At 70.1% G+C, this 51,783-nt stretch carries 42 protein-coding genes, 2 tRNA genes and 3 pseudogenes; 25 read left to right on the top strand and 22 right to left on the bottom strand.

Annotated elements, in window-relative coordinates; all coding sequences use genetic code 11:
• Positions 1–45 precede the first annotated feature (45 nt).
• Entirely contained in the window at positions 46–246 is a 201-nt protein-coding gene (locus KGA66_RS12840) for a helix-turn-helix domain-containing protein (RefSeq protein ID WP_211468076.1), read from the top strand.
• Positions 246–1,391, top strand: a complete 1,146-nt coding sequence (locus KGA66_RS12835) for a tyrosine-type recombinase/integrase (protein ID WP_211468074.1) — start codon at positions 246–248, stop codon at positions 1,389–1,391. The genes KGA66_RS12840 and KGA66_RS12835 overlap by 1 nt, the downstream gene beginning before the upstream one ends.
• Positions 1,392–1,455: 64 nt before the next feature.
• Here KGA66_RS12835 and KGA66_RS12830 read toward each other — a convergent pair.
• The 7 genes and pseudogenes from KGA66_RS12830 to KGA66_RS12805 form a co-directional block, all read right to left on the bottom strand.
• Positions 1,456–1,528 (bottom strand) — tRNA-Ala (locus KGA66_RS12830).
• Positions 1,529–1,677: 149 nt separating this feature from the next.
• Positions 1,678–2,391 (bottom strand): histidine phosphatase family protein, encoded by a 714-nt coding sequence (locus KGA66_RS12825; RefSeq protein WP_369015861.1) that lies wholly within the window; start codon positions 2,389–2,391, stop codon positions 1,678–1,680.
• A gap of 161 nt (positions 2,392–2,552) precedes the next feature.
• Positions 2,553–2,963, bottom strand: a complete 411-nt coding sequence (gene rsfS, locus KGA66_RS12820) for a ribosome silencing factor (protein ID WP_211468072.1) — start codon at positions 2,961–2,963, stop codon at positions 2,553–2,555.
• Positions 2,964–3,125: 162 nt separating this feature from the next.
• A complete protein-coding gene (locus KGA66_RS31575) occupies positions 3,126–4,670 on the bottom strand; it encodes an LCP family protein (RefSeq protein WP_211468070.1) in 1,545 nt (514 codons plus the stop codon).
• Positions 4,671–5,386: 716 nt separating this feature from the next.
• A pseudogene (gene nadD / locus KGA66_RS12810) lies at positions 5,387–6,010 on the bottom strand (nicotinate-nucleotide adenylyltransferase); the annotation flags it as partial.
• A 71-nt stretch (positions 6,011–6,081) separates the two neighbouring features.
• Positions 6,082–6,216, bottom strand: coding sequence for a hypothetical protein (locus KGA66_RS30980; protein ID WP_281416591.1), 135 nt, complete (start codon positions 6,214–6,216; stop codon positions 6,082–6,084).
• A gap of 114 nt (positions 6,217–6,330) precedes the next feature.
• On the bottom strand, positions 6,331–6,495 hold the full coding sequence (locus tag KGA66_RS12805; protein ID WP_211468068.1) for a hypothetical protein: 165 nt from the start codon (positions 6,493–6,495) through the stop codon (positions 6,331–6,333).
• A gap of 96 nt (positions 6,496–6,591) precedes the next feature.
• On the opposite strand from KGA66_RS12805, the gene KGA66_RS12800 reads away from it, so the two are divergent.
• The 13 genes from KGA66_RS12800 (at position 6,592) to KGA66_RS12740 (ending at position 22,687) form a co-directional block, all read left to right on the top strand.
• Complete coding sequence (locus KGA66_RS12800; protein ID WP_211468066.1) at positions 6,592–7,692, top strand: M48 family metallopeptidase; 1,101 nt, start codon at positions 6,592–6,594, stop codon at positions 7,690–7,692.
• A 57-nt stretch (positions 7,693–7,749) separates the two neighbouring features.
• Positions 7,750–8,235: a glutathione peroxidase gene (locus KGA66_RS12795; protein WP_246507652.1), complete on the top strand. Its 486-nt coding sequence runs from the start codon at positions 7,750–7,752 to the stop codon at positions 8,233–8,235.
• 122 nt (positions 8,236–8,357) lie between these two features.
• Positions 8,358–9,338, top strand: a complete 981-nt coding sequence (locus KGA66_RS12790; protein ID WP_211468064.1) for an oxidoreductase — start codon at positions 8,358–8,360, stop codon at positions 9,336–9,338.
• Positions 9,339–9,517: 179 nt separating this feature from the next.
• The gene (locus tag KGA66_RS12785) at positions 9,518–10,240 is read left to right on the top strand and encodes a hypothetical protein (protein WP_211468062.1); all 723 of its coding nucleotides are present in this window, start codon (positions 9,518–9,520) and stop codon (positions 10,238–10,240) included.
• A gap of 226 nt (positions 10,241–10,466) precedes the next feature.
• Positions 10,467–11,321: a TIGR03936 family radical SAM-associated protein gene (locus KGA66_RS12780; protein ID WP_312886890.1), complete on the top strand. Its 855-nt coding sequence runs from the start codon at positions 10,467–10,469 to the stop codon at positions 11,319–11,321.
• Positions 11,322–11,500: 179 nt separating this feature from the next.
• Positions 11,501–14,674, top strand: coding sequence for an Rne/Rng family ribonuclease (locus KGA66_RS12775; RefSeq protein WP_211468060.1), 3,174 nt, complete (start codon positions 11,501–11,503; stop codon positions 14,672–14,674).
• Between the two features lie 275 nt (positions 14,675–14,949).
• Positions 14,950–15,267: a 50S ribosomal protein L21 gene (gene rplU / locus KGA66_RS12770; RefSeq protein ID WP_211468058.1), complete on the top strand. Its 318-nt coding sequence runs from the start codon at positions 14,950–14,952 to the stop codon at positions 15,265–15,267.
• A gap of 6 nt (positions 15,268–15,273) precedes the next feature.
• Positions 15,274–15,531, top strand: a complete 258-nt coding sequence (rpmA, locus tag KGA66_RS12765) for a 50S ribosomal protein L27 (protein WP_211468056.1) — start codon at positions 15,274–15,276, stop codon at positions 15,529–15,531.
• 133 nt (positions 15,532–15,664) lie between these two features.
• A complete protein-coding gene (gene obgE / locus KGA66_RS12760; RefSeq protein WP_211468054.1) occupies positions 15,665–17,095 on the top strand; it encodes a GTPase ObgE in 1,431 nt (476 codons plus the stop codon).
• 352 nt (positions 17,096–17,447) lie between these two features.
• A complete protein-coding gene (locus KGA66_RS12755; RefSeq protein WP_211468052.1) occupies positions 17,448–19,508 on the top strand; it encodes a glycosyl hydrolase family 28-related protein in 2,061 nt (686 codons plus the stop codon).
• Positions 19,509–19,691: 183 nt separating this feature from the next.
• Positions 19,692–20,840 (top strand): glutamate 5-kinase, encoded by a 1,149-nt coding sequence (proB, locus tag KGA66_RS12750; RefSeq protein ID WP_211468050.1) that lies wholly within the window; start codon positions 19,692–19,694, stop codon positions 20,838–20,840.
• A 79-nt stretch (positions 20,841–20,919) separates the two neighbouring features.
• Entirely contained in the window at positions 20,920–22,203 is a 1,284-nt protein-coding gene (locus KGA66_RS12745) for a glutamate-5-semialdehyde dehydrogenase (RefSeq protein ID WP_211468048.1), read from the top strand.
• 85 nt (positions 22,204–22,288) lie between these two features.
• On the top strand, positions 22,289–22,687 hold the full coding sequence (locus tag KGA66_RS12740) for an SCO2583/SCO2584 N-terminal domain-containing protein (protein ID WP_211468046.1): 399 nt from the start codon (positions 22,289–22,291) through the stop codon (positions 22,685–22,687).
• A gap of 22 nt (positions 22,688–22,709) precedes the next feature.
• Here KGA66_RS12740 and KGA66_RS12735 read toward each other — a convergent pair whose 3' ends face one another.
• The 5 genes from KGA66_RS12735 to KGA66_RS12715 form a co-directional block, all read right to left on the bottom strand.
• Complete coding sequence (locus tag KGA66_RS12735; protein ID WP_211468044.1) at positions 22,710–24,407, bottom strand: glycerol-3-phosphate dehydrogenase/oxidase; 1,698 nt, start codon at positions 24,405–24,407, stop codon at positions 22,710–22,712.
• A gap of 82 nt (positions 24,408–24,489) precedes the next feature.
• Complete coding sequence (locus KGA66_RS12730; protein ID WP_312886889.1) at positions 24,490–25,602, bottom strand: GuaB3 family IMP dehydrogenase-related protein; 1,113 nt, start codon at positions 25,600–25,602, stop codon at positions 24,490–24,492.
• Between the two features lie 65 nt (positions 25,603–25,667).
• Positions 25,668–27,167: an IMP dehydrogenase gene (gene guaB / locus KGA66_RS12725; RefSeq protein WP_211468042.1), complete on the bottom strand. Its 1,500-nt coding sequence runs from the start codon at positions 27,165–27,167 to the stop codon at positions 25,668–25,670.
• Between the two features lie 237 nt (positions 27,168–27,404).
• Positions 27,405–28,016, bottom strand: a complete 612-nt coding sequence (locus KGA66_RS12720) for a response regulator transcription factor (protein ID WP_211468040.1) — start codon at positions 28,014–28,016, stop codon at positions 27,405–27,407.
• 369 nt (positions 28,017–28,385) lie between these two features.
• On the bottom strand, positions 28,386–28,721 hold the full coding sequence (locus tag KGA66_RS12715) for a hypothetical protein (protein ID WP_211468038.1): 336 nt from the start codon (positions 28,719–28,721) through the stop codon (positions 28,386–28,388).
• 180 nt (positions 28,722–28,901) lie between these two features.
• On the opposite strand from KGA66_RS12715, the pseudogene KGA66_RS32080 reads away from it, so the two are divergent.
• Positions 28,902–29,177 (top strand): annotated as a pseudogene (locus tag KGA66_RS32080) (WhiB family transcriptional regulator); the annotation flags it as partial.
• A 340-nt stretch (positions 29,178–29,517) separates the two neighbouring features.
• Here the strand turns inward: KGA66_RS32080 and groL are convergent.
• Together groL and groES are read right to left on the bottom strand one after the other, a co-directional pair.
• Positions 29,518–31,143, bottom strand: a complete 1,626-nt coding sequence (gene groL, locus KGA66_RS12705; protein ID WP_211468034.1) for a chaperonin GroEL — start codon at positions 31,141–31,143, stop codon at positions 29,518–29,520.
• 161 nt (positions 31,144–31,304) lie between these two features.
• Positions 31,305–31,631, bottom strand: coding sequence for a co-chaperone GroES (gene groES, locus KGA66_RS12700; protein ID WP_414639622.1), 327 nt, complete (start codon positions 31,629–31,631; stop codon positions 31,305–31,307).
• A 389-nt stretch (positions 31,632–32,020) separates the two neighbouring features.
• Here groES and KGA66_RS12695 point away from each other — a divergent pair, with 389 nt between their 5' ends.
• Together KGA66_RS12695 and KGA66_RS12690 are read left to right on the top strand one after the other, a co-directional pair.
• Positions 32,021–33,013, top strand: a complete 993-nt coding sequence (locus KGA66_RS12695) for a helix-turn-helix domain-containing protein (protein ID WP_211468030.1) — start codon at positions 32,021–32,023, stop codon at positions 33,011–33,013.
• A 64-nt stretch (positions 33,014–33,077) separates the two neighbouring features.
• Positions 33,078–33,479, top strand: coding sequence for a globin (locus tag KGA66_RS12690; protein WP_312886888.1), 402 nt, complete (start codon positions 33,078–33,080; stop codon positions 33,477–33,479).
• A gap of 99 nt (positions 33,480–33,578) precedes the next feature.
• On the opposite strand, the gene KGA66_RS12685 is transcribed toward KGA66_RS12690, so the two are convergent.
• From KGA66_RS12685 to KGA66_RS12660, 6 genes are all read right to left on the bottom strand, one after another.
• Positions 33,579–34,934 (bottom strand): UDP-glucose dehydrogenase family protein, encoded by a 1,356-nt coding sequence (locus tag KGA66_RS12685; RefSeq protein ID WP_211468028.1) that lies wholly within the window; start codon positions 34,932–34,934, stop codon positions 33,579–33,581.
• Between the two features lie 128 nt (positions 34,935–35,062).
• Positions 35,063–35,743, bottom strand: a complete 681-nt coding sequence (locus KGA66_RS12680; RefSeq protein WP_211468026.1) for a DUF8185 domain-containing protein — start codon at positions 35,741–35,743, stop codon at positions 35,063–35,065.
• A 16-nt stretch (positions 35,744–35,759) separates the two neighbouring features.
• Entirely contained in the window at positions 35,760–36,215 is a 456-nt protein-coding gene (locus KGA66_RS12675; protein WP_312886887.1) for an acyl-CoA thioesterase, read from the bottom strand.
• Between the two features lie 4 nt (positions 36,216–36,219).
• Positions 36,220–37,884, bottom strand: a complete 1,665-nt coding sequence (gene ettA, locus KGA66_RS12670) for an energy-dependent translational throttle protein EttA (RefSeq protein WP_211468024.1) — start codon at positions 37,882–37,884, stop codon at positions 36,220–36,222.
• 79 nt (positions 37,885–37,963) lie between these two features.
• Complete coding sequence (locus KGA66_RS12665) at positions 37,964–39,634, bottom strand: GTPase (RefSeq protein WP_211468022.1); 1,671 nt, start codon at positions 39,632–39,634, stop codon at positions 37,964–37,966.
• Positions 39,631–41,301, bottom strand: coding sequence for a GTPase domain-containing protein (locus tag KGA66_RS12660; RefSeq protein ID WP_211468021.1), 1,671 nt, complete (start codon positions 41,299–41,301; stop codon positions 39,631–39,633). The genes KGA66_RS12665 and KGA66_RS12660 overlap by 4 nt, the downstream gene beginning before the upstream one ends.
• 305 nt (positions 41,302–41,606) lie before the next feature.
• On the opposite strand from KGA66_RS12660, the gene KGA66_RS12655 reads away from it, so the two are divergent.
• The 7 genes from KGA66_RS12655 (at position 41,607) to KGA66_RS12625 (ending at position 49,216) form a co-directional block, all read left to right on the top strand.
• Positions 41,607–41,679 (top strand) — tRNA-Arg (locus KGA66_RS12655).
• A gap of 413 nt (positions 41,680–42,092) precedes the next feature.
• Positions 42,093–42,980: a hypothetical protein gene (locus KGA66_RS12650; protein ID WP_211468019.1), complete on the top strand. Its 888-nt coding sequence runs from the start codon at positions 42,093–42,095 to the stop codon at positions 42,978–42,980.
• Between the two features lie 195 nt (positions 42,981–43,175).
• Positions 43,176–44,153, top strand: a complete 978-nt coding sequence (locus KGA66_RS12645; RefSeq protein WP_438822037.1) for a cytochrome c oxidase assembly protein — start codon at positions 43,176–43,178, stop codon at positions 44,151–44,153.
• Positions 44,154–44,231: 78 nt separating this feature from the next.
• Complete coding sequence (locus tag KGA66_RS12640) at positions 44,232–44,870, top strand: hypothetical protein (RefSeq protein WP_211468015.1); 639 nt, start codon at positions 44,232–44,234, stop codon at positions 44,868–44,870.
• Positions 44,871–44,929: 59 nt separating this feature from the next.
• Positions 44,930–45,772, top strand: a complete 843-nt coding sequence (locus KGA66_RS12635; protein WP_312886886.1) for a YcnI family copper-binding membrane protein — start codon at positions 44,930–44,932, stop codon at positions 45,770–45,772.
• 6 nt (positions 45,773–45,778) lie between these two features.
• On the top strand, positions 45,779–47,884 hold the full coding sequence (locus KGA66_RS12630) for a copper resistance CopC/CopD family protein (RefSeq protein WP_211468013.1): 2,106 nt from the start codon (positions 45,779–45,781) through the stop codon (positions 47,882–47,884).
• 135 nt (positions 47,885–48,019) lie between these two features.
• Positions 48,020–49,216, top strand: a complete 1,197-nt coding sequence (locus KGA66_RS12625) for a L,D-transpeptidase (RefSeq protein WP_211468011.1) — start codon at positions 48,020–48,022, stop codon at positions 49,214–49,216.
• A 122-nt stretch (positions 49,217–49,338) separates the two neighbouring features.
• Here KGA66_RS12625 and KGA66_RS12620 read toward each other — a convergent pair whose 3' ends face one another.
• Positions 49,339–50,676, bottom strand: a complete 1,338-nt coding sequence (locus KGA66_RS12620; protein ID WP_211468009.1) for a glycoside hydrolase family 18 protein — start codon at positions 50,674–50,676, stop codon at positions 49,339–49,341.
• Positions 50,677–50,916: 240 nt separating this feature from the next.
• Positions 50,917–51,783 (bottom strand): annotated as a pseudogene (locus tag KGA66_RS12615) (hypothetical protein); the annotation flags it as partial.

The raw sequence follows: 51,783 nt of genomic DNA, 5'->3' as shown, positions 1-51,783 counted from the left end.
CAGCAGCACCCGCCCACCCGTCGCCGAGCAGGAAGGAGTCAGCCCATGACACAGACCACTATCACCACTGACCTCGACGCGCTGACCGTGCCGGAAGTCATGGCCCGGCTCCGCGTCGGACGGCACAAGGTCTACGACCTGATTCGTACCCGGCAACTGCGCTCGATCAAGGTCGGCGGTGCCCGTCGCATCCCGGTCGTCGCGCTGGCCGCGTACCTCTCTCAGCGCCTTGAGGAGGACAACTGATGGTCCGGAAGCGCAATCCGAACGGCGCTGGCACGATCACCAAGCGCAAGGACGGTCGTCACATGGGCCGCGCCTACGTCACCACACCGGACGGCACTCGGGAGCGCCTGACCGTCTACGGCAAGACGTGGGAGGAGGCACACGACAAACTGCTCAAGGCACTGGCTCAAGAGAAGGCGGGCATCCCGCAGACGGTGAAGTCGTGGAAGCTCGGCGACTGGCTCGACCACTGGCTAGAGCACGTGGTCAAGGTCTCGAAGCGGCCTTCGACCTATGTCCTGTATGAGCTGATGACGCGGCTCTACCTGAAGCCGGGCCTCGGTAAGCGACCTCTCAACCGGCTGACAGTCAAGGACTGCCAGACATTCTTCAACCAGCGCATTGCGGCGGGCGACGGTGAGAGCAAGGTCCGCAACATGCGTACGACGCTGAGTGCGGCGCTCACTCGGGCGATGAAGGAAGAACTCATTCAGCGCAACGTGGCGCGGCTCGTCGAGTTCAGCTTTGAGAACAAGGACGCTGACAAGAATGAGCCGTGGACACCTGATGAGGTACGGCGCTTCCTGAAGACCGCGACGGGTGACCAGCTCTACCCGGCGTTCGTCATGGTCTTCTACCTCGGCTTACGGCGCGGGGAAGCGCTCGGCGTCCGCTGGGCCGATGTCGACTGGACGGGGCGCGAGATTCGCATCCGCAAGCAGAGCCAGCGGGCCGGCCACTCGCTCCACCTGTCCGACGTGAAGACACGCGCCGGTCGTCGTCCGCTCCCCCTGCTCAGTGTCGTGCGCGACGCGCTGACCGATCACCAGGACCTGCAAAACGAGTGGCGGGACAAGGCCGGCGACAAGTGGACCGAATCCGGCTTGGTCATCACCACGCGCACCGGTCGGCAGGTCGAGCCGCGCAACTTCAACCGGTCGTTTGATCGGATCAGGGCTGCGGCCGGCCTGCGCCACCTGACACCGCATGGCGCTCGGCACACCTGCGCATCCCTGCTCGGCGAACTGCGCGTCGAACCGCGCGCCGCGATGGAGATTCTCGGACACTCGCGCTCGTCGGTCACGCTGGAGATCTACCAGAAGGCCAGCAGTGAGGCTCGGCGTCGTGCGCTGAAGAAGGTGGAGAAGAGACTCCGCGGTGACTGACGTTGGTGTCAATAATGGGTGTCAAACACCCCCGGCCTTGATCGACCGGGGGTGTTTTGGCTTGTGGAGCCAAGGGGACTTGAACCCCTGACCTTCTGTCTGCCAGACAGATGCTCTACCAGCTGAGCTATGGCCCCTTATTCGAATCCGCCCTCGCGGGCGGATCTTTGGTCCCGCCAGGAACAAACGTTGTACGTCTCCATGGAACTGCTCTGTTCCCGGGCGGGCTCCGCCATACTAGCCAACGCGGCGGCCAAACACGAAATCCTTAGCGGGTCGGCGACGGTCACGCTGCCGCGGCCGCGGTTTCGGACCCGGCCTCCGAATCGCCCTCGCCCTCGCCCTCGCCCTCGGTCTCGACTTCCCCCTCAGCCTCCGCCTCCGCGTCGTCGCCGATGACGGGCTCGGGCAGGGAACCCGCGTTGTGTTCCAGCAGGCGCCAGCCGCGGGTGGCCTCGCCGAGAACCGACCAGCAGCAGTTCGACAGGCCGCCGAGGCTGCTCCAGTGCTCAGCCGGCAGGCCGAGCAGGCGGCCGATGGCGACCCGGGAGGAGCCGCCATGGCTGACCACCACGAGCGTCCCGCCGGCCGGGACGCCGTCGAGGGCGCGCAGGATCGCCGGGACGACCCGGTCGGCGACCTCGGTTTCCAACTCCCCGCCGCCGCGGCGGACCGAATGGTCACGCTTCCACGCCGCGAACTGCTCGGGGAACTTCTCGCGGATCTCGTTGTCCGTCAGGCCCTGCCACGTGCCTGCGAAGGTCTCCCGCAGCCCAGCATCGAGCGCGACACCCAAGCCGGTCAACGCGCTCAGCTCGCGGGCCGTTTCCGCCGCCCGGGACAGGTCCGACGCGACGATCGCATGTGGGCGCAACGCGGCCAGCAGGCGAGCCGCCCGGCGTGCCTGGTCACGGCCGACCGCATCAAGCGGAACATCGGTCTGGCCCTGAAACCGGCCCTCCACGTTCCACTCGGTCTGACCGTGCCGCCACACCACCACGCGGCGGCCCGGCGCGTGGTATGCATGGCGGTCAAACGCCGACCGGCCGGCGACCGCCGAATCCGGCGCCAGCACCGTCACGGACCCGGGCACGGTTACTGACACGGACCCGGGCACGGGCGCATCCGGTGCCTCGCCGCTGTTGAGATCAGTGCCGATGCTCACCGCGCGCCGCCGAAGTCGCCCGCCGGGCCGGCGGAACGGCCGCTGGTGATCGCGTCGGGCAGGGGGATGATCGGACAGTCCTTCCACAGCCGTTCGAGCGCGTAGTAGGTGCGCTCCTCGGCATGCTGGACATGCACCACGATGTCGACGTAGTCGAGCAGCACCCACCGGCCCTCGCGCTGGCCCTCACGCCGGGCCGGCTTCGCACCGAGTTCCAGCAGACGCTCCTCGATGGCGTCGACGATGGCCCTGACCTGCCGGTCGTTCGGCGCCGACGCGAGCACGAATACGTCCGTGATCACGAACACGTCGCTCACGTCGTAGACCACGATGTCGTCGGCGAGCTTGTCCGACGCCGCCTGCGCCGCCGCAATCGCGAGTTCCCGGGCTCGGTCGGTCGCTGTCACTCTCGCCACACCTCTCACTTGGCAGGTTCGTTCGCCTGCTCGTGGTTACCAGGTTCTCACGGAGGGCCGACAGGTCCGAACGCATATCGGACCCGCCGCCGTGCTGCGGCGGCCGCAGCGCGCTCGGCCGCAGCGCGCTCAACAGCGGTGCCGCAGCGGACATCAGTTCCCGACAGGCAGAGTGACGTTCGCCAGCTTCGGCCAGTCGGCGCCGAGCAGCACGGTCACATCCGCGAACGTGCTCAACCCGGGCACGACCCGCACGCTGTCAGGCTGCAGGCCGAGCGTCGCGGCGACCTGCACCGCGGCCGACTTCGCGCCGTCCGTGCCGACCTCGACCACGCTGGTGCCGCGACGTGCGACCGTTGCTCCGTCGATGAACGTGTAGCCGCCGTTCGACAACCGTGCCTGCGCCGCTCCGCGGATCGCCCGTGACTGGATCCCCGTGTGACCCGTCGCGTCCTCGACCAGGATCCGGGAGACCTGACCGTTGTTCTGCGTGTTCAGCGCGCCGCCGAGCAGATTGCTGACGATCGGCGCCGCGGCTTGCACATCCATCTCGTCCGACCCGTCTGTACGCAGCGGAATCGCCTTCGACGTGTAAGAGCCGGCCTGCTGCTCCACGGCGAGCGCGGCGAGGATCGGACTGAGCTTGCTTTCCGGCAGCGTCGGATCGTCCACGATGCCCAGGTGGTTGAGGTATGCGGTAATCGCGCCCGAGTCGGTGGGCAGCGCGGCGAGCAGGCCGTCGACGACCTGACCGAACCGCTCGCTCTGAGCGTCCGGGCCGTCGCCCCTGGCGGTGTACGTGCTGTACGCCACTGCCTGACCGCCGTTCAGCTTCTGCGCGCCGGCCTGGATCGGCGCCGCGGTGGGCGCCGCGGTAGCGGCCGGCACCGCCACGGCCGCGTTGAGCTGGACTCCACCGAGTTCGTCGATCAGCCCCGCGAAGGTGATCTCGTCCATACGCCAGACGCCGTCGATGGTGACGCCCAGCACGTCGGATACCGTGTCCTTCCCGGCCGCCGGCACGGACTGCGCCATATTGCCGCCGAACGGTTGTTGCCCGAAGCCGGTGCTGTTGACGACCATCTGGGACGGGATCAGTACGCCGGCGCCCTTTCCGTTGACGGCCTTCGCGCTGCCGGTGCCTGTAGTCGCGGAGTGGTCTGTCACGAGCAGGGCGTCCGCCACCGCGTTGCCTGTGTTGTCGCTGACTTGGAGAAGGATCACGGACTTGGCGGGGCCGCCGGCACCGCCCAGCGTTCCGCCGCTGAACAGCAGATATCCGCCGACCGCGGCCAGGACCAGCGCGGCGGCGGCCCCGGCTGCGATCAGCCGCCGCCGAAACTGCTTGACCCGGTCAGCGCGGCTTTCGGCCCGGGATTCGACGAAGGTGAGCCAGCCCTTGACGTCGTGGCCGGTTTCTTCTTCGAGGAAGGCGAAGTCGGCGGCCGAGTATCCGTCCTTGGGGCGCGGCGCACCGTCAGCCGGAGGCGGCACCACCGGATCGAACGGACCCGCCGGACCCGCCGGACCGCCGGGTGCGGGCGCAGTCGCGAACGCCGTGGGCGCGGTGGGCCTCACGGCCGAGCCGAGGGAAGAGCTCGAACCCGCCGGAGACGAGCCCGAGTCGAAGAAGTCCGCGTCGTCGAAGAATCCGTCGGACTCCGCGTCGCCGTTAGGCGGCGTGACCGGTTGTCTCACCGGATCGGTCGGGTACGGCGCCGCGTAAGACAGTGGTGCGGACGCGGAATCGGGATGCGGACCCCGCTGTGAGAACGGTTGCGGCGGGGGCGGGTCAGAGTTCGCGGCGGCGCCGGGCCAGACGGCGTCCGGACGCGGTATCGCCGGCGGCGGAACAGGCGCCTGATACGCCGCGGAAGCCGGAGAAGCCGGCTGCGACGGGTGATCCGAAAGTGCATACGGATCGCTCAGGCCGTACCCGACCGGGTTGTAATACAACGGCTGGTCCTGCGCCGCACTCGCAGCGCCCGCGGACGCGTACGGGTCGAACGCAGAGCCGGGCTGCGGATCAGGCTGCGCAGCCTGCGGCTGACTCCAGTCGTGGCCGTATTCATACTCGTATCGGGGCTGCACCGGCTGCTGCGGGTGACCCGCGGGCGCGCTCGGCGGCGCCGGCAGGCTTCCCTCCTCCGGGCTCGGCTTCCGGCGGCGTCCGGGTCCGCTCACGGTGCCTCCTGCGCGGTCGTGTCCGGCGCTGGCTTGCTCACTGCGTCTGTCGACGTCGTGCGCCCCGCCTTCGGTTCAGTCACGGCGTCGGTTTCAGTCACGGCGTCGGTACTTGCCGCGGTGTCTGTGTCCGCTGCAGCGTCGTGAGGGGTCGCCGGTGCCGCTTCGACGGTATCGCCGGCTCCCCACTCGTGCGGGCGCCCGAGGTGCGCCGCAGCGTCGGCGGGATCCCGGTAAAGGCCCCGCTTGTTGATGTACTGAACGATTCCGTCCGGTACCAGGTACCACACCGGCTCGCCGCGGCGCACTCGCTCGCGGCAGGCCGTCGAGGAAATCGCGAGGGCCGGAATCTCGACCAGGGAGACCTTCCCCACCGGCAGCCCGGGATCGGTGAGCGAATGGCCGGGGCGGGTGCAGCCGACGAAATGGGCCATGTCGAAAAGCTCGTCGGCGTTCTGCCAGGTGAAGATCTGCTCCAGCGCGTCGGCGCCCGTGATGAAGTAGAACTCGGTGTTGGCGGACCGCTCGGCACGCAGATCGCGCAGCGTGTCCACGGTGTACGTCGGGCCGCCGCGGTCGATGTCGGCCCGGCTGACCGTGAACCGGGGATTCGACGCGGTGGCGATGACCGTCATCAGATAGCGGTCCTCAGCAGCGGAGACACGGCGATGGTCCTTCTGCCAGGACTGGCCGGTGGGAACGAACACCACCTCGTCGAGCTCGAACAGCGACGCGACCTCGCTGGCCGCGACCAGGTGGCCGTGATGGATCGGGTCGAAGGTGCCGCCCATCACGCCGACGCGGCGCGCACGCCCGGTCGCCTTCCGGGCGAACGGGGTCTGAGGGTCGCTCATGCGCACCGACCCTACCTGGCCCGCCCCGCGGTTTCACCGACGGTCGGGCGGCTTGTCCGTATACGCGCGGTCTACTTGTCGCGGTTCAGCCGGGTGACCAGGAACAGCAGCACCAGGAAGATGATGATCACGACGGTCGCGTTCAGGGCCGGGTTGATGCCCGCGTAACGGCCGCTGCCTTCTGCCAAAACGGTATGCGCGTGCACCGTGTCCGTCCTTAATCCTGCTCGATCGCTGTCCGACGCGGACCGGCGGCTCACACCGTGCCCGGTCGCGCCCAATATAGAGGGCCGCACCGAGCTCGCTGCGGCGAGGGTCGGTCAGTCGCGGTTCTTGTCCCGATTCTCGTCCGAATCGCGGTAACCGCGCAGCACCAGCCACGCGATCAGGATGACCAGGGCGAGGCCGCCGAAGATGTACAGGCGCAGGAAGACCCCAGGCGGGGTGGTGTCCGGGGCGTTGACCGCCAACAGAATCTGGTGCACGTATCGACCATACGCGCAGCAGCACTCCATGGCGGACGGTGGGTCGCTAATGTGGCAGTTCGGGAACCTCCCGCACTCACGAGGGGTATCGAGTCGATGACACAGCCACCGCGGGCCGGCGAGCCCGGCGAACGCGTGCCGGACCGCAGCCGCCAACACTTCCCGCAGATCAGCTCGCGCGCTTACGAGCACCCCGCGGACCGCGCCGCGCTCACCGCGCTGCGCAAGCTGAGCGGATTCGACACGCTGCTCAAGAAACTCAGCGGCCTGATCGGAGAGCGCAATCTGCGGCTGATGCTGCTGGCCAACGCGGTGCAGGTCTCCGAGCGGCAGTTCCCCCGGATCGACGCGCTGCTCACCGACGCGTGCGGCGTGCTGGACGTGCCGGACCGGCCGCAGCTATTCGTCCAGCAAACCCCGCTCGTCAACGGTATGACCATCGGACTGGACAAGCCGGTGATCGTGCTGACCACCGGGCTGGTCGACCTGCTGGACGAGGAGGAACTCCGTTTCGTCGTCGGCCACGAGCTCGGCCACGCGTTCTCCGGCCACGCGGTGTACCGGACCATGCTGATCTGGCTGATGAACCTCAGCGGCGCGGTGGCCTGGCTGCCCGGCGGCCAGCTCGGCATCCAGGCGCTGATCACCGCGCTGCTGGAGTGGTTCCGCAAGGCGGAGCTGTCCAGCGACCGCGCCGGGCTGCTGGTCGGCCAGGACATCGAGGCGGCGGTGCGCACCCAGATGAAGATGGCCGGCGGAGCGCACCTGCACGAGATGAACGCGCTCGCCTTCATCGACCAAGCCCGCGAGTACGAGTCAGGCGGCGACATCCGTGACTCGATACTGAAGCTGCTGCTCACCCGGGACCAGACGCACCCCTTCCCCTCGGTGCGTTCGCTTGAGCTGACCCGCTGGGTCGAGTCCGGGACGTACAACCGGATCCTCGGCGGCGATTATCCGCGCCGGGACGGGGACGCCTCCGCTTCCGCCACGGATGACGCGAAAGCCGCCGCCGACGCCTACGCCGAATCGGTGAAGAACAGCGCCGATCCGCTGATGGCGAAGCTGCGCGACTTCGCGCGCGACGCGTCGGGAATCGGCGACCGGATCGGCGGCGCCATGTACCGGCGATGGGGTCAGCGCCCCGGCGGCGAGGACCCGGGCCGCGACGCGGACGAGGACGACACGGCGCAGTGAGGCCTGTACCGACGGGCCGACCCGAACAAGCACGACGAATCCGGAGGATCAGCCCGCATGGTGGGTATCAAGGACATCGCGCTCAAGACGCTGGACGGCAGCCCGACCAGCCTCGGCGCGCACATCGACCGTGCGGCGCTCGTGGTCAACGTGGCCTCGGAGTGCGGGCTGACCCCGCAGTACATGGCGCTGGAGGAGCTGCACAAGACCTATTCCAGCCAGGGTTTCTCCGTGGTCGGCTTCCCGTGCAACCAGTTCGGCGGGCAGGAACCCGGTACCGCTGAGGAGATCCGGACCTTCTGCTCGACCACGTACGGGGTCACCTTCCCGCTGTTCGAGAAGACCGACGTCAACGGCGAACGGCGCAACCCCGTCTACGCCGAGTTGACCAAGGTCGCCGACGCCGAAGGCTACACCGGCGACATCCGCTGGAACTTCGAGAAGTTCCTGCTCGACGCCGAGGGCAACGTGGTGGCCCGGTTCGAGCCGCATACCGCGCCGGATGCCCCGGAAGTCCTCGCCGCCATCAAGGCTTTGCTGTAACCGTAGCTGTAGCCGTAGCTGGCACGGCGCGTCGCGGCATACGGCTCGGCCGTACGGCCGTTTGCTGCCACACACGGCGCGGAGCATGGACGGCGCGTCAGCACTCCGCAAGACTGTTCCATATGGTGCTGTGGAAGGCTTGGCGCGCCGCCGACGCCCCCGACCTGTCCGGCCGCGTGGCCCTGGTAACCGGGGCGACCAGCGGGATCGGCCTGGAGACCGCGACGCAGTTGGCCCGGGGTGGGGCCCGCACTCTGCTCGGCTGCCGTGACTTGGGCCGCGGGCAGCGCGCGAAGGAACGGATCGTCGAGCGTTGCGGCGCGGCGTCGGTCGAACTGGTGCGCGTCGATCTGGCGGACCTGGAGTCGGTACGGGACGCGGCCCGAGAGATCGCGGATCGGGCCGGACATCTGGACCTGCTGGTGAACAACGCGGGGGTCATGGCTCCGCCGCCGCAACTGACCGACCAGGGCTTCGAACTACAACTGGGCACGAATCATCTCGGCCACTTCGCGTTGACCGGCCGGTTACTGCCGCTGCTGCTCGCGGCCGACGGGGCCCGGGTGATCACCGTGTCCTCGATCGCGCACCATCTCGCCGGCGGCGCGGGACTGAGCGAGCCCACTGATTTCAAGACCCTGCCACACGGCTCGCGGTGGCTGGGTTATGCGCGTTCGAAGCTGGCGAACCTGTTGTTCGCGCTCGAACTGGACCGGCAGGTGCGCGACTGCACCGATGCGGCCACCGGTCTTCGCTCGATCGCGGTGCATCCCGGCGTGACGCGCTCGGAACTGGTCGCGCGCGCCAGCATCGGACAGCGGCCGTTGATCGGCCGGATCGCGCAGCTGTCCACGCAGGTGATCTCACAGTCCACGGCGTCGGGTGCGTTGCCGACGCTGTACGCGGCGACGCGCGCGGACGCCGCGGGCGGCGAGTTCTTCGGGCCGCGGCTCGGTGTGCGTGGGGCTCCGGTGCGCGTCAGGCCGAGCCACGTCGCCCGGGACGCAGTCCTGGCCGACCGGCTCTGGCAGGCGTCGGCGGCGGCGACCGGAGTCGGGTACGAAGAGTTGTGCAAGCCGCGCCGCGCGGGCGTCGACCGCTGATCGGACGGCCGCGCGGTTTGATCCGAGAGGATCGGCCGATCGGCCGATCAACCCGCGAACCTGGCGGAACACCCTGCGGGTTCGAGGACGCGCACCGCCGAGTTACCCCGAGGTATGGCCTGTGTAAAGGTCCATGCTCCCGAGGGGGAAGCACGGGAAGTGGGCGATAAGGTGCCCGCATGGCAACTCGGATTCACCGCAACGGCATCATCACCGGTGCCGCGGCGCTGGTGGCCTCGGCCGCTCTGGCGGCTTGCAGCGGCGGCGGTTCGAGCTCTGCTTCCTCTTCCGCGTCCGCCGCGCACGACGTACCGAGCGGCAAGCAGCTCTCCGGCATCCTGCTGCGCGCCGCCGACGTGCCGAAGGACTACAACGAGGAGTCGATCGGCGCCCAGAACAGCGGCGCGCTTCTCTCCGCCACGCCGCCCAAGGTGGACCTCGGCAGCGCGGACTGCAACACGGTGCTGAACCTGATCAACACGGTCGGGCAGAACAGTCTCGGCGAAGCGAGCTATGCGAGCGACGCCTTCACGCCGCCTTCCGGGCTCGGCGAGTTCGACGAGACGCTGCTGGAGTTCCACGGCACGGAAGCGACCACTTTCACCAACAAGCTCGGCGCCGCTCTGAACCGATGTGGCACGTTCCAGGCCGCCGACGCGAGCGGCGCGACGCAGAGTGCCTCGGTGAAGGTCACCCCCGGCCCGCGGCTCGGGGACGAGTCGGTGGGTTTCACCGTGAAGGTCGCGATCGGCGGCCAGACCATGGTGATGAACGGCGCGGCCGTACGCGTCGGCACCGCGGTCGCGGTGATCGACAACTCGCAGTTGCAAGGGCAGCACACCGAGATCGACTTGGCCGCACTCGCCGGGGTGCTCGTGCCGCGGATCCGGTCGCTGCACTGAGACTGAGACTGAGACACCGACTGAGGCGGGCGGGCGCGAGGGCCTCGGTTTCGGCGTTACCCATCCACGGTTGCGCGGCTGTCTGGTTGCGCGGTCGTGTGTCAGCACGGTCGGCGTCGGGACGGACCAGCCGCCGCCGAGGCTTACCCTGGAATGGAAAGTCCCCGAGCGAGAAGCGGTGAGAACGCTGCCGAAGCGCACTCCAGACGGCCCTGCACCGCCCCCCGTGGCCCAGCGGCTGCGGATCCGCTACGCGAAACGCGGCAGGCTGCGCTTCACCAGCCACCGCGACATCCAGCGGGCGTTCGAACGGGCGCTGCGGCGTGCGGCGGTGCCGATGGCGTATTCGGCCGGGTTCTCTCCGCACCCGAAGATCTCTTGGGCCGGGGCCGCGCCGACCGGAACGGCCAGCGAAGCGGAATACGTCGAGATCGCCGTCACACGCCGGGTCGACCCGTCCGCGCTGCGCGCAGCGCTGGACGCCGCGCTGCCGCCCGACTTGGACGTCCTGGAGATCGTCGAGGCCGCGACGCCGTCACTGGCCGAGCACCTGGAGGCTTCGCTCTGGCGGATCGAACTGCCGGGAGTGGAACCGGCCGAAGCGCAGCGCGCCGCGGACGTCTTCCTCGCGGCGCCGACGGTCCAGGTGGAACGCCTGATGAAGACCGGTTTGCGCAGTTTCGACGCCAGATCCGCCGTGGTGTCGCTCGACGTCCTCGGCGCCCCGGCCGAAGCGGGACCGCAACCGCGGTCATCTGCCTGTGCGATACTGCGAGTGGTCGTCCGGCACGCCACGCCGGCCGTCCGCCCCGACGATGTCCTGACCGGACTCGGATCCGTGAGCGGCCTGGTGCCGCCGGTCACCCCCCGGGTGACCAGGCTGGCGCAGGGTCCGCTGGTGCACGGTGACGGTCTGCACAGTGCTGGTCTGACCAAACAGGCCACGCCCGGTGCACCGGCGAATGCCGAGTCCGCGGCCGGGTCCGGGGCGTGGCCGGTGGCCGATCCGATGGCCCTGGACCGGAGCGCTTCGGCGAAATCCGGGTCGTCGAGCATCAACACCCCCGTTTCCGGGGTATGAGTGCTCGCGGGTGCCGCGCGCATTGCGCGTCGGCGCCGGCACGACGGCCCGGCTCGGCGAGACGCCCGGCCCGGCTCACCTGACTTCAGTACGCACACACGAGCCGCCGCGCGGCGCCGACGCACACCGACACCGGTGCCGTCCGAGCGCCCGGCGGCCACGACGGGAGAACCGCCCGCATGCTCGATCACGAGCCCACCGGTTCCGGCTCCGGCCTGGAACCCGGCCACGAGTCCACAACCGACTCGCCGAACCCGACCACGCGCCGCCGACGTGCGGCCAACCGCCCCGCCGGGGCTCCGAAAGCGCAGGTCGCACCGCAACCGGAGGCAGCGGCTGCGGACGCACCGACTCCGGAGACACAGAACGCCGGGGTGTCGTCCCCGGACACCACGCCGGCGGCGGCCAAGCGCACCCGCAGCAAGAAGATCGCCGCCGCGGAAGGCGCGGCCACGAGCGCCCCGGCCAAGAAGACCGCCCGCAAGAGCGCGACACGGAAGGCGACCGCCGCGGCGCACGCCGATGAGAGCGGTGCGGCGCCCGAGCCCGCGACCGTGGTCGCTCAGCCCGAAGCGGGCCATGACCCGGTCGAGAGCGCGCCCGCCAAGAAGACCGCCCGCAAGAGCACGACGCGTCGGCGCACACGCACGGCCGAAGCCGAAACCACCGAGGCCGCCGAGGTTGCCAAGGTTGCCAAGGTTGCCGAGGCGACCGAAAGCACACCGCCGGCAGCTGCGGCGGCCGCCGCCACGGAAACCGAGTCGAGCGCCGCGACCGAAACGACCGAAACGGCACAGCCCGTCACCGGCCGCGCCCGGCGAACGCGCAAGCGGGCAACCGCGCCCGCGGCTACGGCCGCGCAGCCGCCGGAGGGCGAAGCCGGCGAGGAGGTCACCGCGCCGCGGACCGAACCGGACGAGACCGATTCGCCGGCCGACGACCAGCCGCAGCAGGCGCCGGCGCCGCTCGCGCCGTCGCGGCCCGGAATGCCGATCTTCCAGGCGCCGGTGGTCACCGAACCGGTCCGCCGCGACCGCGCCGCGACAGCGGCCAAGGCCCAGGTCCAGGCCAAGCCCGCGGCCACGGCCGCGCCGGAACCTGAGCCGGAACCGGAGCAGGCGCAGGCGCAGGCGGCCGCCACGGCCGGGCCGGAGCCGGCCGCGGAACGCGAGTCGCGCCGTCGCCGCCGCCGCAGCCGTAACGCGGGCGGGCAAGCCCTCGAAGAGGTCGCCGCCGCCCGGGCCGAGGCTCCGGCGCAAGGCGAGGGCGAGCCGTCCGAGACGCGGGAGCCCGAGGCCGCAGACACCCTCCTTCCCGCCGCGGAGTCCGAGGGCTCCAGCCGCCGGCGCCGCCGCCGACGTCGCCGCCAGACCGCCGAGGACCTGGCGGTGGGCGCCGAGACCGAGGAGGACAACCCGCCGAACACGGTGGTCAAGATCCGCGAGCCGCGCGAGCGCCGCTCCGGCCGGCTGCTCGAGCCCGACTCGGTGCGCACCGGCGACGACGTGCTCGGTGTGCGCGGTTCGGTGCGCCTGGCCGCCAAGCAGCAGCGCCGCCGCGACGGGCGCTCGACCCGCTCGCGTCGCGCCCCGATCGTGAGCGAGGCCGAGTTCCTGGCCCGCCGGGAATCGGTCGAACGGGTCATGGTGGTGCGCCAGGCCGCGCACCGCATGCAGATCGGCGTGCTGGAGGACGGCGTGCTGGTCGAGCACTACGTCAACCGCGAGTCCTCGGTCTCGTACGTCGGCAACGTGTACCTGGGCAAGGTGCAGAACGTGCTGCCGTCGATGGAGGCGGCGTTCGTCGACATCAACAAGGGCCGCAACGCCGTGCTTTACGCGGGTGAGGTGAACTTCTCCGCCGCCGGGCTGGAAGGGCAGCCGAAGCGGATCGAATCGGCGCTCAAGTCCGGCCAGCCGGTGCTGGTGCAGGTCACCAAGGACCCGATCGGACACAAGGGCGCGCGCCTGACCAGCCAGATCTCGCTGCCCGGCCGCTTCCTGGTGTACATCCCCGGCGGCTCGATGATGGGCATCAGCCGCAAACTGCCGGACAACGAGCGCACGCGGCTCAAGCAGATCCTCAAGAAGGTCGTACCCGAGGACGGCGGCGTGATCGTGCGCACGGCGGCCGAGGGGGCGAGCGAGGAGGAACTGGCGCGCGACGTCGAGCGCCTGGTGGCGCAGTGGGAGGAGATCGAGCGGCGGTCGCGCACGGCCAACGCGCCGGCGCTGCTGTACGGCGAGCCGGACCTGACGGTGCGCGTGATCCGCGACATCTTCAACGAGGACTTCAGCAAGCTGATCGTCTCCGGCGACGAGGCGTACAAGACGATCCACGACTACCTGTCCGGGGTCGCGCCCGAGCTGGCCGAACGGCTGGAGCAATGGACCGGCGCCACGGACGTGTTCACGGTGTACCGGGTCGAGGAGCAGTTGGCCAAGGGCCTGGACCGGAAGGTGTGGCTGCCCAGCGGCGGCTCGCTGGTGATCGACCGGACCGAGGCGATGGTCGTGATCGACGTGAACACCGGCAAGTTCACCGGCCAGGGCAGCAACTCCCTGGAGGAGACGGTCACCCGCAACAACCTGGAGGCGGCCGAGGAGATCGTCCGCCAGCTGCGGCTGCGCGACCTCGGCGGCATCATCGTGATCGACTTCATCGACATGGTGCTGGAGTCGAACCGGGACCTGGTGCTGCGGCGGCTGCTGGAGTGCCTGGGCCGGGATCGCACCAAGCACCAGGTGGCCGAGGTGACCTCGCTGGGGCTGGTGCAGATGACCCGCAAGCGGGTCGGGCAGGGCCTGCTGGAGGCCTTCTCGGAGACCTGCGACCACTGCAACGGGCGCGGCATCATCGTGCACGTGGACCCGGTGGAGCCACACGGCCGCAAGGTCACCGAGCGTTCGGCAGCCGTGGTGGAGCGCATCGACCGGGTGACCGGGGAGAACGGGCCACACGAGCACGCGGACGCCGACGAGGGCGGACACCTCCCCGGGGCTGCGGAAACGCGGGCCAGCCGGCGCAGGCGCCGTAAGGGCAAGCACCACGAGGGCGAAGACCTCCTGGACGCTGCGGTCGAGCCGGTGTGGACCGAGGACACCGACATCGGCACAGTAGACACTGCCGGCACTGCCGGCACTGCCGACACGCGCGGCGGCGCCGCGGCTTCGGCTGCGCCGCCCCCCGCGACCCCGGCGATCAGCCTCAAGGCGCACGCGGAGGACCCGGATGCGGCCGCCGTGAGCGACGAGCTGAACGAGGCCCTGATCGACACGGGACGGCCGCGCAAGCGCCGCCGGGCCGCCAGTCGCCCCGCCGGTTCTCCGCAGTCGGCCGCGGAAGCCTCCTGAACCTGTTGTAGCTTCCTGAACCGCCGTCGCGGCCGAAGCAGACCGCGACGGCAGCCGCACGCGTCGGATCCGGGTTCGCCGGCGAGCCCGCTTGGTGATCTTCAGTTTGACCTCACCGGCACCCGGTCCGTACGCTTGGTTTTCGGCGTGTTTCGGCTCGCCCACGTCCCGCGGTGCGACCGCACCGTGCCGGACCAGTCAATCGAGAGTCTCAGCTTGTCGCGGCGACTTGTATCGCACTGCGCGCAGGCGTAGGCAAACCGTAGGAGTCAACGGTGTACGCGATCGTCCGCAGCGGCGGTAGGCAGCACAAGGTCGCCGTCGGCGACGTCGTCCAGGTCGACCGGATCGTCGGCGCGCCGGGAACATCGGTGGAGATGAAGGCGCTGCTCGTGGTCGACGGCGACTCTGTCACCTCCGACGCTTGGGTGCTCGAAGGTGTCAAGGTCCACGCCGAGATCGTCGCCGAGGTCAAGGCGAAGAAGATCGACATCCTCAAGTACAAGAACAAGACCGGCTACCGGGTGCGCCAGGGTCACCGGCAGAAGTACACCCAGGTCAAGGTCACCAGCATCGACACCGGGAAGAAGTAAGCTGACATGGCACACAAGAAGGGCGCCTCGTCCAGCCGCAACGGCCGGGACTCGAACGCGCAGCGGCTCGGCGTCAAGCGCTTCGGCGGCCAGAAGGTGAACGCCGGCGAGATCCTGCTGCGTCAGCGCGGTACGCACTTCCACCCGGGTGAGAACGTCGGCCGCGGCAAGGACGACACGCTGTTCGCGCTGACCACCGGCGCGGTGCAGTTCGGTACGCACCGTGGCCGCAAGGTCATCAACATCGTGGCCGTCGACGCCTGAGAGGCGTCAGCACGCGCACGCGCACGCGCAGCGCGCTGCGCGTCGTTCCACCAGTTACGCACAGCCTCACCAGTACGCCGGGTCGCGGTGAACGACCCGGCGTACTGTCATGATCGGGAGAAGGTAGAAAGCCATGGCCACCTTCGTGGACCGCGTGGTACTTCACGTCGCGGCCGGTAAGGGCGGCCACGGCTGCGCTTCCGTGCACCGGGAGAAGTTCAAGCCGCTCGGCGGCCCGGACGGGGCGAACGGGGGCCGCGGCGGGGACGTCATCCTCGTCGTCGATCCGAACGTGACCTCGCTGATCGAGTACCACTACTCGCCGCACCGCACCGCCGGCAACGGCAAACCGGGCGCGGGCGGTCTGCGGCAGGGCGCGAACGGCGCGGACGTGATCCTGCCGGTGCCCAGCGGCACCGTCGTCAAGACCGAGGACGGTGAGGTGCTCGCCGACCTGGTGGGCGCGGGTACCCGCCTGGTGCTGGCGAAGGGCGGGCCCGGCGGCCTGGGCAACGCGGCGCTGGCCACCACCAAGCGCAAGGCGCCCGGGTTCGCGCTGCTCGGCGAGCCGGGCGAGTCCGGGCAGTTCGTGCTGGAACTCAAGTCGGTGGCGGACGTGGCGCTCGTCGGCTACCCGAGCGCCGGCAAATCCTCCCTGGTCGCCGCGATGTCCGCGGCCAAGCCGAAGATCGCGGACTATCCGTTCACCACCCTGGTGCCGAATCTCGGCGTGGTCACCGCGGACAACCACGTCTTCACCATGGCGGACGTGCCCGGACTGATCCCGGGCGCGAGCGAGGGCAGGGGGCTGGGCCACGAGTTCCTGCGGCACGTCGAGCGCTGCGCGGTGCTGGTGCACGTCCTGGACTGCGCGACCCTGGAGCCGGACCGCGATCCGCTCAGCGACCTGGACGTGATCGAGGCCGAGTTGCTCGCGTACGAGAACGCGCTGGCGGCGCAGGAGCGGACGGCGACGGACGCCTGGATCGGGTCGGGAGCCGGAACGCAGTTCGCGTCGCTCGGCAGGCTTTCCGAGCGGCCGCGGCTCGTCGTGCTCAACAAGATCGACGTGCCGGAGGCGCGTGAGCTGGCCGAACTGGTGCGGTCCGACCTGGAGGCACGCGGGCTGCGGGTCTTCGAAGTGTCCGCGGTCAGCCGGGAGGGGCTGCGCGAGCTGGCCTTCGCGCTGGCGCGGATCGTCGAGCAGGCCCGGGCGCAGCGCCCCGCCGAGGAGCCCGGCCGCCTGGTGATCCGGCCCAAGGCGGTGGACGCGGCGCCGTTCACGCTCAGTTTCGAGGACGGCCACTACGTGGTGCGCGGCACGAAGCCGGAGCGATGGGTGCGGCAGACGGACTTCTCCGTCGACGAGGCGGTCGGGTACCTGGCCGACCGGCTCAACCGGCTGGGCGTCGAGCAGGCGCTGCTCGAGATGGGGGCGCACGAGGGCGACGAGGTGGTCATCGGCGACGGGGACGACGCGGTCGTGTTCGACTGGCAGCCGACCCTCTCCAGCGGCGCGGAACACCTCGGGCCGCGCGGCAGCGACGATCGGCTCTACAGCTGACCGGCGCGGCCCGCGAGGTCGGTCGGCCCGCAGGATCGATCGGTCCTTTCACACTGATCACCGGCCGGTCGGCGCCGGCCGATCTCCCCTGCCCTATCGCCGACGCCGGCCAGGCGATGAGACGCAACGAAGCGGAACAATAACCGCAAGAAAGATAGCTCGTCGCGCAAAGAAGGACCAGATGTGCGAAATTCCTTTGCAGGGACTCTTGTGAAGCCGGATACGCGGCCCTAGTGTCACGTCGCGACGGTTCCCCCTCGCGACGGTTCCCCCTCGCGATCAGGGCGGTGGCGTGGTTGCTCCACCGTGGGCGTCATCACGTGTTGAGCCTCCCGAGAGAAACGAGCATTCGATGTCACGGAGCACCCCGCGGGCTCTGGCCCGACCGCTCGCGCGGCCACGGCGCAGCGCCGCACTCGCCGCCGCGACCGCCGCGGCCGCCGGTCTGAGCATGGTCTCCGCCGCCCCGGCCCTCGCCGCCGGCGGCGGCGTCACCCCGACCGCGGTCACCCGTGCCGCGATCGACCCGGCACTGGTCGCCGGGCGCGGCGCCAGCCTCGGCATCGTCGAACAAGAAGCGGAGAACGCTGCGACGGATGGCACGGTCATCGGTCCGAGCACGACCGCTTACACACTGCCCGCGGAGGCGTCCGGCCGATCGGCCGTCAATCTGACGCCGGGTCAGTACGTAGAGTTCACATTGCCCAGCCCGGCCAACGCGGTCACCGTGCGGTACAGCATCCCCGACGCTCCCACCGGCGGTGGTATCACCGCTCCGCTCGACGTGAGCGTAAACGGCCACGATCACCGCACTCTGACCCTTACGTCGCAGTATGCATGGCTGTACAACGAGTATCCGTTCAGCAACGACCCGAACGCCGGGCCGCTGCACCCGGACTGGTGGACCACCGAGTGTTCCTGCGTACCGGACGCCACGACGCCGGCTCCGGTGTTCCCGACCCCGTTCCGCCCGAACCACTTCTACGACGAACAGCGGCTCCTGCTCGGCCGGACCTACGGCGCGGGCTCGAAGATCCGGCTGACCGTCCCGGCCGGCAGCGACGCGGCGAACACGACCATCGACCTGATGGACTCTCAGCTGCTCGCCCCGCCAAAGGTCGACCTCGCCGCCGCGAACGTGCTGCTCTTCGGCGCCGACCCGACCGGCGCCCGGGACGCTGCCGCCGCTTTCGACCGGGCCATCGCCTTCGCGCAGAAGACACATCTGAAGGTGTACATCCCGCCGGGTACGTACCAGGTCAATCGGCACATCATCGTCGACAACGTGACGATCGAAGGCGCAGGCAGCTGGTACACGACCGTCAAGGGCCACCAGGTCACGCTCAGCAGCCCGGCTCCGGACGGCTCGATCCACACCGGGGTCGGCTTCTACGGCAAGGACGCCTCGGCCGGCGGTAGCCACAACGTGCACCTGTCCGGCTTCGCGATCGAGGGCGACGTGCGCGAACGCATCGACACCGACCAGGTGAACGGCATCGGCGGCGCGATGAGCGACTCGACCGTCGACGGCCTCTACATCCACCACACCAAGGTGGGCATGTGGTTCGACGGGCCGATGACGAACCTGCGGATCACGAACAACGTCATCGCCGACCAGATCGCCGACGGCATCAACTTCCACACCGGCGTGACCGGGTCGCTGGTGCGCGACAACCTCATCCGCAACACCGGCGACGACGGCCTGGCCATGTGGTCGGAGACGACCGCCGACGCGAACGACACCTTCGACCACAACACGGTGCAGACCCCGGTACTGGCCAACGGCATCGCGATCTACGGCGGCGCGGACAACACGGTCTCCGGCAACCTGATCGCCGATCCGATCCGGGAGGGCAGCGGCATCCAGGTCGGCAGCCGCTTCGGCGCGGTGCCGTTCACCGGCCACCTGTGGATCGGCGACAACACCGTGGTGCGCGCCGGCACCTACGAGCTGAACTGGAACATCGGGCTCGGCGCGATCTGGTTCTACGCGCTGCAGGGCAGCATCACCGCGGACGTCGAGGTGACCGGGGACGACTTCCTCGACAACACGTACAACGCGATCATGCTGGTCTCCGACTGGTCCGTGAAGGACCTGTACTCGATCTCGAACGTGCACTTCTCGGACATCAAGGTGGACGGCACCGGCACCTCCGTGGTCAGCGCGCGGGTCGCCGGCTCGGCCTCGTTCCGCAACGTGGTGGCCCGCAACGTCGGCGCGGTCGGCGTGAACAACTGCGGCTCGTTCCACTTCACCGCCGCCGGATCGGAGTTCTCGCTGTTCGACCTGGGCGGCAACACCGGCGGCGGCACGACCGGTCCGTGGCCGGCGCCCTGGGAGCTGCCGAACACGATCACCTGTGACGACCGTCCGGCGGTCGTACCGCCGCCACCGCCCTCCCCCTGGTCGTGACGGCATAGCGGGACGTCGGGCGCGCGGGCCCGGTGATACGGCCCGGACCTGGCTTCCCGTCCAGGGTCCGGGCCTGCCGCACCGCGGCACGGCCTGCCCGCGGACACAGGTCCACACGCCGGCTTCGGTCCACGCGCTGAAACGAACAGGCCGGGCGGGGGCCGCCGAACGTATCCTGAGCCGGTGAGCGACGACGAACTGGCGGCCGGGCGCGCGGCGGTCATCGCCGCGCGGCGGATCGTCGTGAAAGTGGGTTCCTCCTCGCTGACCACCGCGTCCGGCGGGCTCGACGGCAGCCGGGTGGACGCCCTCGTGGACGCGCTCCACGAATCGGCGCTCGCGCGGCCCGCGGGAGATCCGGCCGAAGTCGTCCTCGTCTCCTCCGGCGCGATCGCGGCCGGCCTCGCCCCGCTCGGGCTGACGAAACGACCGCGCGAGCTGGCGTTGCAGCAAGCCGCGGCGAGCGTCGGGCAGGGCCTGCTGATAGCGCGTTACACGCAGTCCTTCGCGCGGCACGGGCACGGTGTGGGACAGGTACTGCTCACGGCCGACGATGTGACGCGCCGCTCGCACTATCGAAATGCCCTGCAGACGCTCAGCCGGCTGCTCGAACTCGGCTTCGTACCGATCGTCAACGAGAACGACACGGTCGCCACGCAGGAGATCCGGTTCGGCGACAACGATCGGCTGGCGGCGCTCGTCGCGCACCTGGTCAACGCGGACCTGCTGGTGCTGCTTTCCGACGTGGACGCGCTCTACGACGGCGACCCGCGCAAGCCCGGCAGTGTCCTGATCTCCGACGTGCGCGGGCCGCAGGACCTGGCCGGCGTGGCGATCGGGTCGGCCGGGCGGGCCGGGGTCGGCACCGGCGGCATGGTGACGAAGGTGGAGGCGGCCCGGATCGCGACCGAGGCGGGCATCCCGGTGGTGCTCACCAGGGCCGCGTACGCCGCCCGAGCGCTGCGCGGCGACCCGGTCGGCACCCTGTTCCACCGCACCGGGAAACGCTCGGCTGCGAGGCTGCTGTGGCTCGCGCACGCCACCGCGCCGCGCGGCGAGTTGAAGCTCGACGCCGGAGCGGTGGACGCGGTGGTGCGCCGCCGCCTGTCCCTCCTGCCGGCCGGCATCACGGCCGTGTCCGGAACCTTCGTCGCGGGCGACCCGGTCGACCTCGTCGATCCCTCCGGCCGCCCGGTGGCCCGCGGGCTGGTCAACTACGACGCGGCCGAACTGCCGTCGCTGCTGGGGCGCTCGACCCGCGATCTGGCCGTGGATCTCGGGCCGCAGTACGAGCGTGAGGTCGTACACCGGGACGACCTGGCCTTGCTGTGACCGGCCGGTCAGCCGACCGCTCGGTCTCACCGTCCGAAATGGCGCGTACGACCAGGGCCACCCGACGTAACCTGGAGCCATGGTGGACGTGGCTGGCGAGTCGGAAGTCATCCAGGCGGCGCGACGGGCCCGCGAGGCCGCCGCAGACCTGGCGGTACGCACCCGTGGCGAGAAGGACCGCGCACTGCACGCCATCGCGGACGCCCTAGCCGCCGACGCGCCGCGCATCCTCGAAGCCAACGCCGAGGACGTCGCCCGCGCACGCGAAGCGGGCACCGATTCCGGCATCGTGGACCGGCTGACCCTGACCGCCGACCGGATCACCGCCATCGCCGAGGCGCTGCGGAAGGTGACCACGCTGGCCGACCCAGTCGGCGAGGTGGTTCGCGGCTCGACGCTTCCGAACGGCTTGGAACTGCGTCAGGTACGAGTCCCGCTCGGCGTCGTCGGCATCATCTACGAGGCACGGCCGAACGTGACGGTCGACGCCGCGGGTCTCTGCCTCAAGTCCGGCAACGCGGTGCTGCTTCGCGGCTCCTCCTCCGCGCGCGCCTCGAACGCCGCGCTGGTCGAGATCATGCGCGAGGCGCTGGCGGGTTGCGGACTGCCGGTCGACGCGATCCAGCTGGTGCCGGGCGACACACACGACTCGGTCAAGGAGCTGATGCAGGCACGCGGCCTGGTCGACGTGCTGATCCCGCGCGGCGGGGCCGCGCTGATCAGCTCGGTGGTGACCGGTTCGACGGTCCCCGTGATCGAGACCGGGGTCGGCAACTGCCACGTGTACGTGGACGCCGACGCGGACGTGGACCTCGCCGTCGAGCTGCTGATCGACTCGAAAGCGCAGCGCCCCAGCGTCTGCAACGCGGCCGAGACCGTGCTGGTGCACCGGGACATCGCGGAGGCGTTCCTCCCCCGCGCACTCGCCGCGCTCGCCGCCGCCGGCGTGACCGTGCACGGCGACGAGCAGGTGTCCGGGTACAGCGCCGACGTGGTACCCGCGACGGAGGCCGACTACTACAAGGAGTACGTGTCGCTCGACATCGCGGCCGCCGTCGTCGACTCGCTGGACGCGGCGATCGCGCACATCCGCGAGTACTCGACGAACCACACCGAGTCGATCATCACCCGCTCACAGGCCGCGGCCCGCACCTTCACCGCGCGCGTGGACTCGGCGGCGGTGATCGTGAACGCCTCGACCCGCTTCACCGACGGCGGAGAGTTCGGGTTCGGCGCCGAGATCGGGATCTCGAACCAGAAGCTGCACGCGCGCGGCCCGATGGGACTGCCGGAGCTTACCTCCACCAAGTACATCGTGGTCGGCGACGGACAGACCAAGGCGCGGCACTCCAGCGCCCTCTGACCGATCACCTCACTCGTGGGTGAATGTCGCAATTTGCCGTGTCTCACCCCTACTGATCACACGATAATTCGGTTACATTTCCGCAATGACCGAGCGCTTCCCCGAACAGCGCAACCACTCCGCGCAGCGCCGCGCAGACGCACCACAGGTCCCCGCGAACGCTCCGAGCGTTGAGCCGAACACCGTCCTGCCGGACAACAGCACACGGAACGACGCGCATGTCGAAGACGAGAGCCTGGACGCCGTTCTGGAGACCACGGTGTTCGACGAATCCTTCGTCGCCGCCGCCCGGGTGCGAGAACCCTCGGCCGAGGACCGCGCCCTGCTGGCCCGGCAGATTCGCGCGGCCCGGCTCGCCGAACTGCCGTCGCGCCGCTGGGGCGTTCGCCCGTCGCACCACCTCGCCGCGCTGCGGCTTCCGGCCGTCGCCGCCGCCGTGAGCGCGCTGGCGGCCGTGGCGCTGCTGCTCGCTTTGCTGCGGTAACCATCAGCGGCGTGACGTTCCGTCAGAACTCGGGCACACCCATCCGCGCCGCGTCCGCCGACTGGTCGTCCGGCTGGAGCTGTGACGCCCGCTCAGCCGCAATATGCGCGTTGTAATGCGCGATCTCCCGCTCCAGCCGGCCCTCGTCCCAGCCGAGGGTCTGCGCCATCAGTTCAGCGGCGGGCCGGGCCGAGCCGACGCCACGGTCGAAGGTCTCGAAGCCGATCCGGGTCCGGCGGGCCAGCGCGTCCTCCAAATGGATCGCGCCCTCGTGCGACGCGGCGTAGACGATCTCGGCGCGCAGGTAGTCGTCCGCGCCCTCAAGTGGCAGGCCGAGCGTTCGGTCCTTCTCGATCAGGTCGATCACCTCCTCGGCCAGCGAACCGTACCGGCTCAGCAGATGCTCGACCCGGGCCACGTGCAGGCCGCTGGACACCGCCAGCCGGGCGCGGCCGTTCCACAGCGCCGGAAAGCCGTCCGCGCCGAGCAGCGGAATCGTCTCGGTGCACGAAGCCGGGCCGCGCCGATCGAGCCCGTGCAGCGCCGCGTCAACCGCATCCATGGCCATGACGCGGTACGTCGTGTACTTGCCACCGGCCACCACGACCAGCCCCGGGACCGCATGCGCGACGATGTGCTCGCGCGAGAGCTTCGAGGTCTCGTCGGACTCGCCGGACAACAGCGGCCGCAGACCGGCGAATACGCCTTCGACGTCCTCGCGGGTCAGCTCCGTCGTCAGCACTCTGTTGGCGCGGCCGAGCACATAGTCGATGTCTGTCGCGCTCGCAGCCGGGTGGGCCTTGTCCAGGTTCCAGGCGGTGTCCGTCGTGCCGATGATCCAGTGCCGGCCCCACGGTATGACGAAGAGCACGGAGTTTTCCGTTCGCAGGATGATGCCCGAGGCCGACTGGATGCGGTCTTTGGGCACGACGAGGTGCACACCCTTCGACGCGGTGACATGGAACTTCCCGCGTTCACCGACCATCGCCTGCGTCTCGTCGGTCCACACGCCTGTGGCGTTGACCACCTGCGATGCCCTGACCTCGATCTGCTCGCCGCTCTCCTCGTCGCGCACGACGGCCCCGGTCACGCGCTCGCCTTCGCGCAGGAATCCGACGACGCGCGCCCGGTTGGCCACGTGGGCACCGAATGAGGCCGCGGTACGCACGAGCGTCGTCACGAAGCGAGCGTCGTCGACTTGTGCGTCGTAGTACTGGATAGCGCCGACGAGCGTGTTCTTCTTGAGCGACGGTGCGATGCGCAGGGCGTGACGGCGGGTCAGGTGGCGGTGCGGGGGCAGGCCGCGGCCGTGTCCCGACGAATAACTCATCGCGTCGTACAGCGCGATACCTGAGCCCGCGTAGAAGCGTTCCCAGCCACGTCCGGTGAGCGGGTAAAGGAACGGCACCGGGCGCACCAGATGCGGCGCCAGCCGCTCGATCAGCAGCCCGCGTTCCTTGAGCGCTTCGCGCACGAGCGCGAAGTCCAGCATCTCCAGGTACCGCAAGCCACCGTGGATGAGTTTGGACGACCGGCTCGATGTGCCTGAGGCCCAGTCCTGCGCCTCGACCAAGCCGACCGAGAACCCACGGGTCACCGCGTCGAGAGTGGTGCCGGCGCCGACCACGCCGCCGCCGACCACCAGGACGTCCAGTTCGCTCGCCGCGAGCGCGGCCAAGGCGGCCCGCCGCTGCTCGGGTCCGAGCGTCGCATTGCGCATGACCTCTACGATGCCGGTTCGCACCGCCGTGGCGCCATGCGAGTTACGCCACTGGACGGGTCGCTCCAGCCAGCGTCGCGAGCTACGGCTGAGAGACGGTCAATTCGACCCGCTGGAATTCCTTCAGCTCGGAATAGCCGGTCGTGGCCATCGCCCGGCGCAGCGATCCGAAGAGGTTCATCGTGCCGTCCGCGGTGTTCGACGGTCCGACGAGGATCTCCTCCAGCGTGCCGACCGTGCCCAGGTGGGTGCGCACGCCGCGCGGAACCGAGCCGTGCCACGCCTCGGCGCCCCAGTGGTAGCCGTGGCCCGGCGCCTCGACCGCGCGCGCCAGCGGCGATCCGATCATCACACCGTCCGCGCCGCAGGCGATCGCCTTCGCGATCTCGCCGCTGCCGCCCATCGCGCCGTCCGCGATCACGTGCACGTACCGGCCGCCGGATTCGTCCATGTAATCCCGCCGGGCCGCCGCGACGTCGCTGATCGCGGTGGCCATCGGGACCGCGATGCCGAGGACGTTCTTCGTCGTGTGCGAGGACCCGCCGCCGAAGCCGACCAGGACGCCCGCCGCACCCGAACGCATCAGGTGCAGCGCGGCCTTGTACGTCGCCACGCCTCCGGCCACAACCGGGACGTCGAGGTCGTACACGAACTGCTTGAGGTTCAGCGCCTCGGCATGGTTGGACACGTGCTCGGCGGAGACCGTGGTGCCGCGAATGACGAACACGTCCACGCCCGCGTTGACCACGGTCTTGTAGAACTGCACGGTGCGCTGCGGGGACAGCGCCCCGGCGGCGACGACGCCCGCGTCTCGGATCTGCTTGATCCGCGAGACGATCAGTTCTTCCTTCACCGGCTCGGTGTAGATCTCGCGCAGGCGCTTGACCACGCGCTCGGCCGGCAGCCCGGCGATCTCGGCGAGCAGCGGCTCCGGATCGGCGTACCGGGTCCACAGACCTTCCAGGTCGAGCACGCCCACTCCGCCGAGTCGGCCGATCGCTATCGCGGAGGCCGGCGAGACCACCGAATCCATCGGCGCGGCCAGGAACGGCAGCCGCAGCCGGTACGCGTCGATCTGCCAGTCGATCGAGACGTCCTCTGGATCACGGGTGCGCCGCGAGGGCACCAGTGCGATGTCGTCGAAGCCGTACGCCTGGCGGGCGCGCTTGGAGCGACCGATCTCGACCTCGGACACGATGTGATCCTCTTCCGGCGCGGGCGGGCGATACCTGCTCTGACTTTACCGTCCGCCGGGCAGGATCAGCGCGAGTGGTAGTTCGGAGCCTCTGCGGTCATCTGGATGTCGTGCGGGTGGCTTTCCTTCAGCCCGGCCGAGGTGATCCGCACCATCTGCGCATTCTGCAGGTCGGTGATGGTGCGCGCACCCGTGTAGAACATCGCCTGCTTGACGCCGCCCACGAGCTGGTGCGCGACGGCTGACAGCGGACCACGGTACGGAACCTGTCCCTCGATGCCCTCCGGGATGAGCTTGTCGTCCGAGGAGACGTCCTGCTGCGCGTACCGGTCACGCGAGTAGGACCTGCCCTCCGCCTTACCGCGCGAGGACATGGCGCCGAGCGACCCCATCCCCCGGTACGACTTGTACTGCTTGCCGTTGATGAAGATCAGATCGCCGGGGGATTCTTCGCAACCGGCCAGCAGCGAACCGAGCATGACCGTGTCCGCCCCGGCCGCGATCGCCTTGGCGATGTCGCCCGAGTACTGGAGACCGCCGTCGCCGACCACCGGCACACCGGCCGGCTTGGCCGCGCGGGCGACCTCGTAGATGGCGGTGACCTGCGGCATGCCGACGCCCGCGACCACGCGCGTGGTGCAGATCGAGCCCGGCCCGACGCCCACCTTCACCGCGTCCACGCCCGCGTCGATCAACGCCTGCGCGCCCGCGGCCGTCACCACGTTACCGCCGATGATCTCGACGTGGCTGTTCGCCTTTATCTTGGAGACGGTGTCGCAGAGGCCCTTGGAGTGACCGTGCGCCACGTCCACCACCACGAAGTCGGCGCCCGCCTCGGCCAGCAGCATCGCCCGGCGATACGCGTCGTCCCCGACTCCCACCGCGCCACCGACCACGAGACGCCCCTCGGCGTCCTTGGTGGCGTTCGGGTACTGCTCGGTCTTGGTGAAGTCCTTGACCGTGATCAGGCCGTGCAGCTTGCCGGTCTCGTCGACCAGCGGCAGCTTCTCGATCTTGTGCGCGCCCATCAGCTTCATCGCCTCGGCGCCGGAGATGCCGACGCGGCCGGTGACGAGCGGGGGCTTGGTCATCACGTCGCGCACGAGCCGGGAGTGGTCGGTCTCGAAACGCAGGTCGCGGTTGGTCACTATGCCTATCAGCATTCCGGCCTCGTCGACCACGGGCAGGCCGCTGATGTGGTACCTCGCGCACAACACGTCGACCTCGGCGAGCGTGGCCTGCGCGCTGACCGTCACCGGCTGTGTGATCATGCCGGACTCGGAGCGCTTGACCAGATCCACCTGCGCCGCCTGGTCCTCGGCCGGCAGGTTGCGGTGCAATACGCCGGCGCCGCCCTGACGGGCCATCGCGATCGCCATCCGCGCCTCGGTCACCGTGTCCATCGCGGCGGAGAGTAACGGGACGCGCACCGTCAGGTTCCGGGTGAGCCGCGCCGTGGTGTCCGATTCACCCGGCTCCAGGTCCGAGACCGCCGGCACCAACAGCACATCGTCGAAGGTCAGCCCCAGCAGGCGGAACTTCTCGGGGACTTCGGAGAAGGACACGGGTACCCTCCGGTGTATACGGCTGCGGATGATCCGGCGGTGGCAGCGAGGCGTCCAGTCTAACGGCCCACGGCGGTGCGCTGTTTCCGTCCGCGCGCCCACGGCCGCGCCTGCGGCTCCGAGGCGCCGCGAGATTGCCGGTCCTGCCCGGGGCGCGGGGCGATCTCCGAGGTCGGAAACACCGCGGATCGTCCCGCGGATCGTCCCGGGCACTGCGAGCGCGGGTATCTGCCGCGGTCAGCGAACCAATCCCCAGCGAAAGCCGAGCGCGACCGCGTGCGCGCGATCCGACGCACCCAACTTCTTGAACAGCCGGCGCGCGTGCGTCTTGACCGTGTCTTCGGACAGGAACAGATCGCGGCCGATCTCCGCGTTGGAGCGGCCGTGGCTCATCCCCTCCAGCACCTGGATCTCACGGGCCGTCAGCGTCGGGGCCGAGCCGACCTCGGCCGGGCGCAGCCGGCGCGGGGCCAGCCGCCAGGTCGGGTCGGCGAGGGCCTGCGAGACGGTGGCGCGCAACTCCGCGCGGGAGGCGTCCTTGTGCAGGTAGCCGCGAGCCCCGGAGGCGACGGCGAGGGCGACGCCGTCCAGGTCCTCGGCCATCGTCAGCATGATGACCCGTGCGGTCGGGTCGGTGGACACCAGCCGGCGCACGCTCTCGACTCCCCCGAGCCCGGGCATCCGCACGTCCATCAGAACCAGGTCGACCCGGTCGGCGGTCCAGCGCCGCAGCACCTCCTCGCCGCTGCTCGCGGTGGTGACCCGGTCCACGCCGGGGACGGTCGCCACCGCGCGGCGCAGGGTCTCGCGGGCGAGCGGTGAGTCGTCACAGACCAGGATGGACGTCATTTGTACCTCCACACACTGTGGATACCTGCTGTCAGGCAAGCCGGAAATTCTGACGCGAGCGGGACCGCAGACCGGTGGGCGGCCCACCGGGTGGGGGTTGCGGTCCACTCCGCCCTGACTCAACGAGCATCACCCGAAAGCGTTACGCACATTCGGGTGGCGGTTTCGCGACCGCCCCAGCTCAAGATCAGTTTTCGGAGAGCCTCCGTTCACCCGCCCGGCGCAGCCCGCCCAGCAGCAACGGCGAGCAGCGTTCCGCGGCCCCTCGCCCGCGGCGGCGCACGGACGATGTGTGACACTATCGTGACTATCTGTCATGGCAGACCCAGTTTGGACCCAGATGCCGGAGTTTGGGAAGCCCTCAGCGGCTCAAATCGGTTCATCGGTCCGGCTTTCCGCCGCCCGTACCAGCGCGGCGGCGCGCGCCACCGGAACGCCGGAGCGCAACAGCCGTCCGACCACCGCGAGCCGCACCACGTCGATCGCGGCGCCGGGCAACGGATGCAGGTCGCGAAGATCGCACAGCACGGCCCGGGGGACGCCTGTGCGCAGCGCGAGTTCCTCGGGCGTATAGCGGGCCGCCGCCTCCACGCCGTTGGCATCTTCTCGCCACTGGCCGTCGGGTGCGGTGTTCTCGCTGTTCAGGCCGTCCGGGGATGCGCCATTCAGGGATGCCACACTGGTCCGTTCGTAGGTCGCAGACACAGCACTCCCTTACCTAACAAATAGGTGGGTATAGGCGTCAGTACCGGCAACTCCACCCTTACCGGGGAATGCCTTGTCATGACACGTCCCATCAGTGGGTGACGTGCGGTCTACAACGGACACACTGAGCGATATCACGAACGCGCAAAGCAACCACTCGGCAAGAGGAGGACAACGGCGATGGCCGATTTCTCAAGGCTCCCCGGCCCTAACGCCGATCTGTGGGACTGGCAGCTGCGCGGCCTGTGCCGGGGGAAGGACAGCTCGCTCTTCTTCCACCCGGAAGGCGAGCGCGGCGCGGCGCGGTCGAGCCGAGAGCTCGCGGCGAAGGAGATCTGCATGAACTGCCCGGTGCAGATACCGTGCGCGGAGCACGCGCTCAGAGTGCGCGAGCCCTACGGCGTGTGGGGCGGGATGACCGAGGAAGAGCGCGAGCAGCACCACGCCCGGCAGAAGGCGCTCGCCCGGGCGCAGGCCGCCAGGGAGAAGGATGCCCGGGCGCGCCAGCAGCAACTGAAGGAGAAGCTGCTGCGGGAAAAGGCGCTGAAGAATCTGGAGGACGAGCGCGCGGCTGCGGCCTCGGCACCCGCCGCGGCGCCCAAGACCAACGCCCCTGTGGCGGCCCCTCCGAAGAAGGCGCCGAGCAAACCCGGCGGGGGCAAGAAGGCGAAGACGCTCGTCACCGCGTGAACACGCCGTCCCACGGCGGCCTCGGCCGGCATAAACAGGACGGGACTCCCACAGTCACCGCGACTGTGGGAGTCCCGTGCGTGCGCCTTGGCGCCCGCCATATCGGCTAGTGGCTGTGCCCGTGGCCGTGGCTGTGCGAGTGACCCTCGTCTTCCTTGGGCGCCGGCTTCTCGACGACCAGGGTCTCGGTGGTCAGCAGCATCGAGGCGATCGACGCGGCGTTGGCCAGCGCGGAGCGGGTGACCTTCACCGGGTCGATGACGCCGGCCTCGATCAGGTCCACGTACTCGCCGGTGGCGGCGTTCAGGCCCTTCGAGCCCTCCAGCGCCGCGACCTTGTCGGTGATGACGTAGCCTTCGAGCCCGGCGTTCACCGCGATCCAGCGCAGCGGCTCGACCAGGGCCTTGCGGACCACCGCGACACCGGTCGCCTCGTCGCCGGTCAGGCCGAGCCGGTCGTCCAGCACGGTCGCGGCGTGCACGAGCGCGGAACCGCCGCCCGCGACGATGCCCTCCTCGACCGCGGCACGCGTGGCCGAGATCGCGTCCTCAAGCCGGTGCTTCTTCTCCTTGAGCTCGACCTCGGTGGCCGCGCCGACCCGGATCACGCACACCCCGCCGGCCAGCTTCGCCAGCCGCTCCTGGAGCTTCTCACGGTCCCAGTCGGAGTCCGAAGCCTCGATCTCCGCCTTGATCTGACGGATGCGGTCCTGCACCGCGCCGTGCTCGCCGGCGCCGTCCACGATCGTGGTGTCGTCCTTGGTGACGGCGACCCGGCGGGCGGTGCCGAGAACCTCAAGGCCGACCTGGTCCAACTTGAGACCGACCTCGGGGCTAACCACCTGGGCGCCGGTGAGGACCGCGATGTCCTGCAGGATCGCCTTGCGCCGGTCCCCGAAGCCGGGGGCCTTGACGGCGACCGAGTTGAACGTGCCGCGGATCTTGTTCACCACCAGGGTGGACAACGCCTCGCCGTCCACGTCCTCGGCGATGATCAGCAGCGGCTTGCGCGACTGCGCGACCTTCTCCAGCACCGGCAGCAGGTCGCCGATGGAGGAGATCTTGCCCTGGTTGATCAGGATGTACGGGTCCTCGAGGATCGCCTCCTGGCGCTCCTGGTCGGTGACCATGTACGGGGAGAGATAGCCCTTGTCGAACTGCATGCCCTCGGTGAACTCGAGGGCCAGCCCGAAGGTGTTGTTCTCCTCGACGGTGATGACCCCGTCCTTGCCGACCTTGTCCATCGCCTCGGCGATCAGGTCGCCGATCGCCTGGTCCTGCGCGGAGATCGCGCCGACCTGGGCGATGGCCTCCTTGGTCTCCACCGGCTTGGCGGTGGACAGCAGGTGGTCGGAGACCGCCTTGACCGCGGCGTCGATGCCGCGCTTGAGCAGGATCGGCTGCGCGCCGGCCGCGACGTTGCGCAGACCTTCGCGTACCAGCGCCTGGGCCAGCACGGTGGCGGTGGTGGTGCCGTCGCCCGCGATGTCGTTGGTCTTGGTCGCGACCTCCTTGGCCAGCTGGGCGCCGAGGTTCTCGTAGGGGTCCTCGAGCTCGACCTCGCGGGCGATGGTCACGCCGTCGTTGGTGATCGTTGGCGCGCCGAACTTCTTGTCGATCACGACGTTGCGGCCCTTGGGGCCGATCGTCACCTTGACCGCGTCGGCAAGCGCGTTGACGCCGCGCTCCAGCTTGCGGCGGGCGTCCTCGTCGAACTGCAGCATCTTGGCCATTGGTGCCAAGCGTCCCTTCTTAAGCCGTGGTTGGTGGAACGGCAGGCCGACCCGTGCCCGGCACGCAGAAGGCCGTGCCCCGCCGCCCGTCTGAGCGGGGCCTGCGGAACACGGCCTTCACGACGTACTTGCGCGGGCGCGCCGTCTTACCGCGTGCCGTTTTACTTGTTGACGACGGCGAGCAGGTCGCGCGCCGACAGGACGAGGTACTCCTCGCCGTTGTACTTGACCTCGGTGCCGCCGTACTTCGAGTACAGAACGACGTCGCCTTCCTTGACGTCGAGCGGGAGGCGCTGGCCGTCCTCGAAACGGCCCGGGCCGACGGCCAGGACGACGCCCTCCTGGGGCTTCTCCTTCGCGGTGTCCGGGATGACCAGGCCGGAGGCGGTGGTCTGCTCGGCGTCCAGCGGCTTGACGACGACACGGTCCTCAAGCGGCTTGATGGCAACGGTAGCCACGGTCGTGACCTCTCCTTCGGAGACACTCACTGACGGCGGGAACACCGCTCCCGCCGATTGACTTGGGGCCACCGTCCACGCCTGTCGTCGCGGGTGCCAGGGGGACGGGGTGGCATTGGCACACTCACGGCGAGAGTGCCAATCCGCAGGTTATGACTCGCGCTGGCACTCGGTCAACCCGAGTGCCAAAGACGTGTCGGGGGTTCCGGCGGATCCGGCGGATGCGGCCGCTTGTGCGCGGTAGCGCGGCAGCGACCACAGCGCCCGGGCCAATACCGATCTCGGCCCGTAAAACTCCACGCCGTACATCAGCTTAGGCAGCGGATAATCATGGACGCACAAAGACACACGAGGTAGACGCATTCGTGCCGTGCTGCGGGGCATGGACCATGCGCGCCTGCTGACGAGGGGGATGAACGGTGTTCGGCATACTCGGCCTCGATCCGGCGGCGGAGTGTGTCTATCAGGACCTGGTCACCGCGGGTTCCAGCAGCGCCGCCGGGCTGGTCGAGCGCACCGGACTGCCGCGGGCCGCGGTGCGCAAATCGCTGGCGCTGCTGGCGGAGCTCGGCTTGGTCACTGAGCAGGCCGAGACGCGGAAGAGATACCTGGCCGCGTCCCCGGCCGTCGCGCTCGGCGCGTTGCTGGCCGAGCAGCGGCACGCACTTTTCCGCGCGGAACTGGGTCTGGCATCGCTGGCGGAGGCGTACCGAAGCGCGAGCGCGGACAGTTCGGCCCGGGATCTGGTGGAGGTGGTGATCGGGGCGCACGCAGTGCGACACCGCTTCGAGCAGGTTCAGATGAGCGCAACGTCCGAGTTGCACGTGATGTCCGAGGCGAGCCACGAAGTGGTCGCGCCCGGCGAGAGCGTCGCCGAGGAGCAGGCGATCAATCGCGGCGTGCGGTACCACGTCATCGTCGAGCAGGCGATGCTGGACCTCGCAGGCGCCTTCGAAGGTCTGATGGCGCACATGAAGCACGAACAACTGGTGCGGGTGGTGGATCGCGTACCGACCAAGCTGGTCATCGCCGACCGCTCGGTCGCGCTGGTGCCGCTCAGCGACGGCACGAATCCGGACCGGGGCGAGCCGTCGGCGCTGTTCGTGCGGGCTCCGGGTTTGATCAGGCTGCTGGTCGGGCTCTACCAGTCGGTGTGGCAACAGGCGGTGCCGGTGCGTCTGGTCGAGCCGAGCAACATCGAACTGGACGAGCCGCAGACCAACCCGACCGGCCTCGACCTGCGCATCCTGTCGCTGCTCATGATCGGCGCGACAGACGCGGCGATCGCGAAGCAACTCGGCCTCGGGTTGCGCACCGTGCAGCGCCGGGTGGCGCACATGATGGATCTCGCGCGGGTCAGCACCCGCCTTCAGCTCGGCTGGCAGGCCTGCCACCGCGGCTGGCTCACCTGACGGGGTGTCCGGCCCGGTTTCAGGGTGCCTGGGCCATGCCTGGCGCCTCGCCTAGGATGGTCGGGTGACACAAGCCAGGATTCCGCGCGGCGAACCGGAGTCGTTCTACGTGCGGGTCGGCGGAGAGCCGACGTTCCGCACGCTCGTGCACCGCTTCTACGAAGGCGTCGCGCAGGACCCGGAACTGCGGGCGATGTACCCCGAAGAAGACCTGCGGCCGGCCGCGGAGCGGCTGACGCTCTTCCTGATCCAGTACTGGGGCGGCCCGAGCACCTACAGCGACACCCGAGGGCACCCCAGGCTGCGGATGCGGCACGCGCCGTTCCGCGTCGACGCGCACGCACGCGACCTTTGGCTGCACCACATGGCCGAGGCCGTGCGCTCGCTGAAACTGCCGGAGCCGGACGAGACCGAGCTGTGGCAGTATCTGGAACGAGCCGCGCACTTCATGGTGAACGCCGAATAGCCACAGACTCACGGCTTGCGAGTGCGTCTCGACACCGGTTTCGCGGCGAACCGGCCGCCGCGGTCCCGGACCGTCCTCATCTCGCATGAAGGCACTGCGTCACGGGCGCCCAAGCGCGCGGTACTCCCAGCCGGCGGCGCGGTACGCGGCCGGGTCGAGCGCGTGACGGCCGTCGACCACCTTGCGTTGCGCGACCACGGCACCAAGCATCTCCGGGTCTATCTCGCGGAACTCGGTCCATTCCGTCAGCAGCACCACCACGTCGGCGTCACGGGCGGCCTCCAACGTGCTCTGCGCGTATTCGAGGCTCGGGTAGGCGCGCTGGGCATTGCCCATCGCCTCGGGGTCGTACACGCGCACGGCCGCGCCGCCCTCCTGGAGCATGCGGGCCACGTCGAGCGCGGGCGCGTCCCTGATGTCGTCGGAGTTGGGCTTGAACGCGGCGCCGAGCGCGGCGATACGAGCACCCTCCAGCGATCCGCCGGCCAGTTCGCGCACCAGGTCCACGGTGCGCGAGCGGCGGCGGCGGTTGATCGCGTCCACCTCGTGCAGGAATGCCACCGCCTGGCCGACGCCCAGTTCCTCGGCCCGGTGTGCGAAGGCGCGGATGTCCTTCGGCAGGCAGCCGCCGCCGAAACCGAGGCCGGGGCGCAGGAATCGGCCACCGATCCGCGTGTCGTACGACAGCGCGTCGGCCAACTGGTGCACGTCCGCGCCGGCGACCTCGCAAACCTCCGCCATCGCGTTGATGTAGGAGATCTTGGTCGCCAGGAAGGAGTTCGCGGCCACCTTCACCAGCTCGGCGGTGTTCAGGTCGGTGACCACCACGGGGCTGCCCTGCTCGATGACCGGCTCGAAGACGGTACGCAGCCGCTCCTCGGCCCACGCGGACCGCACGCCGAAGACGAGGCGGTCGGGACGCAGAGTGTCCTCGACTGCGTAGCCCTCGCGCAGGAACTCCGGATTCCACGCCAGCTCCACCTGCTCCCCCGCCGGGGCCAGCGCGTTCAGCAGCCCCGTCAGCCGCGCGGCGGTGCCCACCGGGACGGTCGATTTGCCGACGACCAGCGCCCGCCGGGCCAGATGCGGGGCGAGCGCGGTGATCGCGCTCTCGACGTAACGCAGGTCGGCGGCGTTCGACCCCGACTGCTGCGGCGTGCCGACGCACAGGAAGTGCACGTCGCCGAACGCGCCGGCCTCGGCGTAGTCGGACGTGAAGCGCAGCTTTCCGGACTCGAGCGCCTTGACCAGCAGCTCGGGCAGTCCAGGCTCGAAGAAGGGGACCTGTCCCGCGTTCAGTCGGTCGAGCTTGGCCTGGTCGACGTCGACGCCCAGCACTTCGAAGCCCAGCACCGCCATGCAGATCGCGTGCGTGGCCCCGAGATAACCGGTGCCGAGGACTGTGATCCTAGGCGCGGCTTCCGGCGCGGCTGCTGACGTTCCACTTTCACTCATCGGATTTCTCCCCTCAATCGCTGAGTGATGGGCCCTGGCTCATCGACGTAACGAGACGCCGAAGCGCCACCCTAGCCGGTGCGGTCGGTGCGCGAGATAAGTACCCCCAACCTGGTCCGACCAGTGGGTCAGAGCGCGCCGGCGATGCGTTCCAGGACTGTGCCATATGGCGTGTCGAGCCTTAGCCAGCGAGTGTGCGCCGCGACGCGCGCGGACTCTACGGAGTTCTCCGGTTGCGGACCGAGGAAGCCCATCGCGGCGGCGGCGTGCGCGGCGCGCCAACGCAGACCGTGCGCGAGTTCGCGGCTCCAGATCGCCTCGGCGAGATCGTCGAGCGCGGCGCGATCGCGGCCCAGGGCGCTGAAACGGAAGTCCGCATTGCCCTGCGCGACGACCTCGGCGAGCCGGCGCACCGTCACCTCGCCAAGTAGCCACCAGCCGGTGCGCGGCGGCAGAAGGCCCGCCCACGACGGACCAGCGGTCAGTGGGCGCGGCAGGGTGAACCCCTGCGCGCCGTCCGCCCGCGTGCGCAGTGACTCAAGCAACTGACCCGCCGAGACCGTGCGGTCAAACTCAGAGTGCTCAAACTCAGAGTGCTGCGTGCCAGCGCCGAGCGCCACCGTACGCACCGTCAGAATCGTTGCGCGGGCGGTGGATCCATGCAGCGGCGGCGCGCTGTATGCGGCTGCTGCATGGCCTATGCCGACGAAGCGCACCGCAGCGCTCTTATCCATCGCCAGCAGACGCTCCAGGTACACGCCGAGAGCGGCCGCATCATGCGCGTCCGCGAATGCGTACTCGTCGTTCATCGCCGGCAGCCCAGATTCAGCGGTAGCGGGTCTTGGCGGGCTCGGCCGCGAGATAGGGCTTGAGATAGTCGCGCTCGTCGGCGGTGATCCGGCGAGGCCGTTCGGCGCCCAGGTCATACGGCACCAGGATCGTCTCCGCGATCGCGTACAACGCCTCGTCGTCCTTCACCTCGTAGGCGACGGTGAAAGAGGCGTTGCTGATCCGCGTCACCCAGGTCTCCACGCGCACCGGTTCGGGCCGGTAGACCAGCGGCCGGCGGTATTCGATCTCGTGGCGCGCCACCACGGTGCCGAGGGAGAACTGCGCCACCCCGGCCTGCTTCGCGGTGGTGAACATCCACTCCACCCGCGCCTGTTCCAGATAACGCAGGTAGACGACGTTGTTCACGTGCCCGAACGCATCCATGTCCGCCCACCGCAAAGGACACAGGTACACGTACCTGAGCCCCTCGTCGGTGATCTCCGGCGCCACCCGGCTAGCCCCGGGTCAGCTTGCGGTAGGTGACACGGTGCGGGCGGGCGGCCTCCGGACCGAGCCGCTCGACCTTGTTCTTCTCGTAGGACTCGAAGTTGCCCTCGAACCAGAACCACTTCGATTCGCCCTCGTAGGCCAGGATGTGCGTGGCGACCCGGTCCAGGAACCAGCGGTCGTGGGAGACCACCACGGCGCAGCCGGGGAAGTCCAGCAGCGCGTTCTCCAGCGAGGAGAGGGTCTCCACGTCCAGGTCGTTGGTCGGCTCGTCGAGCAGCAGCAGGTTGCCGCCCTGCTTGAGGGTGAGGGCCAGGTTCAGCCGGTTGCGCTCGCCGCCGGAGAGCACCCCGGCCGGCTTCTGCTGGTCCGGGCCCTTGAACCCGAACGCGGACACGTACGCGCGCGAGGGCATCTCGACCTGGCCGACGTGAATGTAGTCCAGCCCGTCCGAGACCACTTCCCACAGCGTCTTCTTCGGGTCGATGCCGGCCCGGTTCTGGTCCACGTACGCGATCTGCACCGTCTCGCCGACCTTGACCTCGCCGGCGTCCGGCTGCTCCAGCCCGACGATGGTCTTGAACAGCGTGGTCTTTCCCGCGCCGTTCGGGCCGACCACGCCGACGATGCCGTTGCGCGGCAGGGTGAAGGACAGGTCGTCGATCAGCAGCCGCTCGCCGAAGCCCTTGCTGAGCTTGGCGACGTCGACCACGACGCTGCCGAGGCGCGGGCCCGGCGGGATCTGGATCTCCTCGAAGTCGAGCTTGCGGGTCTTCTCCGCCTCCGCGGCCATCTCCTCGTAGCGGGCGAGACGGGCCTTGGACTTGGTCTGCCGGGCCTTGGCGTTGGAGCGGACCCACTCCAGTTCTTCGCGCAGCCGCTTGGCCCGCTTGGCGTCCTTCTGGCCTTCCACCTTCATACGGGAGGACTTGGTCTCCAGGTACGTGGAGTAGTTGCCCTCGTAGGGGTAGGCGCGGCCGCGGTCGAGTTCCAGGATCCACTGCGCGACGTTGTCCAGGAAGTACCGGTCGTGGGTGATCGCGACCACGGTGCCCGGGTACTTGGCCAGGTGCTGCTCCAGCCACAGCACGGACTCGGCGTCGAGATGGTTGGTGGGCTCGTCGAGCAGCAGCAGGTCGGGCTGCTCCAGCAGCAGCCTGCACAGCGCCACGCGGCGCCGCTCACCGCCGGAGAGCACCTTGACGTCCGCGTCGCCGGGCGGGCAGCGCAGCGCGTCCATGGCCTGCTCCAGCTGGGCGTCGAGGTCCCAGGCGTTGCGGTGGTCCAACTGCTCCTGCAGCGTGCCCATCTCGGTCAGCAGCTCGTCGGAGTAGTCGGTGGCCATCTGCTCGGCGATCTGGTTGAAGCGGTCCAGCATCGCCTTGGTCTCGGCCACCCCCACCTGCACGTTCGCCAGCACGTCCTTGCTCTCGTCGAGCTCGGGCTCCTGGAGCAGGATGCCGACGCAGTATCCGGGGGTCAGCGTCGCGTCGCCGTTGGACGGCTGTTCCAGGCCGGCCATGATCTTGAGCACGGTCGACTTGCCCGCGCCGTTGGGGCCGACAACGCCGATCTTCGCGCCGGGCAGGAACGAAAGGGTCACGTCGTCGAGGATGACCTTGTCGCCGTGTGCCTTCCGCGCCTTGCGCAGGGTGTAGATGAACTCCGCCATGCCTACAAGCTTAGTGGCCGCATGAGGCGGCTCCGGACCGCTTGCCACGGCCGGGATTCACGCCGCGCGCGGATGATGATCAGCCGTCGCGGACGGCCTTGAAATCTGTCAATGCACTGCGATAGCGGGACAGCTCCTCGGCGATCGGGCCGAACAGTTCGTCCTGCGCCACCGCGGCCAGTTCCACGGACAGCTGCCCGACGGCGACCTGCCCGGCTGCCACGGCGCTGCGGCGGGCCGCGCGGCGGGCGGTGAAGTCCAGGACGACCGATCCGAGCAGCGCGAGCGCGGCCAGCGCGATGCCGAGCGGGTAGGGGAAGCCCGGCACGAAGCAGAGCGCCGCGAACAGCGCCGTGAGCGCGAGCAGCGCCGCGTGGCCGGTCCTGACCAGTATGTGCCGGGCCGGCGGCCGGGCGTCGATCTCGCCGGCGGCCAGCGCCGCGTCGATCCTGTCGGCCACCTTGCGACGGCTGCCGGTGATCTGCGCACGCAGCGCCCGGCCCCAGTCCGGCGGCAGCGCCGCGGTGGCCGCGTCGGCGAGCCGGGAGAGCACGGTGTCGAGGGCGGCGCGGTCCACCGGCACCGGCGCCGGCGCCTCGCCGACCGGATCGGCCACCGCCCTGATCAGCTCGCGCAGGCTGCCACCTGACGACCCGTCGAGCGAGCGGCGGGACGCGCCCCGGGGGGCCGCTGCAGACGCGCCGCCCGCGCCGAATTCCCGCAGGAAGCTCAGGGCCCGCAGCGGGGTGGAGACCGCGGCCTCGCCGCGTGACGCGATCCGCTCGCTGACCGCGTCGGCGAGGCTGGCCACACCCGCGGCGGCGCGCAGCCCGTCCATCACTTCGGCACGCGCCGCATCCGAGACGGACGCGGCGCCATCGTCCTGCTCGGGCGCGCTCGGGTTCACCAGCAGCGTGGAGAGCCGTTCCGCGACCCGGTCCACGTCCGCCGCGAGCCGGTCGGCGGCCGCCCTTCGCCCGGAGACCCGCTTGGTCAACGCCCGGCGCAGTTCGTCCAGTCCCTCGCGGGTACGGGCCGACACCGCGATGACCGGGATACCCGTCAGCCCGTCCTGCTCGACCAGCCGGGCCAGGTCCGCGGTGCACTCGGCGACCGCCTCGGCCGGCAGCCGGTCGATCTGGTTGAGCACGATCAGCATGATGTCGGCGTGGTGCGCGAGCGCCTTGAGGTAGCGGTCGTGCCATGAGGCGTCCGCGTACTTCTGCGGGTCGGTGACCCAGACCAGCACGTCGGCCAGACCGACCGCCTGATCCACCTCGACCTGGTGTTCGCGCACCGCCGAGTCGTGGTCCGGCAGGTCCACCAGCACCAACCCGCCGAGCGGGTCGCGCACCGGGGAACGGTCCAGTGCCGAGTCCCGGGTCAGTTGCCGGCGCGTCTCCACGCCGAGGCGGTCGAGCAGCGGCCTGGCCTCGGCGAGCCGGTCGGCCTCCCAGACGCAGGCGATCGCCTGCGTCGTGGTGGGGCGGCGCACCGCGACCGGGGAAAGCCCGATCCCGACCAGGGCGTTGAACAGCGAGGACTTGCCGACTCCGGTGGCTCCGCCGAGGATCACGACGGTGTGCTCCGCGGACATGCCGAACCGGGCGGCGGCGCGGCGCAGCACCTCGCGCGCGGGTTCCAGCGCGGGTGCGGGCAGCCGGCCCTCGGCGGTGGCGACGAGCCTGGCCAGCGCGTCGAGCCGGGCGCCGACCCCGAGGGTGCGCTGATTGCCGCGGATGACTCTCATCGGGCGCGCTGCACCGCCTGCCCTGCTTCCAGCAGCGCCTTGCCCGCGCCCGCCTCGACGCCGAGGTCGCTCAGCGCCCGGTGGTGGCGGAAGGCGAGCCGGTCGAACAGGGCGCCGAGCGCCGTGTCGAGCGAGGTGGCGGCGAGTTCCGCGAGCCGGTCGGCCTCGTCCGGGCCGAACACCGCGTCGGCGAGTCGGCGGGTGGCGGCGGCGACCGGATGCACGGCCGGTTCGCCGGAGGCCGAGCGCAGGGCGCGCCGGCGCCTGGGCGGGGACGCGCCGCGGCGGCCGGTGAACACGACGGCGGCCAGCAGCGCGGCGGGTCCGCCGCGGCCCGCGGCGAAGAACTGCGCGTCGGAGCGCTTGCGGTGCGGTTCCCTGGCCAGCAGGTCGAGCAGGCTCTCGGCCCATTCGTCCAACTCGGGCGGGACCGCGCCGGCGCGGGTGCCGGCGGAGACGAGCGCCTCGGCCGCGTCCTGTTCGGCCAGGGCCTCCCGCCAGGCCGCCGCGACCTGTTCGGCGGCTCGCGACGCGGCGGCGGCGACCTGGTCCGCGGCGGAGCCGAGCAGCAGCCTGCGGGCGGTTTCCGGAGCCTGGTCGCCAGCGGTGAAAAGCGCCGGAGCGCGGTCGGGAGCGATCATCGCCTGCCACTCCAGCAGCGGCGTACCGCGCAGCAGCTCGCCCTGCGCGACGGCGTCGTGCAGGCTGGCGCGTTCGGCCGCATAAGCGAGATCCGCCTGGGTGCGCAGCCTGTCAGCTGCATCCGCCTGCGCCGCCAGCCCCTCGGCTACCGCACCGAGGCGGCGCGGTAAATCGTCGAACATGCCGTTGACCGTGGCGGCGATGGTCGCCTGGCGCATCGTCGGATCGTGCGCCGTGGAGCGCAGCCAGGTCATCAGCGGGTCCAGCAGGTATTCGGGGAGCAGGCCACCGGTGAGCACCGATTCCGGAACGGTGAACAGCGGCAGGTCGCCGAGACCGTTGACGGCCAGCAGCGCCTGCCCCGCCTCGCGCACATCCTGGAGGCTTTCCGGCGGCACCCGGTTGAGCACGATCGCGACGGTGACCCGCCGCTCCCGGGCCGCCTGGAGCAGCCGCCAGGGGACCGCGTCGGCGTATCGCTCGGCGGTGGTGACCAGCAGCCACGCGTCGGCGGCGCCGAGCAGTCGTTCGCCGGCGTCCCGGTTGGCGGCGACCACGGAGTTGACGTCGGGGGCGTCGACGAGCGCGACACCTGCGGGGATGGCCGGATGGGGCGCGAGGGTGAACGCGTCGGGCCGCTCGGTCGGCCCGGGGGCGCGCAGGAAGGCCGGCAGCAGCCGTTCGGGACCGGTGACCGCAGCGATCTCGGCGGGATTCACGCACAGCACGGCTGAGCGGGTGGTCGGGCGCAGCACTCCGGCCTTGCTGACCTCCTGCCGGACCAGTGAGTTGACCAGCGTGGACTTGCCGACGCCGGTGGAGCCGCCGACGACGATGTGGACCGGCCCGTCCGGTCGGCGCAGCCTGGGTATCAGATAGTCGTCGAGGCGCCGGACCAGCTCGGCCTGGATTCTGCGCGTGGCGACGACGCCGTCCGCGGCCAAGGGGAGCCGGGGGGCGGCCACGCTTTCGCGGAGCGCGCCCACCGCGCCCAGCAGGTCCGCGTCCGGGCCTGTGATCGTCACAGCCGTGAGCATGCCGCAGCCCCTGGGGACAAGGGAACACCGGGGTCAGGATTGTTTATAACGTCTCAGTTGCGGATCCGCAGCGGGCGGTGTGCGCCGCCGCGGTGCCAAGACGCTATCAAGCCGGGAGGTCCGGCGGTACTTTTGCGCCTGACCTTCGTCGCGCGCCGCGGATTCGCTTGTTTTCACGGGTGTCCGCGAGCCTCTGCCTGGCAGGCCGCGTGAGGCACGCGGCGGACCACGGGGCGCACGGAATGGCGCGACGCAGTAACGGCGGCTTCTACTACCCTGGTTCCCGCGATGCCGCCCCCATAGCTCAGCGGATAGAGCAGGTGCCTTCTAAGCACTTGGTCGCAGGTTCGAGTCCTGCTGGGGGCACTGGCTCTGAAGTGCGGGAGCGCTGCTGCCCGCGGCACGGCATCGGGCACGGGCGCAGGGCGCGGGGCACCAGAAGAAGCCCTCGCGGGGCAAGTACCTCCGCCTACGCGCAGTAAGCGATCTTGATCCGGTGCGGCGCGATGAGCACTGTTTGCGCAGCGTGTGGCGCGTAACGCGTACGCCGGGACGGACAGGCGGCGCTCACCGCGAGGCGTCTGCGAACCCGCGTCCCGTCCGCAAGTCATCTGGAGACGCCGTCCGCTAGGCTTTCCGGTGGCTGGTCATACCTCGAACACCGCCAGAGCGGAAATCCCGGCGGGAACAGGGCGGACAGTCACGGGGCGGCGGGTCCACAGGGGGAGAGAACTGGCACCTGGAAGGTGCCCGCTCTTTGGGACGACGAGAGGACGACGATGGGCAAGCGGGCGGTCGCGGCGGCGGTCGCGGTGCTGCTGGGCTGTTTCCTGGTGTCGTCCTGCCATTCCGGTCCCACGGTCGCGCGCTCGACCGCGCCGGCCGCGCAGGCGTCCGAAACGGACACGGCGGCGGTGTCCGAGGCCAGGGCGGTCGAGGCACTGCGCACGTGGCTGGACAAGCCGCTGCCCGGGACGCTGACGCTCAGCAGCGTCGAAACGGACAGCGCGAAGAAGATCGTGACCAGCCGCCAGCTCACCGGCCGGCTCGATCCGACCCGCGGCACCGCCTCGCTGACGGGGACACTGAACGTGCTGGGCAGCGGTCCGGCCGTGCAGGACCCGATGAGCGTGATCGTGGCGGGCGGAAAGGTGTTCTCGTCGATCCCGCCCGGCGATCTGCACCGGTTCCCGGGTCGCACCTGGTTCGTGGACGACCTCTCCGTCGCGCGCGCGGCCGGTTCCCCGCACTCGATCTGGTGGCTGGCGCTTCAGGGGCTCGACAAGGTGCACTTGGACGGGGCCAGCGAGGTGGACACGAAATCGGCCGTGGAATACACCGGCACGGTTGATCTGGCGAAGATCCCTGCGGTAACCGACGTACTGCCGCAATCGTTGATCGTGCAGAAGGCGGGGACGACCAAGGTCTCGATCGACCTGTACACCGACCTGGGCACGGGCGCGCTGGTGCAGCTCACGTACCGGCTGGGACTTCAGGTATCCGTCGATGCGACGCCGACCGGGCACAGCATGGCGGGCTATGAGGTCGACTTCAGCGGATTCGGCACGCCCGTGAAACCCTCTCCCTCTCCGGTGGTCGCTCCCGTAACGCGGCTGGTGGCGTCGCACTCCGGGAGCAGCGATCTGTGCCAGTTGCTCTTGTTCTGAGTTCTGCTCTGGCCGGGTCGAGGGCGGCTCGCGCCCGCGGCACCCGACCGGAGCGGGCGTGTTCCCGGCGCGTAAGCTGGCCGGCGGACGAACGCGGACGAGTCGGATTCGGGTCGCGCGCGCCGGACACCGCGTGAGGAGGTGGCGGTCATGACAGGACTTTCGGCGGCGCTTTCGCTGTCCGGGATGCCGGGCATGCCGGGCATGGGCGGACCGCCGCCACCGCCGAGCTTCGCCCGGATGTGGACGCTCGCGCCGAGCCCGTTCTTCCTCGTTGTGATCGTGGTGCTGCTCGCGCTCTACGCGGCCGGGATGACCCGGATGCTGCGCCGCGGGGACGGCTGGCCGATCGCGCGCGCGGTCAGCTTCCTGGCGGGGCTCGTACTGCTGTTCGCGATGACCTGCACCGGCCTGGCCGAGTACGGGATGTACCTCTTCAGCGCCCACATGCTTCAGCACATGGTGCTTTCCATGGCGGTGCCGCTGTTCCTGCTGCTCGGAGCGCCGATCACGCTGATGCTGCGCGCGCTGCGCCCGGCCGCGGCGGGGCACACCGGCCCGCGTGAGCTTCTGCTCGGCCTGCTGCACAGCCGCTTCGCCCGCGTCGTCTCCTCGCCGCTGTTCACCCTGCCGCTGTTCGTCGCCAGCCTCTACGGGCTTTACTTCACGACGTTGTTCGACGTGCTCATGCGCAGCGCTGCCGGGCACGACTTCATGCTGGTGCATTTCCTGGCGGTCGGACTGCTCTTCTTCTGGCCGATCATGGGGGTGGACCCGGCGCCGCATCGCAGCCCGTACGTGATCCGGATCCTGGAACTTTTCGCGGCGATGCCTTTCCACGCGTTCTTCGGCGTCGCGGTGATGATGTCCTCGTCTCTGATCACGCGGACCTTCGCGCACCCGCCGGCGTCCTGGGGCGTCGACCCGGCTTCGGACCAGTCCACCGGAGGCGGGCTGGCCTGGGCCTTCGGCGAAGTGCCGACGCTGATCGTGCTGTTGGTGCTGTTCATCCAGTGGTCCCGCTCGGACGAGCGCGAGGCGCGGCGCAATGACCGCAAGGCGGACCGGGACGGCGACCTGGAGCTTTCCGACTACAACGCGTACCTCGCGGGGCTGGCGGCGCGGGAGCAGCACGTCACCGCGGCGGAAAACCCGATCGCGCCGATCGCCTGACAGCCGGTCGACAGTGTTAGGCGCGCCGGTGACAGTAGTGCATACGCCGCGTATGTCTCCCGGCACGGATGCGAAACGATGACTGACGTGTCGTCCGCCTCGTATTCGCCGCACCGTTCGCTGCGCGCCGCGCTTGTCGCGCTGGTCTGCGTCGGCGTGGGCGCGACCCTGCACGAGGCGGCCGGCGGCTGTCACGCCGCCTGGGCCGCGATCGGCCTGAGCCTGCCCGCGGCCTGGGTCGCGGCGTGGGCCGGTCTGGCACGGGAGCGCTCATGGCCGGCGCTGACCGCCGCGCTCGGGGCCGCCCAGCTGGCCCTGCATTGCCTCTTCGCCCACTTCGACGCGGCCGCAGCGCACGTCACGGCTTCCGCGCCGGCTCCTGCTGACGGCATGCCGGGTATGACCATGGCCCAGCCGAACGGCTACACCGCCGCGCTCACCATGATCACCGCGCATGCTCTGGCGGTCGTGGTGTGCGGCTGGTGGCTCGGTCTGGGGGAACGGGACTTCTTCGCGCTCTGCCGCGCCGCCGGTGTGATCACCGCGGCACCGTGCCGGTCGCTGCGGCGCGCGCTCGCGGTGCTCGCCACCGTGTTGTGCTTCCGCCTGGACGAGATGCCGCGCATCTGCTGTGCAGCACAGGACAGGGGCTTTAGGCGGCCTCCCGCGCCGCTGCTGACGACTATCACGTTCCGCGGGCCGCCTGTCATCGCGTAGTACCCGCAACACATCGCGCAGGTAGTCACCACCCACTTACCGGTGTATCAGGCCTCTCCGTGGAACGGACCAATCGCATGCTTCACCTCGACGTGCCCAGCTCGTCCGCGCGCCGCAAAACCACGCATCGTAAAACCACGCATCGTAAAGCCACGCCTCGTAAGGCCACGCCCCGTAAAGCCACGCCTCGTAGAACCGCCGCCGCGGCCATCACCGCGATTGCCCTCGTCGCGGCGACCGCGCTGCCGGCCGCGGCGCACGTGTCCGTCTCGCCCGACTCGCTGCCGAAAGGCGCCACGGCCGAGCTGACCTTCCGGGTGCCCAACGAGGGGTCGAGCGCCACGACCACCCAGGTGCGAGTCCAGATTCCGACCGACCACCCGATCGCGCAGGTGCTGCCGAAACAGATTCCCGGCTGGACGGTCACGGTGAAGACCACGACCCTGGCCACACCGCTCAAGACCGACGACGGCACCTTCACCACCGCGGTCAGCGAGGTCGACTGGACCGGTGGGAACATCCCGGTCGGCCAGTACGAGGACTTCCAGATCTCGGTCGACCCGCTGCCGAAGGACACCGGTCGGCTGGTGTTCAAGGCGGTGCAGACGTATTCCGACGGCACGATCGTGCGCTGGATCGACCTGCCCGAGGCCGGCCAGCCGGGTCCGGACCACCCGGCACCCGTGCTCACGCTGACCGCTGCCGAGAGCGCCGGTGCGGGAACGAGCAGCACCGGCTCGGGCGCCGCTGCGGCCGCTGACAGCGCGGCGGCGGCTGCCGCGCGCTCCTCAGGCGGCTCGGGGTCCGATACTGCGGGTATCGTGCTCGGCGCGCTCGGTCTGGCCGCGGGCCTCGCCGCTCTCGCGCTCACCCTGCTGTCGCGGCGACGCACGGAATCCTGAGCCGACGTGACCGATCATCAAGCCGCCGCTTCCCGCCCGGGCTCGGGAACACTCACCGCCGAAAGCAGAAGCGGCCCGTCCCGGGCGCGCCGCCTGCTCGCGGGCGTCGTCGCCGCGCTCGCGCTCGTGCTCGCCGCGGCGGGCCCCGCCGCCGCGCACGCCACCCTCGTGCGCACGGACCCCTCGGACGGGTCGGTTCTCGCGGCGCAGCCCGCCGTCATCGCGGCGCAGTTCGACGAATCGGTCGGGGTGAGCGCCGACAGCCTGCGGGTGTTCAGCCCGAGCGGGCAGCGGGTCGACAACGGCAACACCGCGCACGGCGCCCAGGACGACATCGTCACGATCGCGCTGCGCTCCGGGCTGGGCAACGGCACCTACACCGTCGCCTGGCACGTGATCTCCGCCGACTCGCACCCGGTCTCCGGCGCGTTCTCGTTCTCGATCGGCGCACCGAGCAGGACGACGGTGGATCCGAACGCGATCGTCACCCGGGCCGGCGCGTTCGCGGGCGTCGCCTATGGCGTCGCGCGGTGGGCCGCTTACCTGTCGTTCGCGCTGCTGGCCGGCGCTGTCGTGTTCCTTGCGCTGTGTTGGCCGGCGGGTGCGGTGGCGCGAGGCGCGCTCCGGCTGATCATCGCCGGCTGGACGGCGCTGGTCGCGTCGAGCGTGCTGGAACTTCTGCTGCAGGGCGTCTATGCGAGCGGGCTGCCGCTGTCGCGGATCTTCGACCCTTCCGTGATCCAGTCCACCGCGGCCACCCGTTTCGGCACGTTGATCGAGATCAGGGTGCTTGCCCTGGCCCTCGCCGCGCCCGCGGCGGCGATCGGCGTGCAGCGGCTCACCGAGGCGGGCCTCGCGGCGCGGCTGCGGTCCGCGTCGATCGCGCTCGTCGTCACGATGGGTCTCGCGGCGACGTGGGCCGGGACGGGACACGCCTCGACCGGCATCCAGGTGCCGCTCTCCGTGGCTTCGGACATCCTGCACCTGACCGCCATGTCGGTCTGGCTCGGCGGGCTGGCGATGCTGTCCCTCGTGGCGCTGCGCATACCGGAACCGCACGCTCCGGTGCGGGTCAAGCAGGCGGCGTCCGCGGTCAACCGATTCTCGACCGTCGCGCTGGCCTGCGTGTGCGTAATGATCTCGACCGGTACATATCAGGCGTGGCGGGACGTCGGCTCGTTGCACATCCTGTTCGGGGAGACGTACGGGCGCCTTATCCTCGTCAAGATCGCTGGGCTTCTGGTGCTGGTCGGGTTCGGGTACTTGGCACGCCGGCTGATCGCCTCGGGGGTCAACGCATCGCTCTCGGCAACCGCGCCGGCCGCGCCATCCGCATCGGGCACGACTGGCACGGCTGGCACGACCAGCGAGTCAGCAGCGACGCGCTCGGCGGGTACGCCGGGTCCCGCAGTCGCAGCCGCCAAGGACCGCGATGAGGTCCTGACGAGCTCGATCGACACCCGCGATGGCTCCGGGACGATCAGGGAACCGGCGGCGCTAACGCGGGTCTCGGCTGCGGTCGCCGGCTCGCGGGCCTCCGGGCGTCCGGCGCGTCGGCCGGGGATGAACAAGCCTGGTAGGCGCACCGCACGCGTCGGCGGCGTACCGCGGCCCGGCGGCACCGTCTCCGAGTCCTCCGCGACGCTGGCGATCCTGCGTCGGCTGCGGCGCTCCGTGGCCGCGGAAAGCGCCGTCGTGCTCGTCGTGCTGGCGGTGACGGCTGTCGTGGTGGCGTCGGTGCCGGGGCGCGGCGCGAACGGCCTGTCGAATCAGCCCGGCTCCACGGACATCTCGCTGCCGTTCGACACCGGCACCGCCTCGGGCACGATGCTGGTGTTGGTCGAGCCCGGGAAGGTCGGCCCGAACCAGACGCACGTGCTGATCGAGAACACCAAGGGCGAGCCGTACAGCCCGGTGGCGGTGTCCATCGCATACTCGCTGCCCGCGCGCAAGCTCGGGCCGATTGACGCGAAGGTGATCGCCACCGGTCCCGGTCATTACATCGACCAGTCGGTCGTCCTGAGCGTCGCCGGCCAGTGGCAGGTGTCGATCACGATCCGCAGCGACGACTTCGACGAGACGACAGTACGCGTGCCGGTGCCGGTGAGCTGAGCCAACGCTGCGATCAGGCGCGGCACGACCGGAGTGACAAGCCGACCGGGCTCCACTCGTTCGGCCCAGCCCGCCGGGTGACTCGGCGAGCTTGGGAGTAAATATTCTGTTGTGGATGCAACACGCAGACGATGGTTGTCACCGGCGGCCCTGGGCGTCGCCGGTGCCACCGTCGTCGCGGCCGGCTGGGTCGGGTTCGCCACAGGTCCCGGGGACGACGAGGCCCGCGCGGCCGCAGAAAACCAGGCGGCCTCCGCCCGGCAGGCGGGACCTGCGGATGTCGCTCCGGCGGCGCTCTCCGTGCCCGACGGAGCCACGGACGTCTCCCCCGAGGGCCCTGTGACGGTCACCGCGCCGCCCGGCGAGCGGGTCGGAGCCGTGGAACTGGCCTACCGGACCGAGAGCGTGCCGGGTGTCTTCAGCGCCGACCGCCGCACCTGGAGCTCCTGCGGCCCGCTGCGCGCCGGCGTGTCGTATGAACTGAGCGCGGTGACCTTGAACGCGGCGGGCCGCACCGGCCTGCAGGAATCCGAGTTCAGCACCGGCCGCCCGAACGATCCGCTGAAGATCGCCCTGATCGCCCCGGGTGACGGCGCCGTGGTCGGGGTGGGCCAGCCGGTGGTGCTCTCCTTCGCCCGGCCGATCGCGCCGCGGGCCCGCGAGTCGATCGAGCGGGCGCTGACCGTCGCCTCGGACCCGCCGCAGCCTGGGCGCTGGAGTTGGCTGTCGGCCAGCCGCGTCGACTACCGGCCGCAGAGCTTCTGGCGGCCCGGCACCAGGGTCAGCGTGCGGATGGAGCTCAACGGTCTCGGTGACGGGTACGGACATTACGTGGCCGCGGACCACGGCGTCAGTTTCACCGTCAGCCGGGATCAGGAGACGACGATCGATCTGAAGACGCATGAGGCCGCCGTGCGACGGTCCGGGCAAGTGGTCCGTACGTTCGCGGTCACCGGCGGTATGCCCGGTCTGGACACCTGGGGTGGCACATTCGCGGTGATCGACAAGTCGCCGGACGTGCGGATGGACTCGCGTACCGCAGGGCTCGGCGACGCTTATGACATCCCGGATGTCAAGTGGGACGTGCACATAACGTATTCGGGCACGTACGTGCACTCGGCGCCGTGGTCGGTATACGCACAGGGCGTGCGTAACGTCAGCCACGGCTGCGTAGGCGCTTCGCCGGTCAACGCCGAATGGTTCTTCGCCAACACGCTGCCGGGAGACGTCGTGCGGGTGATCAACTCGCCACGGCAGGTCTCCCCCGGCAACGGCTTCGCCGATTGGCAGGAGTCCTGGTCGCATTGGCTCGCCGGCTCCGCCACGAGCTGACCCGGACCGGACCGGACCGGACCGGACCGCTCGGCTCTCTGATGCGTGTTCGCCCCTGCGGAAGCTTCCCCCGCCGGGGCGAACACGGCCGACCTGCCTTCTTGGCGGCTACAGGGACTCTCTCAGCGCCGCAGGGCGGTGGCCAGCGCCGCGGTGAGCGAGCCGTTCGCGTCGTCGCCGTCGAGCGACCACACCGACGCGCCGCGCAGGCCCTTGAGATCGATGTAGAGACCCTTGGCGAACACCGTGCGCGGGTCGTCATAGGTCCAGAACGTCTGCGAGGCGGGATCGTACTTCCAGACCGACGCGGTCACCGGGTCGAAGTGCACCGTACCGGGTTCGGTGACCACCGTCTTGTACCCGGCCTGATCACTCGCAGCCGGGCCCGTCGCGCTCTGGTAGAGCCCGTCGCCGGTCGCTCCCACGCCGGTCCAGGCGTGCGCGTAGTAAGGCAGCTCAAGCGCGATCTTGCTCGCCGGGACGCCCTGGGACTCGTAATAGGCCACGCTCTGCGCGACCGAGAACCTGGCGTCGGCCGGCTGCGGGTCGTTCGGGTCCGGGAAGAGGTTGGCGGCGAAGTCGGTGGTGGAGTCCCAGCCACCGTGGAAGTCCAGGGTCATGGCGTTGTACCAGTCCACGCTCCTGGACGCGTTCTTGAGCTGAAGCTGCCGCGCGGCGGCGTACTGGTTCGGGGAGGTGTCCGCGGTCAGCAGGTAGTGCCGGTGGCTCGCCTCGCCGGCGGTGTCCAGCGCACCGCGCAAGTCCTGGAGCAGCGCGGTGAAGTCAGCGGTGTCCTGCGGGCCGTACGGGTTGTTGTCGCCGGGCTCGTTCGGGTACTCCCAGTCGAGGTCGATGCCGTCGAAGACGCCCTTGGCGGCGCCCGCGGGCAGGCCCGGGATGTCGCCGTCGATGTACTGGGCAACGCAGGACCGCACGAACTTCTGCCGCCCGGCCTCGGTCGCCGCCAGCGCGGAGAAGTGGCTCGACCAGCTCCAGCCGCCGACGGAGATCACGATCTTGAGGCCGGGGTAGGCGGCCTTCAGCTCCCTGAGCTGGTTGAAGTTGCCGGCCAGCGCCTGGCCCGGGGCGTCGGCGACACCGCTGACCGCCTCGGTGGCGGCGAACGGCCGCTGGTAGTCGGCCCAGCTGTCGCCGGAGACGCACTGGCCGTCGGCGGAGACGCTGGAGAACGCGTAGTTGATCTCGGTCAGCCGGGCGGCGGCCCCGTCGGCGATCAGGTTCTTCTCGAAGAAGCCGGAGTAGATGCCCCACTGGGTGAAGAACCCGATAGCCACCTTTCCGCCGCCCGGGGTGCCGCGGTGGTCCGCGGTGACGCCGGCGGCCTGTGCGGCCGGAGCCGACGCCGCGAGCAGCGCGCCCGCCGCGGCGATCCCCGCGAGCCGGCGCCGGCCTCTGCCGGGCCTCGGCCTCGCGGTGGTACCGGTGGTGCTCTCGCGCATGTGCTCTCCTCAACGACGGGATGTGAGAACGCAATGCACGGCCGTCCGGGTGAACTGGCGCGGGCAGCGGCGCGAAGCAGGCGCGACTGCGGGATTGGACTAGACCATGCTGGCGACAGGTATAGTCCAATCCCGGCTCACGGGCAAGGGGCGACGCGAATCACCCCGGCGGTGCCTCTTGCACCGCCGGCATCACAGGTACCAGACGAATGCTGATACGCCCCTGGATCCGGCGGTGGCTCAGTGCCGGCGGCGGGGACGCTTGCGCGTGGAGGCCAGCTGTGGGTAACCGCGCGCGAGCACCACTCCGCCGACCAGGAACACGGTCCCTGACGCACCGAGGACGAATCCCAGCGGCGGCTGCACGTTCTCCGCGGCCGCGGCCGCCTGTATGGACGTGTCCTTACCGTGGCTCGCGGCGGCCAGGCTGGCGCTGGAGGACGGCAGGAAGCCGGACTGCCACGGGGCCGGCGGCGGCTGCGCGGTGTCGTTGCCGTTGGGCGCCAGCTCGTTGGATCCCCCCTGCAGCGCGGAGAAGTCCAGCCCGGTCGCCGGGTTCTGCGGCAGTTGCTCGCCCGCCGTATCGACCACGCCGTCGTAGCGGAACGGCGCGAAGCCGCTGTCGAGGAAGTCCTGCAGCGGCGCGCTCACGACGAAGCGCGCGTCAGTGCCCGGACGCGATTCTTCGTAGTAGTCGAAGGTGGTGTGGGCGGAATCGGACCAGCCCGCGAAGATCACGGTGTGGCTGGCCGAGAGCAGGATGTCGCCGGGCAGCAGCGCGCTCGCGTCGACCACGTGCGAGACGGTGTTCAGATTGCCGGTCCAGAAGTCGATTTTCGGGTCCAGCGCCCAGGCCATGGAGACGTAGCCGGAGCAGTCCTGCCGGTAGTCGCCGTTGCCGTCCTTCCACCACGAGCTCTGGCTGTAGGGCACGTGTTCGCTGAGCCAGGACTGCGTGCGCAGCAGGATCTGGGCCCGGGCTATCGAACCGTGGGGGTACCGCGTGGAGGTGTTGCCAGGGGGCGTGTCGACGTAGGGGAAGCCGGTCTGCGTATCACCAGGGGGTACGACCGTGACGGGCGGAGTGTACGGCGGAGTGTACGGCGG

The sequence above is a fragment of the Actinocrinis puniceicyclus genome, assembly GCF_018283645.1.
Taxonomy (GTDB): Bacteria; Actinomycetota; Actinomycetes; order Streptomycetales; family Catenulisporaceae; genus Actinocrinis; species Actinocrinis puniceicyclus.
The sequence above is the reverse complement of the archived record's forward strand: the minus strand, read 5'-3'. Positions and strand labels throughout refer to the sequence as shown.

What these genes read in the sequence shown, in the direction of transcription:
- KGA66_RS12840 (WP_211468076.1), top strand. Translation starts at nt 46, where the DNA reads ATGACACAGACCACTATCACCACTGACCTCGACGCGCTGACCGTGCCG.
- KGA66_RS12835 (WP_211468074.1), top strand. Translation starts at nt 246, where the DNA reads ATGGTCCGGAAGCGCAATCCGAACGGCGCTGGCACGATCACCAAGCGC.
- KGA66_RS12800 (WP_211468066.1), top strand. Translation starts at nt 6,592, where the DNA reads ATGACACAGCCACCGCGGGCCGGCGAGCCCGGCGAACGCGTGCCGGAC.
- KGA66_RS12795 (WP_246507652.1), top strand. Translation starts at nt 7,750, where the DNA reads ATGGTGGGTATCAAGGACATCGCGCTCAAGACGCTGGACGGCAGCCCG.
- KGA66_RS12790 (WP_211468064.1), top strand. Translation starts at nt 8,358, where the DNA reads ATGGTGCTGTGGAAGGCTTGGCGCGCCGCCGACGCCCCCGACCTGTCC.
- KGA66_RS12785 (WP_211468062.1), top strand. Translation starts at nt 9,518, where the DNA reads ATGGCAACTCGGATTCACCGCAACGGCATCATCACCGGTGCCGCGGCG.
- KGA66_RS12775 (WP_211468060.1), top strand. Translation starts at nt 11,501, where the DNA reads ATGCTCGATCACGAGCCCACCGGTTCCGGCTCCGGCCTGGAACCCGGC.
- rpmA (WP_211468056.1), top strand. Translation starts at nt 15,274, where the DNA reads ATGGCACACAAGAAGGGCGCCTCGTCCAGCCGCAACGGCCGGGACTCG.
- obgE (WP_211468054.1), top strand. Translation starts at nt 15,665, where the DNA reads ATGGCCACCTTCGTGGACCGCGTGGTACTTCACGTCGCGGCCGGTAAG.
- KGA66_RS12755 (WP_211468052.1), top strand. Translation starts at nt 17,448, where the DNA reads ATGTCACGGAGCACCCCGCGGGCTCTGGCCCGACCGCTCGCGCGGCCA.
- KGA66_RS12745 (WP_211468048.1), top strand. Translation starts at nt 20,920, where the DNA reads ATGGTGGACGTGGCTGGCGAGTCGGAAGTCATCCAGGCGGCGCGACGG.
- KGA66_RS12740 (WP_211468046.1), top strand. Translation starts at nt 22,289, where the DNA reads ATGACCGAGCGCTTCCCCGAACAGCGCAACCACTCCGCGCAGCGCCGC.
- KGA66_RS12735 (WP_211468044.1), bottom strand. Translation starts at nt 24,407, where the DNA reads ATGCGCAATGCGACGCTCGGACCCGAGCAGCGGCGGGCCGCCTTGGCC.
- KGA66_RS12720 (WP_211468040.1), bottom strand. Translation starts at nt 28,016, where the DNA reads ATGACGTCCATCCTGGTCTGTGACGACTCACCGCTCGCCCGCGAGACC.
- groL (WP_211468034.1), bottom strand. Translation starts at nt 31,143, where the DNA reads ATGGCCAAGATGCTGCAGTTCGACGAGGACGCCCGCCGCAAGCTGGAG.
- KGA66_RS12685 (WP_211468028.1), bottom strand. Translation starts at nt 34,934, where the DNA reads ATGAGTGAAAGTGGAACGTCAGCAGCCGCGCCGGAAGCCGCGCCTAGG.
- KGA66_RS12680 (WP_211468026.1), bottom strand. Translation starts at nt 35,743, where the DNA reads ATGAACGACGAGTACGCATTCGCGGACGCGCATGATGCGGCCGCTCTC.
- ettA (WP_211468024.1), bottom strand. Translation starts at nt 37,884, where the DNA reads ATGGCGGAGTTCATCTACACCCTGCGCAAGGCGCGGAAGGCACACGGC.
- KGA66_RS12665 (WP_211468022.1), bottom strand. Translation starts at nt 39,634, where the DNA reads ATGAGAGTCATCCGCGGCAATCAGCGCACCCTCGGGGTCGGCGCCCGG.
- KGA66_RS12650 (WP_211468019.1), top strand. Translation starts at nt 42,093, where the DNA reads ATGGGCAAGCGGGCGGTCGCGGCGGCGGTCGCGGTGCTGCTGGGCTGT.
- KGA66_RS12645 (WP_438822037.1), top strand. Translation starts at nt 43,176, where the DNA reads ATGCCGGGCATGGGCGGACCGCCGCCACCGCCGAGCTTCGCCCGGATG.
- KGA66_RS12640 (WP_211468015.1), top strand. Translation starts at nt 44,232, where the DNA reads ATGACTGACGTGTCGTCCGCCTCGTATTCGCCGCACCGTTCGCTGCGC.
- KGA66_RS12620 (WP_211468009.1), bottom strand. Translation starts at nt 50,676, where the DNA reads ATGCGCGAGAGCACCACCGGTACCACCGCGAGGCCGAGGCCCGGCAGA.